This is a genomic window from Enterococcus sp. RTP21361st1_A6_RTP21361_211029 (assembly GCF_040910045.1).
GTDB classification, from domain to species: domain Bacteria; phylum Bacillota; class Bacilli; order Lactobacillales; family Enterococcaceae; genus Enterococcus_D; species Enterococcus_D gallinarum.
In genome coordinates this window covers 1-49,075 of sequence record NZ_JBDGBK010000015.1, presented here as the reverse complement: position 1 = coordinate 49,075, position 49,075 = coordinate 1, and the positions used below count along the sequence as shown (strand labels likewise).

55 protein-coding genes and 2 pseudogenes are annotated in these 49,075 nt (G+C 40.3%); 39 read left to right on the top strand and 18 right to left on the bottom strand.

Features of this window, described 5'->3' with window-relative positions:
- The first annotated feature begins 183 nt into the window (after positions 1–183).
- The 3 genes from AB5Z52_RS04550 to AB5Z52_RS04540 all read left to right on the top strand — a co-directional run bounded on the left by AB5Z52_RS04550 (position 184) and on the right by AB5Z52_RS04540 (position 4,455).
- A complete protein-coding gene (locus AB5Z52_RS04550) occupies positions 184–1,182 on the top strand; it encodes a LacI family DNA-binding transcriptional regulator (protein WP_137264329.1) in 999 nt (332 codons plus the stop codon).
- Positions 1,183–1,561: 379 nt separating this feature from the next.
- The gene (locus AB5Z52_RS04545) at positions 1,562–2,983 is read left to right on the top strand and encodes a PTS transporter subunit EIIC (RefSeq protein ID WP_002328679.1); all 1,422 of its coding nucleotides are present in this window, start codon (positions 1,562–1,564) and stop codon (positions 2,981–2,983) included.
- A gap of 29 nt (positions 2,984–3,012) precedes the next feature.
- Entirely contained in the window at positions 3,013–4,455 is a 1,443-nt protein-coding gene (locus AB5Z52_RS04540) for a sucrose-6-phosphate hydrolase (protein ID WP_003125880.1), read from the top strand.
- A 52-nt stretch (positions 4,456–4,507) separates the two neighbouring features.
- Here AB5Z52_RS04540 and AB5Z52_RS04535 read toward each other — a convergent pair whose 3' ends face one another.
- Positions 4,508–5,167 (bottom strand): cyclic nucleotide-binding domain-containing protein, encoded by a 660-nt coding sequence (locus AB5Z52_RS04535; RefSeq protein WP_029486541.1) that lies wholly within the window; start codon positions 5,165–5,167, stop codon positions 4,508–4,510.
- An 87-nt stretch (positions 5,168–5,254) separates the two neighbouring features.
- On the opposite strand from AB5Z52_RS04535, the gene AB5Z52_RS04530 reads away from it, so the two are divergent.
- Both AB5Z52_RS04530 and AB5Z52_RS04525 read left to right on the top strand, forming a co-directional pair.
- On the top strand, positions 5,255–5,917 hold the full coding sequence (locus AB5Z52_RS04530; RefSeq protein WP_029486542.1) for a YitT family protein: 663 nt from the start codon (positions 5,255–5,257) through the stop codon (positions 5,915–5,917).
- 220 nt (positions 5,918–6,137) lie between these two features.
- Entirely contained in the window at positions 6,138–6,752 is a 615-nt protein-coding gene (locus AB5Z52_RS04525; RefSeq protein WP_081131522.1) for a CPBP family intramembrane glutamic endopeptidase, read from the top strand.
- A 4-nt stretch (positions 6,753–6,756) separates the two neighbouring features.
- On the opposite strand, the gene AB5Z52_RS04520 is transcribed toward AB5Z52_RS04525, so the two are convergent.
- The 4 genes from AB5Z52_RS04520 to AB5Z52_RS04505 all read right to left on the bottom strand — a co-directional run bounded on the left by AB5Z52_RS04520 (position 6,757) and on the right by AB5Z52_RS04505 (position 9,718).
- Positions 6,757–7,296, bottom strand: coding sequence for a serine acetyltransferase (locus AB5Z52_RS04520; protein WP_368266836.1), 540 nt, complete (start codon positions 7,294–7,296; stop codon positions 6,757–6,759).
- Positions 7,297–7,396: 100 nt separating this feature from the next.
- Complete coding sequence (locus AB5Z52_RS04515; protein WP_003125889.1) at positions 7,397–7,762, bottom strand: arsenic metallochaperone ArsD family protein; 366 nt, start codon at positions 7,760–7,762, stop codon at positions 7,397–7,399.
- Positions 7,763–7,955: 193 nt separating this feature from the next.
- Complete coding sequence (locus tag AB5Z52_RS04510; RefSeq protein WP_086269064.1) at positions 7,956–8,933, bottom strand: ABC transporter substrate-binding protein; 978 nt, start codon at positions 8,931–8,933, stop codon at positions 7,956–7,958.
- A 41-nt stretch (positions 8,934–8,974) separates the two neighbouring features.
- On the bottom strand, positions 8,975–9,718 hold the full coding sequence (locus tag AB5Z52_RS04505) for a polysaccharide deacetylase family protein (protein ID WP_005470808.1): 744 nt from the start codon (positions 9,716–9,718) through the stop codon (positions 8,975–8,977).
- Positions 9,719–9,813: 95 nt separating this feature from the next.
- On the opposite strand from AB5Z52_RS04505, the gene AB5Z52_RS04500 reads away from it, so the two are divergent.
- The 10 genes and pseudogenes from AB5Z52_RS04500 to AB5Z52_RS04455 all read left to right on the top strand — a co-directional run bounded on the left by AB5Z52_RS04500 (position 9,814) and on the right by AB5Z52_RS04455 (position 20,331).
- A complete protein-coding gene (locus tag AB5Z52_RS04500) occupies positions 9,814–10,533 on the top strand; it encodes an ABC transporter ATP-binding protein (RefSeq protein ID WP_005470810.1) in 720 nt (239 codons plus the stop codon).
- Positions 10,530–11,258: an ABC transporter permease gene (locus AB5Z52_RS04495; RefSeq protein ID WP_003125894.1), complete on the top strand. Its 729-nt coding sequence runs from the start codon at positions 10,530–10,532 to the stop codon at positions 11,256–11,258. Before AB5Z52_RS04500 ends, AB5Z52_RS04495 begins: the two co-directional genes overlap by 4 nt.
- A 197-nt stretch (positions 11,259–11,455) precedes the next feature.
- Complete coding sequence (locus AB5Z52_RS04490; RefSeq protein WP_003125896.1) at positions 11,456–11,689, top strand: DUF1858 domain-containing protein; 234 nt, start codon at positions 11,456–11,458, stop codon at positions 11,687–11,689.
- Positions 11,686–12,996, top strand: a complete 1,311-nt coding sequence (locus AB5Z52_RS04485) for a DUF438 domain-containing protein (protein WP_368243240.1) — start codon at positions 11,686–11,688, stop codon at positions 12,994–12,996. Before AB5Z52_RS04490 ends, AB5Z52_RS04485 begins: the two co-directional genes overlap by 4 nt.
- Positions 12,997–13,198: 202 nt before the next feature.
- Positions 13,199–14,020 (top strand): PRD domain-containing protein, encoded by an 822-nt coding sequence (locus tag AB5Z52_RS04480; protein ID WP_368243242.1) that lies wholly within the window; start codon positions 13,199–13,201, stop codon positions 14,018–14,020.
- 99 nt (positions 14,021–14,119) lie between these two features.
- Complete coding sequence (locus AB5Z52_RS04475) at positions 14,120–16,015, top strand: beta-glucoside-specific PTS transporter subunit IIABC (RefSeq protein ID WP_181966776.1); 1,896 nt, start codon at positions 14,120–14,122, stop codon at positions 16,013–16,015.
- A 44-nt stretch (positions 16,016–16,059) separates the two neighbouring features.
- The gene (locus AB5Z52_RS04470; protein WP_029486546.1) at positions 16,060–17,532 is read left to right on the top strand and encodes a sulfatase-like hydrolase/transferase; all 1,473 of its coding nucleotides are present in this window, start codon (positions 16,060–16,062) and stop codon (positions 17,530–17,532) included.
- A gap of 46 nt (positions 17,533–17,578) precedes the next feature.
- Positions 17,579–18,688 carry an SPASM domain-containing protein gene (locus tag AB5Z52_RS04465; RefSeq protein WP_003125904.1) on the top strand — a complete coding sequence of 370 codons (1,110 nt, stop codon included), beginning with the start codon at positions 17,579–17,581 and terminating at the stop codon, positions 18,686–18,688.
- Positions 18,685–19,460: pseudogene (locus AB5Z52_RS04460) on the top strand (sulfite exporter TauE/SafE family protein). The gene AB5Z52_RS04465 and the pseudogene AB5Z52_RS04460 overlap by 4 nt, the downstream one beginning before the upstream one ends.
- Positions 19,461–19,476: 16 nt before the next feature.
- Positions 19,477–20,331, top strand: coding sequence for a formylglycine-generating enzyme family protein (locus tag AB5Z52_RS04455; RefSeq protein WP_368243244.1), 855 nt, complete (start codon positions 19,477–19,479; stop codon positions 20,329–20,331).
- Positions 20,332–20,496: 165 nt separating this feature from the next.
- Here the strand turns inward: AB5Z52_RS04455 and AB5Z52_RS04450 are convergent, their stop codons facing one another.
- From AB5Z52_RS04450 to AB5Z52_RS04435, 4 genes are all read right to left on the bottom strand, one after another.
- Positions 20,497–21,330, bottom strand: a complete 834-nt coding sequence (locus AB5Z52_RS04450; protein ID WP_005470822.1) for a hypothetical protein — start codon at positions 21,328–21,330, stop codon at positions 20,497–20,499.
- 213 nt (positions 21,331–21,543) lie between these two features.
- Positions 21,544–21,759 carry a DUF378 domain-containing protein gene (locus tag AB5Z52_RS04445; RefSeq protein WP_003125912.1) on the bottom strand — a complete coding sequence of 72 codons (216 nt, stop codon included), beginning with the start codon at positions 21,757–21,759 and terminating at the stop codon, positions 21,544–21,546.
- A gap of 90 nt (positions 21,760–21,849) precedes the next feature.
- Positions 21,850–22,185, bottom strand: a complete 336-nt coding sequence (locus AB5Z52_RS04440) for a YrhK family protein (protein ID WP_003125913.1) — start codon at positions 22,183–22,185, stop codon at positions 21,850–21,852.
- On the bottom strand, positions 22,163–23,344 hold the full coding sequence (locus AB5Z52_RS04435; protein ID WP_288551642.1) for an alcohol dehydrogenase catalytic domain-containing protein: 1,182 nt from the start codon (positions 23,342–23,344) through the stop codon (positions 22,163–22,165). Before AB5Z52_RS04435 ends, AB5Z52_RS04440 begins: the two co-directional genes overlap by 23 nt.
- A 315-nt stretch (positions 23,345–23,659) precedes the next feature.
- Between AB5Z52_RS04435 and AB5Z52_RS04430 the strand changes: the two genes are divergently transcribed.
- Entirely contained in the window at positions 23,660–23,932 is a 273-nt protein-coding gene (locus AB5Z52_RS04430; protein WP_005470826.1) for a hypothetical protein, read from the top strand.
- Positions 23,933–23,963: 31 nt separating this feature from the next.
- On the opposite strand, the gene AB5Z52_RS04425 is transcribed toward AB5Z52_RS04430, so the two are convergent.
- Positions 23,964–24,473: an isochorismatase family cysteine hydrolase gene (locus AB5Z52_RS04425; protein ID WP_005470828.1), complete on the bottom strand. Its 510-nt coding sequence runs from the start codon at positions 24,471–24,473 to the stop codon at positions 23,964–23,966.
- Positions 24,474–24,767: 294 nt separating this feature from the next.
- Here AB5Z52_RS04425 and AB5Z52_RS04420 point away from each other — a divergent pair, with 294 nt between their 5' ends.
- The 4 genes from AB5Z52_RS04420 (at position 24,768) to AB5Z52_RS04405 (ending at position 28,645) form a co-directional block, all read left to right on the top strand.
- Complete coding sequence (locus AB5Z52_RS04420; protein WP_060813992.1) at positions 24,768–26,093, top strand: ABC transporter substrate-binding protein; 1,326 nt, start codon at positions 24,768–24,770, stop codon at positions 26,091–26,093.
- 122 nt (positions 26,094–26,215) lie between these two features.
- Positions 26,216–27,127, top strand: coding sequence for a carbohydrate ABC transporter permease (locus AB5Z52_RS04415; RefSeq protein ID WP_003125918.1), 912 nt, complete (start codon positions 26,216–26,218; stop codon positions 27,125–27,127).
- A 40-nt stretch (positions 27,128–27,167) separates the two neighbouring features.
- Positions 27,168–28,025: a carbohydrate ABC transporter permease gene (locus tag AB5Z52_RS04410; RefSeq protein ID WP_021150133.1), complete on the top strand. Its 858-nt coding sequence runs from the start codon at positions 27,168–27,170 to the stop codon at positions 28,023–28,025.
- Positions 28,022–28,645: a DUF624 domain-containing protein gene (locus tag AB5Z52_RS04405; protein ID WP_005470839.1), complete on the top strand. Its 624-nt coding sequence runs from the start codon at positions 28,022–28,024 to the stop codon at positions 28,643–28,645. Before AB5Z52_RS04410 ends, AB5Z52_RS04405 begins: the two co-directional genes overlap by 4 nt.
- Before the next feature lie 104 nt (positions 28,646–28,749).
- Here AB5Z52_RS04405 and AB5Z52_RS04400 read toward each other — a convergent pair whose 3' ends face one another.
- On the bottom strand, positions 28,750–29,934 hold the full coding sequence (locus AB5Z52_RS04400; protein ID WP_137264332.1) for an amidohydrolase: 1,185 nt from the start codon (positions 29,932–29,934) through the stop codon (positions 28,750–28,752).
- A gap of 164 nt (positions 29,935–30,098) precedes the next feature.
- Here AB5Z52_RS04400 and AB5Z52_RS04395 point away from each other — a divergent pair, with 164 nt between their 5' ends.
- The 5 genes and pseudogenes from AB5Z52_RS04395 (at position 30,099) to AB5Z52_RS04375 (ending at position 37,395) form a co-directional block, all read left to right on the top strand.
- The gene (locus AB5Z52_RS04395; protein WP_103299445.1) at positions 30,099–31,136 is read left to right on the top strand and encodes a LacI family DNA-binding transcriptional regulator; all 1,038 of its coding nucleotides are present in this window, start codon (positions 30,099–30,101) and stop codon (positions 31,134–31,136) included.
- A 98-nt stretch (positions 31,137–31,234) separates the two neighbouring features.
- Positions 31,235–32,571 (top strand): annotated as a pseudogene (locus AB5Z52_RS04390) (PTS sugar transporter subunit IIC).
- Between the two features lie 51 nt (positions 32,572–32,622).
- Positions 32,623–33,105 (top strand): hypothetical protein, encoded by a 483-nt coding sequence (locus AB5Z52_RS04385; protein WP_137264333.1) that lies wholly within the window; start codon positions 32,623–32,625, stop codon positions 33,103–33,105.
- Positions 33,102–35,330 (top strand): alpha-galactosidase, encoded by a 2,229-nt coding sequence (locus tag AB5Z52_RS04380; RefSeq protein ID WP_288551641.1) that lies wholly within the window; start codon positions 33,102–33,104, stop codon positions 35,328–35,330. The genes AB5Z52_RS04385 and AB5Z52_RS04380 overlap by 4 nt, the downstream gene beginning before the upstream one ends.
- A gap of 4 nt (positions 35,331–35,334) precedes the next feature.
- Positions 35,335–37,395: a beta-galactosidase gene (locus AB5Z52_RS04375; RefSeq protein ID WP_368243245.1), complete on the top strand. Its 2,061-nt coding sequence runs from the start codon at positions 35,335–35,337 to the stop codon at positions 37,393–37,395.
- Positions 37,396–37,421: 26 nt separating this feature from the next.
- Here AB5Z52_RS04375 and AB5Z52_RS04370 read toward each other — a convergent pair whose 3' ends face one another.
- Complete coding sequence (locus AB5Z52_RS04370) at positions 37,422–38,249, bottom strand: NAD(P)H-hydrate dehydratase (protein ID WP_003125930.1); 828 nt, start codon at positions 38,247–38,249, stop codon at positions 37,422–37,424.
- 170 nt (positions 38,250–38,419) lie between these two features.
- Between AB5Z52_RS04370 and pepV the strand changes: the two genes are divergently transcribed.
- The gene (pepV, locus tag AB5Z52_RS04365; protein WP_137264335.1) at positions 38,420–39,844 is read left to right on the top strand and encodes a dipeptidase PepV; all 1,425 of its coding nucleotides are present in this window, start codon (positions 38,420–38,422) and stop codon (positions 39,842–39,844) included.
- Positions 39,845–40,007: 163 nt separating this feature from the next.
- Here pepV and AB5Z52_RS04360 read toward each other — a convergent pair whose 3' ends face one another.
- From AB5Z52_RS04360 to AB5Z52_RS04350, 3 genes are all read right to left on the bottom strand, one after another.
- On the bottom strand, positions 40,008–41,189 hold the full coding sequence (locus AB5Z52_RS04360; RefSeq protein ID WP_113850292.1) for a site-specific integrase: 1,182 nt from the start codon (positions 41,187–41,189) through the stop codon (positions 40,008–40,010).
- A 64-nt stretch (positions 41,190–41,253) separates the two neighbouring features.
- Entirely contained in the window at positions 41,254–41,682 is a 429-nt protein-coding gene (locus tag AB5Z52_RS04355) for an ImmA/IrrE family metallo-endopeptidase (protein ID WP_368243247.1), read from the bottom strand.
- 26 nt (positions 41,683–41,708) lie between these two features.
- Complete coding sequence (locus AB5Z52_RS04350) at positions 41,709–42,131, bottom strand: helix-turn-helix domain-containing protein (protein WP_368243249.1); 423 nt, start codon at positions 42,129–42,131, stop codon at positions 41,709–41,711.
- 259 nt (positions 42,132–42,390) lie between these two features.
- Between AB5Z52_RS04350 and AB5Z52_RS04345 the strand changes: the two genes are divergently transcribed.
- From AB5Z52_RS04345 to AB5Z52_RS04335, 3 genes are all read left to right on the top strand, one after another.
- A complete protein-coding gene (locus AB5Z52_RS04345) occupies positions 42,391–42,594 on the top strand; it encodes a multiprotein-bridging factor 1 family protein (RefSeq protein ID WP_368243250.1) in 204 nt (67 codons plus the stop codon).
- A complete protein-coding gene (locus AB5Z52_RS04340) occupies positions 42,575–42,853 on the top strand; it encodes a hypothetical protein (RefSeq protein WP_113849434.1) in 279 nt (92 codons plus the stop codon). The genes AB5Z52_RS04345 and AB5Z52_RS04340 overlap by 20 nt, the downstream gene beginning before the upstream one ends.
- A gap of 240 nt (positions 42,854–43,093) precedes the next feature.
- Entirely contained in the window at positions 43,094–43,228 is a 135-nt protein-coding gene (locus tag AB5Z52_RS04335) for a hypothetical protein (protein WP_260276050.1), read from the top strand.
- On the opposite strand, the gene AB5Z52_RS04330 is transcribed toward AB5Z52_RS04335, so the two are convergent.
- The 3 genes from AB5Z52_RS04330 to AB5Z52_RS04320 all read right to left on the bottom strand — a co-directional run bounded on the left by AB5Z52_RS04330 (position 43,222) and on the right by AB5Z52_RS04320 (position 44,233).
- A complete protein-coding gene (locus tag AB5Z52_RS04330) occupies positions 43,222–43,494 on the bottom strand; it encodes a hypothetical protein (protein WP_113849436.1) in 273 nt (90 codons plus the stop codon). The two genes, AB5Z52_RS04335 and AB5Z52_RS04330, sit on opposite strands and share 7 nt — an antisense overlap.
- Before the next feature lie 190 nt (positions 43,495–43,684).
- Positions 43,685–43,891, bottom strand: a complete 207-nt coding sequence (locus tag AB5Z52_RS04325) for a hypothetical protein (RefSeq protein ID WP_113849437.1) — start codon at positions 43,889–43,891, stop codon at positions 43,685–43,687.
- A gap of 66 nt (positions 43,892–43,957) precedes the next feature.
- A complete protein-coding gene (locus AB5Z52_RS04320; protein ID WP_113849438.1) occupies positions 43,958–44,233 on the bottom strand; it encodes a hypothetical protein in 276 nt (91 codons plus the stop codon).
- A gap of 77 nt (positions 44,234–44,310) precedes the next feature.
- Here AB5Z52_RS04320 and AB5Z52_RS04315 point away from each other — a divergent pair, with 77 nt between their 5' ends.
- The 10 genes from AB5Z52_RS04315 (at position 44,311) to AB5Z52_RS04270 (ending at position 48,984) form a co-directional block, all read left to right on the top strand.
- Positions 44,311–44,460: a hypothetical protein gene (locus AB5Z52_RS04315; protein ID WP_169793132.1), complete on the top strand. Its 150-nt coding sequence runs from the start codon at positions 44,311–44,313 to the stop codon at positions 44,458–44,460.
- Complete coding sequence (locus AB5Z52_RS04310; protein WP_113849439.1) at positions 44,457–44,720, top strand: hypothetical protein; 264 nt, start codon at positions 44,457–44,459, stop codon at positions 44,718–44,720. Before AB5Z52_RS04315 ends, AB5Z52_RS04310 begins: the two co-directional genes overlap by 4 nt.
- A 224-nt stretch (positions 44,721–44,944) precedes the next feature.
- On the top strand, positions 44,945–45,283 hold the full coding sequence (locus tag AB5Z52_RS04305; protein WP_113849441.1) for a hypothetical protein: 339 nt from the start codon (positions 44,945–44,947) through the stop codon (positions 45,281–45,283).
- A complete protein-coding gene (locus tag AB5Z52_RS04300; RefSeq protein ID WP_368257823.1) occupies positions 45,283–45,621 on the top strand; it encodes a hypothetical protein in 339 nt (112 codons plus the stop codon). Before AB5Z52_RS04305 ends, AB5Z52_RS04300 begins: the two co-directional genes overlap by 1 nt.
- Positions 45,611–46,504 carry a hypothetical protein gene (locus AB5Z52_RS04295; protein ID WP_225585853.1) on the top strand — a complete coding sequence of 298 codons (894 nt, stop codon included), beginning with the start codon at positions 45,611–45,613 and terminating at the stop codon, positions 46,502–46,504. The genes AB5Z52_RS04300 and AB5Z52_RS04295 overlap by 11 nt, the downstream gene beginning before the upstream one ends.
- A complete protein-coding gene (locus tag AB5Z52_RS04290) occupies positions 46,476–47,267 on the top strand; it encodes a PD-(D/E)XK nuclease-like domain-containing protein (RefSeq protein ID WP_368243251.1) in 792 nt (263 codons plus the stop codon). Before AB5Z52_RS04295 ends, AB5Z52_RS04290 begins: the two co-directional genes overlap by 29 nt.
- Before the next feature lie 13 nt (positions 47,268–47,280).
- Complete coding sequence (locus AB5Z52_RS04285) at positions 47,281–48,186, top strand: replication protein (protein WP_368243252.1); 906 nt, start codon at positions 47,281–47,283, stop codon at positions 48,184–48,186.
- The gene (locus AB5Z52_RS04280; RefSeq protein WP_225585851.1) at positions 48,176–48,469 is read left to right on the top strand and encodes a hypothetical protein; all 294 of its coding nucleotides are present in this window, start codon (positions 48,176–48,178) and stop codon (positions 48,467–48,469) included. Before AB5Z52_RS04285 ends, AB5Z52_RS04280 begins: the two co-directional genes overlap by 11 nt.
- Complete coding sequence (locus AB5Z52_RS04275) at positions 48,466–48,831, top strand: hypothetical protein (protein WP_123836338.1); 366 nt, start codon at positions 48,466–48,468, stop codon at positions 48,829–48,831. Before AB5Z52_RS04280 ends, AB5Z52_RS04275 begins: the two co-directional genes overlap by 4 nt.
- Entirely contained in the window at positions 48,832–48,984 is a 153-nt protein-coding gene (locus AB5Z52_RS04270; RefSeq protein WP_221180307.1) for a hypothetical protein, read from the top strand.
- Positions 48,985–49,075 lie beyond the last annotated feature (91 nt).

Below are 49,075 nucleotides of genomic sequence, written 5' to 3'. Positions count from 1 at the left end.
GTGGATCTTGAACGTTTGATCACGAGAAATAAACGGATGCTTGCTAGCTCTTTCATGAGTAGCAAGCATCTTTTTTTGTGGCTTCCTATCTTTTGATGAAGTGAATGGCATCCGAAAGAGAATCAGTGCTTATTTTTGTTTCAGTTCTTGGTATAATAAAAGAAAAAGCAAAGTAGGGTGACTATGGTAACGGTAACGATTAAAGATATCGCTGAAAAAGCAGGCGTTGCGAAAAGCACCGTTTCCCGCTATTTGAATAATGGCTATGTTAGCGAGCAAACACGTAAAAAAATTGATGCAATTATTGAAGAGACCGGCTATCGGCCCAATACGTTTGCCCGCAGTTTAAAAGCACAAGACACAAAACTGTTGGGAGTGATCATTCCTAGGCTGGATTCTCCTTCCACCAACAGTGTGTTAGAAGGGATCGATGAAACAGCTCGAAAGAATGGGTATCAATTGTTAATCACGAATTCTAATCAAAATGAAGAACGCGAATTAGAAAATATTGAGATGCTGGTCAAGCAAAAGGTTGCTGGTATCATTATGCTGGCTAGAGAGATCACGAGTGAGCTAGCACAAGTCTTGCAGCAATTGACCGTTCCTGTACTGATGTTGGGTCAACACTTACAAGGAGTCCATTCGATTGTCCATGATGATTATCGTGCGGGAGAGAAACTGGCAGAGTATGCAATTGAACTCGGCCATCGGTCTTTTTTGTTTATCGGAGTGACTGAAAAAGACGAAGCAGTAGGGATCTTGAGAAAAAAAGGCTTTACGGATGTGATCGCTCAAATGGAAGGGACCAAATTATCTTTCATCGAAACGTCTTTTTCCAGAAGTGAAACCTATCAAAAAGCTCGCTTATTTCTAAAAGAGAATCAAGCGACCTATTTAGCCTGTGCCACAGACAACATTGCTGTTGCCGTATTGAAAGCCGCGCATGAGTTAGGCTTGCGAGTGCCGGAGGATTTCTCCCTTAGCGGCTTCGGTGGATATGATTCGACGGATTATGTCTTTCCGACGATCACGACCACTCACTATCCTTACCACCAGTTAGGTGTCGATGCGGTGGAAACGATCCAGAAGTTGATCCAAAAAGTTCAAGTGCCAGAATTGATTAAGTTACCGAATCAACTGGTGATCAAACAATCAACGATTCCCATAGAACAAATACCATAATGATTCGTGAAAGGGACTGTGCCATAAGTCTCCGACAAGTAACACTATCCGAACCTTAACTATTATTGCTCCTGCGGTGCAGTGGCTCCTCGTCGCAAAAGTCCGAGGAATCTATCGCAATAGCATATGATTCGGTTTAACTTGTTGGATGATGACTTTGTCACAGTCTCTATTATTGCTCCTGCGGTGCAGTGGCTCCTCGTCGCAAAAGTCCGAGGAATCTATCGCAATAGCATATGATTTGGTTTAACTTGTTGGATGATGACTTTGTCACAGTCTTTTTTTGATAAAACGGGTTGATTTTGCAAACGGTTTCTGTTATCCTTCTTGTAGAACCGGTTCCACAAAATAAAGTGAGTTGAAATGGAGGAAAATTAAAATGAAAGATCAGAAAATCATTGATCAGTTGCTCCAAGCAGTGGGTGGTAAGGAAAACGTTAAAAATTATGAGCATTGTGCCACTCGACTACGCATTATTTTGAAAAATGATGCGTTGCTAGACAAAAAGAAGGCAGAAAACATTTCTGAAAGCAAAGGTTATTTCTTTAATACAGGACAGCATCAGTTTATTTTTGGGACTGGAAAAGTAAATGAAGTTTATGAGGCTTTTGCTCAAACAATGGGTAAAGATGGTGAGCAGCAGACAGCCTTTAAAGAAGATGTTTATTCCAATCTGACGCCTGTTCAGAAAGTTGTTCGTACTCTTTCTGATGTGTTGGTGCCATTGATTCCGGCATTAGTTACAACTGGACTTTTGATGGGGATCCGTGGTCTGCTAGTTGAATTAGGGGTTCCTTTTAGTGCGGACTGGTATGCGCTCTTTGAAATGCTGACAGATACAGCCTTTGCTTTCTTACCTGTATTGATTGCTTATAGTGCCACCAAAAAATTTGGCGGTAATCCGATCATCGGGATCGTTGTTGGTTTGATGATGGTAGCTCCTCAGTTACCCAATGCTTGGGCAGTTGCTAGTGGCGATGCACAGCCGCTTCATTTATTCGGTCTTTCTATTTCAGGGTATCAAGGTTCGATTTTCCCCGCAATTATTGTTGGTTGGCTTGTTTCCAAATTAGAAAAAGGATTTAGAAAATTTGTTCCACAAATGATGGATTTAGTCGTCACCCCATTTCTGACTATCGTAGTGACGCTGACATTAGTTTTATTTGCATTAGGTCCCATTTTGCAAGTTGCAGAAAAAGCAGTGATCAACGGCATTGTTTACCTCGTACAAGCGCCTTTTGGTATTGGCTATATCTTATATGCAGCGGTTCAGCAATTGATTGTTATCACCGGTTTGCATCATTCATTGAGCATCATCGAACTTGGTTTATTAAATACTTCAGGAGAGAATGTCTTGCAAGTTCTAGGAACAGCGAGTATGGCAGGACAATTTGGGGCAGCAATCGCAGCTGCTTTTCTTTACCGAAACAAAGTCAAACGCTCGAATGCCATTAGTGCAGCTGTACCAACCTTGTTTGGGATCACGGAACCATTATTGTTTGGGATCAATCTTCGGTCCTTGCGTATTTTTGCTTCTGGCATGGTTGGGGGGGCCATCGGCGGCTTGATGACGTATGTTTTTCAATTGGCAGCAACAGGAATGGGCATTACATTTATTCCTGGTTTGTTGTTGTATACAGGAGATTTCGGCGCCATGTTGAAATACATTGCAGTGATCCTCATTGCGTTTAGTGTGGGCTTTGCCTGCGTCCAACTGCAGCGGAGAAAGATTTCCGATGAATTGAATGAAGAAACAACGATTGAGGATGACCTTCAAACGTTAAGCGCAACCGAGAATTAATGGAAAAATTGTAGAGAAGAAAGTGGTGGATGGATTTGTGTGCAAAAGAAGCCTGGCAAGAGCTGGAACAACAATCGGAACTAAAAGCAAAGATCGCTCAGGATAACTGGCGACTGTACTTTCATTTAATGCCGGAAACTGGGTGGATGAATGATCCCAATGGGCTTTGTCAGTTTAATGGGGTTTATCATTTCTACCATCAATATGTTCCTCAAAATCCTGCAGGAAAAGAAGCACCCCATTGGGGACATAAAACGTCAACCAATTTGGTAGATTTCAAAGAAGAAGCAATTTTTCTTTCACCAGAACATTCGTATGATCGAAATGGTGTATTTTCTGGCAGTGCGATTGTAAAGGATGATCAGATCCATTTCTTTTATACAGGAAATGTGAAAAACGAAGGGGACCATGATTATACTTTTAGTGGCAGAGAACAAAATACGGTCCATGTGATTAGTGATGGATATTCGATTGAAAAACAAGAAGTAGTGATCCCGCATGAAGCATATCCTGCAGGGTTTACCGATCATATCCGTGATCCAAAAGTATTTGAAAAAGAGGGCCGTTACTATATGATCTTAGGGGCTCGAACTCGGGAAAGTGAAGGAAAGATTTTGATCTATCAGTCAGAGGATCTTTCACAATGGACCTATCAAGGGATATTTTTAGGGGATGATTATTCCCTTGGTTATATGTGGGAATGTCCCGATTTCTTTCAACTTGACGGACAAGATATTTTACTTTTTTCACCACAGGGAGTAGATCCGCAAGCTTATGCTTTCAATAATTTATACCAGTCTGGCTACTTATTAGGGGAAGTAGATTGGAAAAATTTGAAATTTAAGCCAACATCGGATTTCGTGGAATTGGATCGAGGGTTTGATTTTTATGCTCCGCAAACGTTCTTGGATCAAAAAGGGCGCAGATTGTTATGGGGCTGGATGGGACTAGGGGACACAAGTCCTGAATACTCGAATCCCACTGTTACTCGAGGATGGCAGCATGCGGCGACATTGCCGCGAGAACTGAGTTTCAATGGGCAACGATTGATCCAACAACCATTGCCAGAATATCAAAAATTACGTGGAAAGCCTTTCTTCTGGAATGTCGAGTTAAAGGATAGCTTTACTGCTCCAAAATTAGCTGGAGAGGTCTACGAACTGCAGGTAGAGCTAACCCAACAGACAAAAAAACTGCAGCTTCTCTTGCGCCAAGACACGATTCTCTCTTATGATGGCCATATTTTTACTCTTTCTCATGGGCCTTCCGGCTATGGACGCAAAAAAAGAAGCATTCAACTATCAGAATTACGACAGATCCAACTGTTTATGGACACTTCATCGATGGAAGTGTTCATAAACAATGGAGAGTATACCTTTACTTCCAGACTTTATCCGCAAAAAGAGCAAGACCAAATCGTCTTCTCAGGGACTGGCAGTTTGGCTATTCAACTGTGGCCATTCTCAAATTAGCAAATAGCATGCGCAATCAGCAAAGAAGCGTGATAGAAGGAAAAGAGCGTGTCTATTCGCTTTGCATCGATCGAATCAATTGCTTAAGGTTTGCTTCATTGATGCGATAACCCCTAGATTCACGATAGACACAATCGTTTTCTTTGAATGTTTTTAACGTGTAGGTCAAGTGCCGATAACTGACACCAAGGTATTCTGCTGTTTCTGTGAGTTTTTCTTGATAAATTCCCGCTACAGCTACTTCCAAGAGCAGCAGCGCCAAACGATAATTCAATTGGTAAGTCTGATTGATGGAGAAATGTTCCATCCGTCTAATTAATTTATCGCCAATATATTGACTGATCATTTTGACAAAATCAATGTCTTGCATCAATACTTGCTTGGCATGATCGATAGGAAGCGCCAAGCAAACAGTTGGACCGATCGCTAAAACTTCTTTGGTCGTTTTTTCAGCGGACACTAAGGTCAGATCTCCGATGAAATCACCGGAATGCAAAAATTGTAAAATCGATCGTTTGCCATTGGCTTGAGACTTGATAATCTTTGCTTTTCCTTCAAGGATCACGTACAAGTGAGTCAGTGTCCCGGCTTCTTCTTGTATGATCTCGTTGTGAGAAAACTCGTAAACAGAGGACTGTTCTAATGTTCCAGTGGAAAAAGGCAAGTCCAATTGATGAAACTTTTTGGCAACAGGATAAAGGGTTCGTTTCATTTTTTCTCTCTTTCTAGGAGAAATCTCCTAGTTGTTTTTCTTAGCATACCACATAATGGAGGAGGAGCAAATGAAAGGAGATCTCTTATGAAACGAACCCTCTTTTGGTCACTGTTTTTCTATGGTATCAGCGCATTAGGGATCAGCTTGACAATCAAAGCAGCTGTTGGTGTAAGCAGCTTTAATTCATTGAATGTCTCACTATCCACAATCACAGGTATCAAGGTCGGAACCATTACGACAGCCATCAATCTGCTCTTCTTAGTCACTTGTTGGTTTCTGGACCACAGTCAAAAAAGCTGTTATCGGAAATGGATCAACTATTTGATTATGATGGCAGCATTGCTTTTCTTTGGCAATTTAGTCAATGGTATTTTATATGGCTTACTGCCAAAACTGATAGTGCCAAACTATTTGGCACAAGTCACATGTTTTATCATTGGGACATTGATTTCAGGACTCGCTACGGGACAAGTGTTGCGACTCAATCACTTGAAATTTCCTATTGAAAATTTTTGTCAGCTGATGGCTGATAGAAGTCGCTTTTCCTTCAAACAATATCGGTATAGTGTTGATGTGCTGTGTGTCATAATCTCAATCGGCCTTTCTACAGCTTTTTCATTTCCTTTGGTTGTGAGGGAAGGAACGGCCATTAGCTTATTCTTGTTATCTGGTGCTATCTCTTGGTCGCGAGAACGGTCATTTCTGTTCTTCCTAAAAAACCAATCAGTCAATGACATTGTTCAGTAAAAAAATGTCTGATTAACATTCATTCTTTCGGATGAATGTTTTTTTGATTCCTTTTCATAGTGTATAATTGTAGTGTGAGTAAAAAAATGCTGAGAATGATCTAAAAACTACCCAAAGAGAATCATGAGAAAGAACGGAACGAGAAGAATCCTGATAGAGGTTAATTGTGAAGCGAAGCACCATGCAATTCTAGTGAAACTACTCAAAAAGGGGTGAAGACTTGAAGAAACTGCTTTTTCTTTTGGCTTTTGTTATCTGGAAAGGAATAGCCATACATGGAATTCCTTCTTCCTATGCGAAATTTTTAATGGGCTATCATGAGTTGGGCGCCAAGCTAGTGTTGCTTTGTTTCTTTGTTATCCTTTTTTATAGGGATTTGTTGGATCGTTTAAAAGAACTGAAGGTTCTCTCATTGATAAAAATAGGCTTGCTGACATTTGTAGCGATTCTTTTAACAACGGTTTTCTTCAACCAGATTATCTTTCCAGGTGAACAATCAATGACTTTTTATTATCCATCGTCTCAGAGAACCGTTCCTTTACTATTGGGGGCATTAGTAGTAGGCCCATTGTTCGAAGAAATGTTCTATCGCTATACGCTTATTTATACTGGTAGAAAAAGATGGCTGAGAATTGTTACGACATTGTGCAGTCTTTTGTTGTTTTCGTGGGCCCATATTGTTAATGCTAATGGTAATATTTTTTTGTTATACCCTTACTTTATTATTGGATTTTGGCTGACAATCGTCTATTTGCGCAACAAAAATCCATGGGAGTCTGTGTTTGCTCATATCGTTTATAATTCCTTGGTTGTCTTGCTAGCGATAATCGGATGATCTGCTAGCGTTGATTTTGCTGATTAAATGCGGCTACGCGTTCTGCGTTGATCCGCATGATCTCTTCTCCAGGGATATTTTGGTCATTGATGATAAGATCGAAGTCGGGATTTTTTGGTTTGTACTGATTGACGCCAAAGGCTACACTATTGGCAGGAATGTCTTTGGTAATAATGGCGCCTGCTCCAATCACAGACTTTTCACCGATGATGACTGGGCCAAGAATTTTGGCACCATCTGCAACGATTACATTTTCTGCTAAAATAGGTGTGCCCAGATTTTCCCAGGCATTCTTTTTCCGGTTAAACCGCTGATTTGAACCAATCGTTACATTCTGGAAAATCACAACATTGGCGCAAAGTTTCGCAGCAATGATCGTACAGCCGCGAGCATGGTGAGCAAAGCGGACACTTTTGTCCATCTCACCACAACGAATCTCGCAGCCATAACGATATTCTAATAATTCAGCTGCTTTCTTTCGTTCTTCTTTTTCTTCAGAAAAACAGTTGATTTGGATTAATTCTTCAAAAGTCATCGTTTCCATAATTTCACTCTCATTCATAGTTGTTTTTTATAGCTATAAAGACCGAATCTTTCATCAGGAGAAGGCTTACCAACGACAGTTTAGCAGATAGTTTTCCCCATCATATAAGATCATGATAGACCGCTGTTTTCGTGGCGCTCGGTGATTCATCTAATTCCTGAATCGAAATACCAACGTGTGTCAATTCTTCCCATTCGGTGAGCGTAGGAAGACGCCCCTTACAATAAAGGTTGTTTTCTGCAAAAACTAAAGGCAAGCACGCGAGATCTTCTTGCTCTAGAAGTTCCAATACAAGTGGGTGAGTAATGAAAGGCAGAATGCTTTCAGTCAAAACAGAAGAATGAATCACCAAGGATTCACCATGAAGTTGTTTATAGGCGCTGTGCCAAGACTCCGATTGAGGTAAATAGTCATAAAATTGTGTCTCTTCTGGCTTTTGCAGTAAATAAAGATCAATTTTGGGCATGGTATATTTTCTCCCTTTCTTATGTAGTGAAACGAACAGATAAAGTAGTTTTCATCGCTCACAACCCTTTAGTGAATGATACTCGGTGACCGAGCATCCGTCAAATAATGGCTGGATAAAAAACACTCGAATCTATCACAGCACTGGCTTTGATGGATTCGAGTATTGGTTTTGTGTAATAAGTGATCAGGAATTAGTTCGCTAAGAAACTAAAATCAGTCAATTCATCATAAGTGTAAGCTTGATCAATTTGTCCTTTGTCTTTAGTCCAAGCCACGATTTTGTCTAGTTGGTCCTGTGGGACTTTGGCAGCATAAGGATAGTCTTCTTTTTGGCTATCTAAGTAAGTACTCATGGCATCTGGGAACTGATAGTCGGCTAAGATATCAGCATATTCAGAAGCTTTGTGTCTGTTCATATAATCGATGGCTTGATCGTAAGCTTGATAAAATGCGGCAACATCTTGTGGTCGATCTTTTACCACATCAGTCATAAATTGCAAGGTACCACCTTTGATGCCAGCTTCTTTGGAACTGCCCAAAACAATTGCACCTTGAGCGGCTAACATACTCGCTTGCGGTTCTGTGTAGACAGCACCATCAACTTGATCGCTTAATAGTGCCTCAGAACGAGCCGCAAAAGAAGCAATGTCAACGATTTGATAAGTAAAATCATTTTCAGCAGCAAACTGGTCCATGATGTATTCTAAAATGAAGTTCGGTACAAGGGTAATTTTTTTATCAGCCAATCCTTTCATTTCAGAGATGCCTGAATTTGGCGAAGCTAAGACTTTAAAGTCTTCTAGAATGTCCGAAGTGATTGTCATGTCAATGCCATTTTGCTTAAACGTCGCTTCTGTCATCACATCACTGATAGTTGCGTCCAATTCTTTGGCTTGTACGGCAACATTGCGATCATTTGGAGAAGTAAAAGATTTGATTTCTACATTTAGACCTAAATCTTTAAAATAGCCTTCTTCTTTGGCCAGAATAATTGGAATCGCAGATTCTGCTGGTAAAATCCCCACATTCAACGTTTGATCGGTCACTTCAGCAGTTGTCGCAGAGGTGTCAGTTGTCTTAGTTTCTGAAGTGGAATCTGAATTGTTTCCGCAAGCAGCAACTCCTAAAGCCAATAATGATAAGCAAGTAAATAAAATCGTTTTTTTCATTTTTCGTTCCTCTTTCTTATTTATTCCTTGAAGGGATGTTCTTAATGGGTCTTTTTGAATAATTGTTCAAAAGATGTCTTATCCAATGAGAAGGGAATAATGTCTCTTCGTAGTTCCATGCGTGGGGTTTCTAGGGTGTTGAACCCTGGAATCGTCGTGAATGACAAGACAAAACCTTTCGCTTCTAGTGTTTTGATCGTCTGTTGATCATAGAAACCAAAGGGATAAGCAAAAACATCTTGTATCGCTACAGTTTGATTGCAGCAATCTAAATCAGCCGCAAATTTTTCAGCCGGTTCCCACATTGAGCGGCCCATCATTCCTTTTCGTTCATGGAAGTGAGTCGTATGATTGGCGTATTCAAAAACATCACTCATTTCGTTCAATTCCGAGCGACTGAGTGTTTTGGAAACAGCCGGCTTATAAGGGCTCGGTTCAGCAAACAACCAACCGCTGACAACAAAAGCGGTCGCTTTGAAGCCGGCCTCTTTCAATAACGGGTAGGCATATTCCCTCATGGATTGGTAGCAATCATCAAACGTCAACAAAACCGCTTTTTCTGGTAAAGCTTTCTTTTGAAGATAGTAGTCTTTGACTTCCTTCAAAGTAAGGGTATGATATTTTTCTGCTTTCAAAAAGTCGATTTGTTGTTTAAAATGAGAACAGCTATTGAATAACGGCAATGGAAGAGCATCTTGATAGCCATCGGCAACTTCGATTGGTCTTGGTTGCTCACTTAACTCATTGTCTGGTCGTATTTCATGAAACACAAGTGTGCGGAACATCAAATGCATCCCTTTCTATTTTTTTTCGCAACAATCAGTATAGCATAGAATGTGAAAGAGGGAACAACAATTTTTTAGAAAGAAGGAGCCAATTTATGGCGATTCATTTAGAATCAGTCGCATTTTCATTTCAAGATCGCTTAATCTTTAACAATCTAGATTTAACCTTAGATAAGGGCCATACATACGTCGTCTTGGGAAAATCAGGGGTTGGTAAAAGCACCCTGCTCTCATTGTTGAAAGGGTGGCAGCTGCCGCAATCAGGTCATATCGATTATGGCGATAGCCATCCTTCTGAGATCGAATTGGTTTTTCAAGACTTACGTCTGTTTCCGTGGCAGACAGTTTATCAAGCGGTAGAAATGCCTCTTCAAATCCAAAAAGTCCCCAAAAACCAAAGAGAAAAGTTAGTCGAAACGTGCTTACAAGCGTTAGAACTAGATTCTTTCAAAGCGCGTTTCCCTAGTCAACTGAGTGGCGGCCAAAAACAGCGAGTGGCAATGGCAAGAGGATTAGTGACCAGTCCAGCATTTTTACTGTTAGATGAGCCGACATCGTCTTTGGATCAGGAAACCAAAGAACGTACGCAAAATCTGATTTTATCTGAGCAACAACGACTTGCGAACGGTTTAGTCGTAGTGACCCATGATACAGAAGAAGCGGCTTACCTTGGCGAGACGATCCTATTGGTTCAAGAACATCAAATACATCAGATCAAAAACCCAGTTTTCCACCAAGCTAACCGCCGTGAGACGATGGACTTTTATGCTTTTTCATTGGCATTGAAAAAGAAGATGAGAGGAGAAGTCAGATGAAAGCCGGACGTTCTTTTTTGTGGGGGGCACTGTCGTTTTTATTGTTATGGTGGGGAATCAGCTTGTTAGCGGATAACCGTTCGCTGCCGGACCCTTATCAAACTTTCCAACGATTTTGGCAATTGCGTGCAGAATTAGGGTTACATGCAGGGGCCAGTGTGATTCGTGTCCTGATCTCACTATTTTTTGCGTTGCTGATCGGTATACCTTTAGGGATTTTTCTCGGAAGAACAAAAATAGCAGCAATCGTTGATCCTCTGCTCTATTTCTTATATCCGATTCCAAAGGTCGCTTTTCTACCAGTTTTCATGATTTTTTTTGGTTTAGGGAATGTTTCAAAGGTGATCCTGATTTTTTCGGTGATCGTGATTCAAGTTGTGGTTTCGATTCGAGATGGGGTAAAAGAAATCCCAGCAACTTACTTTCAAGTGATGCAAAATTACACGCAAAACCCGCTGCATCAGATCCGTTTCTTGATTTTGCCAGCAATCATGCCGGCATTGTTTGCCAGCATGCGGGTAAGTATTGGTATCTCGCTTGCCTCCTTGTTCTTTGCGGAAAACTATAATACGACTTATGGCGTCGGGTACTTGATTTTGAGTGCTTGGTCTAAAATGGATTATGAGCAAATGCTGTCAGGCATTGTTGTGATTGCATTGATGGGCTTTTTCTTCTTTGGTGTGGTGGATGGATTAGAGAATCGCGTGTGTCGCTATCGCAGCTGATTATTTTCTATCACTAAATCAAGAGTTTCATCTTGCTATTAAAGAATCATTCGCTCGCAGAGGTCGAGAAGTGGTTCTTTTCTTTTTGTGCCAAGTGAGGGGAGATAAATTTGGAAATGATCGTGTAATTGTGAGCAATTTCGTATATAATATATGCAGTTGATTGAGAATTATTCTCAGTAGAAGGAAGGATAAGAATGAAAGAAGCAGATTTCTCAAAAAATCTCTTTGATTTAGTATCGGAACATCCGGAAATCAAAGATATTATGAGCAAACTTGGCTTTACTGCCATCAATAAACCCGGCATGCTCCAAACTGCCGGTCGCTATATGACGATTCCGAAAGGCGCACAAATGAAAAAGATACCTTTGGAAAAAATCATTCAATCTTTTGAAAATCAAGGTTTTCTTGTGAAAGGAGTCGACAAATGAGAACGAAGGAACAACGGCAAGAACGAATCGTCGAAATTTTGAGCTTGCTTCATCAAGGCGGTTCTTTTGAAGAAGCCAAACGCTTATTCAATGAAGAATTTGACGGCGTAGATGTCACTGAGATCACCTCGGCAGAAAAAGCATTGATTCAAAGCGGTTTAGACCCTTCGGAGATCCAACGTCTATGCAATATTCATGCGGCTGTATTTAAGGGATCGATCAACGAGATCCATCATTCAAATGAAGAATATGGACAACCTGGTCATCCAGTCCATACCCTCAAGCTAGAAAACCAAGTCCTGCAATCGTTATTGACGGACGAAATCGATGGATTGCTCAAGAAAATCAAAAAAGGGGACTGGTCACAAAAAGGACGTCTGCAAGCAGCACTGCAGGATCTGTTACAGATCGACAAACATTATGCAAGAAAAGAAACGCTGATCTTTTCATATATGGAGAAGTATGGAATCTCTGCTCCGCCGAAAGTCATGTGGGGAGTCGACGATGATATTCGCGAGATGATCAAAGAGTTGAACCAGTATTTGGCAACTGACAAAGCAGCATATAATCCTCTTGCTGAAAAATGGCAGGCAGTAAAATCTGAAATTGAAGAAATGATTTTTAAAGAAGAAGAAATCATGGTTCCTATGACATTGGATGTCTTCAGTTTAGCGGATTGGCAACGGATCGCGGAAGATAGCTTTGACATTGGGTTTGCTTATATTCCTGAACCATTGCCTTGGAAACCAAGCCAAGAGTCACTGGAGAAAGAATTGGAACGGGAGCCAGCTCGTCAATTGGCCATCAAACAGGCCCAAGAAACCACAGCTGGTATTGCCGCGGGACTTGGGTTTGGAGAATTCGCTGAACCGCCAGTGACAACGACTGTTCCCACGAACCAAACCGTTCAATTTCCCACCGGTTCCTTGCAGCTGGAACAATTGATTGCTATGTTCCAAACATTGCCAGTCGATTTGACGTTTGTGGACAATGAAGATCGGGTACGTTTTTATTCTGAAGGGAAGAGTCGAGTCTTCCCCCGGACAAATTCAGTGATTGGTCGAGAAGTAGTGAATTGCCACCCACCTAAAAGTATGCACATCGTTCAAAAAATCTTAGACGATTTTCGGTCAGACAAAAGAGAAACAGCTGATTTCTGGATTGACATGCGGGGACGAAAAATCTATATTCGCTATTTTGCGTTGAAAAATCCAACGGGGAAATATCTAGGCTGTCTGGAAGTCACGCAAGACATCACAGAGATCCAAAAGATCGAAGGACAAAGTCGGTTACTGGATGAGGAGTAGGAATGGAGTATTTACTCAACAAAACACATGCAAGCAGAAAAAAATGATAAAAACGCTTGCACGAAAATCAAATAAATAGTATAGTATAAACAATCAAATGGGTAGTTACTGATAATGCAGGCTATACCTTCGTACGTGTGTATGGATCCTACACATGTATTGAGGTATAGCCTTTTTTCATTTTAAGGAGGTGAGAAACGTCTTGAAGATCAAAAAGATTCTAAATAATAATGCGGTTTTGGTCGGAAAAGATGGCAAAGATTTTATTTGGATCGGCACCGGGCTGGGCTTTAAAATGAAACCGGGACAAGCAGCAGACGAGACGAAAATAGAGAAAGTATTTGTATTGCATAAAAACAAAGCTTCTGAACGTTTTTTGACATTAATGGAATCAATCCCGGCAAAGTACGTTTCCTTAGCTGATGATATTATTCGATTAGCTAAAAATGATCTAGAGCATGAGTTAAGTGAAACATTATATGTATCCTTAACCGATCATTTATATCATTTGATTAAATTACACAAACAGGGAATGAGTATTTATAACCGCCTTTCATGGGAAATTAAGAAGTTTTATCCCAAAGAATTTGAGATAGGGAAAAAAGCACTATTTTTAATTAATGAAAAAACGGGTATCCAGTTCGAAGAAGAAGAAGGGAATATTGCAATGCATTTGATCAATGCTCAGCTGACAGATGAGATCGATCAACCTGAAGATGTCCAGCTAATTGCAAAGAAAATTAGAGATATTATTTCACTTATTCGTCTATCTAATAAAATTCAAATCAATGAAGATTCGCTTGCGTTTGATCGCTTTATCACTCATTTGCGCTTTTTCTTCCAACGATTGACTACCCGGACTAAGATGAATAAGCAAAATCCATTGCTGGAGCACATTCAGAGTCAATACCCAGCAGCTTACAAAACGATGATTTTGGTTGAGCAGTATCTGAAAGTCTCTCTAAGTGATGATGAAAAGTTATACTTATCGCTACACATTCAAAAATTAATAGAGAACGAATAGAGGTTGTTACTGGTAAAGCAGGCAAGACTGATAATTATTCCTTTGTTGGGAATAATTATTTGTCTTGCCTTTTTGATTATGAATAAGGGGATGAATAAAATGGCATACAAAGATTTAGTTGAGGAAATATTGAAAAATGTGGGTGGAAAAGAAAATATTGCCGGTCTCACTCACTGTATTACTCGTTTACGTTTCAATTTAAAAGATGAATCAATTGCAGATACTGGAGCATTGAAAAAAACGAAAGGTGTAGTTACAGTAGTACAAAGTGGTGGACAATATCAAGTAGTCATCGGAAACCACGTACCAGAAGTTTATCAAGAGTTTATTGACTATGCTGGGTTATCAAACGAAGCCTCGGAAGAAAAAAAGGAGAAGAAAGGACCTTTGGATGCTTTTATAGATATTATTTCTGGTATTTTCACACCTGTATTAGGGTTACTGGCAGCTACTGGAATGATCAAAGGATTAAACGTTCTCTTTGTTTCTCTTGGTTGGATTGAAAATACTTCTGGAACCTATGCCATCTTGCAAGCCGCTGGTGACTGCTTCTTCTATTTCTTTCCAATTTTTCTTGGTTATACCGCAGCAAAGAAATTTGGTCTGAAGCAATTTGTTGGTATGGCTATCGGTGCGGCAATGGTCTATCCGGCCTTGTCAGGGTTAACTGCTAATACAGAACCTCTTTATACCTTATTTAATGGTACGATTTTTGAGTCACCTGTTTATGTAACTTTTTTGGGTATGCCAGTTATTCTGATGAGTTATAGTTCTAGCGTTATCCCAATTGTGATTGCAACTTTCTTTGGAGCGAAATTGGAGAAAGTGATTACCAAATTAATTCCGAGCGTTTTACGTAGCTTTTTAGTGCCATTTCTAACAGTTTTATTGATGGTTCCTTTAACATTTATCGTGATTGGCCCAATAGCCACATGGATTGGAAATATTTTAGGGGCTGCTGTGTTAAGTATTTATCAGTTTAGCCCGATTGTTGCTGGTATAGCGGTGGGTGCAATCTGGCAAGTTCTTGTCATGTTTGGTCTTCACTGGGGGATTATCCCGATTGCTATCAACAATATTGGTGTATTAGGATACGATCCTGTAATGGTTTTAGGACAAGCAACTCCATTTGCTACTGCTGGAGCAGTATTAGCGGTTATCATTAAATCCAAAAATAATTCTGTTCGTGCGATCGGTATACCCGCTTTTATTTCTAGTCTTTTCGGTGTCTCTGAACCCTCCCTTTACGGGGTAACGTTACCCCGTAAGAAACCATTCATTGCAACTTTGATTTCTTCTTCCATAGGTGGTCTGATCATGGGGTTCTTTGGGACAAAATCATTTATCATGGGAGGAATGGGCGTTTTTAGTCTTCCAAATTATATTAGTCCTAGTGATGGAATTGGCAGTGGTTTTTATGGCTATGCACTTGCAATTAGTGTGGCATTTGCACTATCGTTTGTTTTAACTATTACATTCATGTATGATCCTACTGAAGATCGAGAAGAAGCTGAATCAGAGGAAGAGCAAGAGATAGCAATAGATAATTATTTAATGACGGAAACAAAGATTGAGATGCCTATCAAAGGAGATTTACTGACATTGGCTGATGTTGAAGATGAAGCTTTTTCTTCTGGGTTATTAGGAAAAGGTGTAGCGATTGTTCCAAGCAATGGAGAGATCTATGCGCCATTCGATGCTACTGTAGAAACATTGTTCCCAACGAATCATGCGATCGGTTTAAAATCTACGAATGGCATTGAATTGTTGATTCATGTCGGAATGGATACTGTTAACTTAAAAGGCGATTTCTTTACTTCCTACGTAAAACAAGGACAGCAAGTAAGGAAAGGCGAGCTGTTGATTCGATTTGATAAAGAAAAAATTCAATCCAAAGGCTACTCGATCATCACACCGGTTGTTGTAACAAATACTGATACTTATTTGGATGTTATCCCAGATATTGTTAATGAAGTCATTCAAGTGATTCATTAAGTTGTGTTCTATATGATACGATAGTAAAGAAGGGAAGGGAAAATATGCGCGCTATCATGCTAATGTTTGATACGTTGTCAAAAGATTTTCTGTCAAATTATGGAAATGATTGGATCCAAACACCAAATTTCGATCGCTTAAGGGAAAAAACGGTTACTTTCGATAATTTTTATGGGGGAAGTATGCCTTGTATGCCAGCACGTCGTGAACTTCATACAGGAAGATATAACTTTATGCATCGCATGTGGGGGCAATTGGAGCCTTTTGATCATTCCATTTTTGATGTGCTACAACAAAATGGCATCTACTGTCACCTAGTGACCGACCATTCTCACTATTTTGAGGATGGAGGGGCAACCTATCATAATCGCTATTCTACTTGGGAGGGGTTTCGCGGGCAGGAAGGTGATCGCTGGGTACCTAGGAAATTTGCTGAAGGCCATGCAGAAATAAATCCTTTGAATAAGCAAGGCATTTCAGTTGAACAGCATTTTGCGAACCGCACAAGACAAGTTGATGAAAATGAGATGTCGAGTGTTCAAACAATTCAAGCTGGACTTGATTTCTTGGAAGAATATAAAAAAGAAGATAATTGGTTTTTGCAAATAGAATGCTTTGACCCTCATGAACCCTTTTTTGTTCCAGAAAAATATCGTAAACTTTATGAGGACTGTCCAAATGAGTCACCTTATTTTTGGCCAAAGTATGGTCGGGTTACAGATGACATTTCTTCCGATGATTTAATTGAATTACAAAACGAATATGCTGCATTGATAGCAATGTGTGACCATCATCTCGGAAAAGTCATTGATTTTCTAGAGACGAATCAAATGTGGCAGGATACGTTGGTGATTATTAATACGGATCATGGTTTTCTTCTTGGTGAGCATGATTGGTTAGGAAAGAATGTTGCTCCTATGTATGAAGAAATTATCCATTTGCCATTTTTTATCAGTTACCCAAATGCTGAAGTGGATACCCATACTTCTGTTTTAAGCCAAACGATCGATATTCCTGCAACTTTATTAGATTATTTTGGTATTGCGAATGAATTGGATATGGATGGTAAATCATTATTGCCAGCTCTAAAGTCTAAGGAGACTGTTTTACATGATGAAATCATTTTTGGAACAAATGGCGGTCATGTCAATATTTATGATGGGAAGTACGTGTATATGCGTGCGTCTGTTGATCCTTCCAACGGCCCAATCACTATCCAAACATTGAATTACGCGATGTTAAGGGGGTTCATCAATAAGGAAGCATTAGATACCATGAAGCAAAGAAAGGGAAATCGCTTCACAAATCAGTATCCTTATACAGAAATTGAAGTCTCCACATACATTGATTCTTATTCAGTTGGCCATTTGCTATTTGACTTGGAGGAGGATCCGCAACAGTTGACTCCACTGGATAATCCTGACGTTGAAGAAAGGATGATCCAGAAATTAATAAAAATCATGGATCGAATTGAAGTGCCAGAAAGTGAATATATTCGTTTGGGATTAAGAAATTAAATAAATTAGCAACTTCAAAAAGTTATTTAGAATCGAGGCTTCTACCATGAAACATATTTCAGTATTGATCAAACCCGCATCTTCCCTTTGCAATCTTCGCTGCAGCTACTGCTTTTATGCCAATGTCAGTTCCTTGCGGGAAGTCCGCTCGTTTGGCAAAATGAAAGAAGAAGTAACAGATAAAATGATCGAAAATATTTATGCAGACTTAGAAGACGGTGATCAATTGACATTAGCGTTTCAAGGTGGAGAGCCAACGATGGCGGGCCTCAATTATTTTCGAAAAGTGACCCAACTAGTGGATCAACAGCAAAAGCAGGTACAGGTCCATTATGCGATTCAAACGAACGGGACCATGATCAATGAAAAATGGTGTGCTTTTTTGAAAGAACATGATTTTTTGGTCGGTCTCTCGATCGATGGCCATCCGCTCTACCATGATTTGCATCGGGTCGATCCGAAAGGAAGAGGAACTTTTCAGCGAGTGCTGCAAACAAAGCAGCTGTTTGACCACTTTGAGATTGGCTACAATGTGCTTTGTGTCCTGACCAATCCATTGGCTAAAGAGGCTAAGAAAGTCTTTCGCTTTCTAAAAGAACAAAAAATCGATTTTGTCCAGTTTATTCCTTGTTTAGATGATTTAGATGCGAAAGAAAGAAATAGCTATGCCCTCACACCAAAACGTTTTGCGGGATTTTACCACCAGCTTTTGCAGTTATGGCTGCAAGAATTAGCGGAGGGGCATTATGTGAGTATCAAGCTTTTTGATGATCTTTTGAATTTATTGGTCAAGCAACAATTCACCGCCTGCGGGATCTTAGGAAACTGTCAAGTGCAATATGTCATTGAAGCAGATGGCAGTGTTTATCCTTGTGATTTCTATGTGTTAGATGACTATCGAATGGGGTATATTCAAGAACAGACCTTGCGTCAGTTATTTGAACAGGACATTGCAAAAACGTTTGTGTGTCAACGGCCCGAAATGCCAAAGAAATGTCTGAGTTGCCCGTTTCAAAAAATGTGTCGTGGCGGCTGCAAACGAATGAAAGATGCCATCTATGTGGATGGGGACTATTGCGGTTATCAGCAACTCTTGCAGGAATTTGTGCCGCAGATCAATCGGATTTTAGGTTTGTTACAGGGGGTAAGTGTGTGATTGGGTTCATTTATTTTATAGTGATCGTGTTGGCGAATACGGTTGGTGCCGTTTCAGGCATGGGGGGGGCGTTCTGATCAAACCCATTTTTGATTTTATCGGCGCCCATTCTGTTGCGGCCATCTCGTTTTATTCTGCCGTAGCAGTCTTTACTATGTCGCTGGTTTCTACCGCAAGACAGTTGGCTAGCGGACATAAGATCAATTGGCAAATCGTCCTTTGGGTTTCAGGAGGCGCCATCTTAGGCGGTGTCTTGGGCAATGTCGCTTTTGATCAGCTGTTGCTGTTTTTCCAGAATGAAGACCATGTACAGATGGTGCAGATCTTTTTGACCGTCGTGACCTTGTTGTTTGCTTTCTTTTATACCAAATATGACTGGCCCGGATTCCAACTGAAAAATAACTTCTGGTATTGCTTCTGTGGTTTAGTCCTTGGTTTTCTAGCCAGTCTTCTAGGAATCGGCGGCGGACCGATCAATGTTTCTTTGCTGATGCTGATGTTTGCTTTGCCAATCAAAGAAGCGACAGTCTATTCGATTTGTACGATTTTTTTCTCTCAATTGGCGAAAATCGTGACGATTGCTGGGACCACTGGATTTGGCCTCTATGACTTAAAGATTTTGTGGTTTGTGATTCCAGCCGCGATTGTTGGCGGTTTGTTAGGGGCAAAAGTCAGCACTGTCCTCTCACCACAAAAAGTGACGCTGGTCTTCCAGACAGTCATCCTCTTGGTGCTAACCATCAATCTTTATAACGGCTATCAATTATTATAGAAAGAAGGCAGATGGGATGATCAAGATTCCTGCTGGAACGTATCGAATTGGCACGGATACAAAAGCTGGCTTTGAAGAGGACCAAGAAGGTCCCAAGATCCAAGTTGAGATGGCCTCTTTTGAAATCGATGAAACGACTGTTACCAATCAGATGTTTGAAGCATTTATTGCAGCAACAGGCTATGTGACGGAAGCAGAACAGTTTGGCTGGTCGTTTGCCTTTCATTATTTTCTTTCCGAAAAGACGAAACAGAGGAGCCAACTGATCCCCAATATGAGTTGGTGGTATGCGGTTGCGAGAGCAGACTGGCGACATCCTGAAGGTCCGGACTCATCGATTGAGCAACGGATGGATCATCCAGTCGTCCAAGTCTCGCGAAATGATGCGTTGGCATTTTGCCGCTGGGCAGATAAGCGGCTGCCAACAGAAGCTGAATGGGAGATTGCCGCGAAAGGTGGTACAGAGAATGACTTATATCCATGGGGGACAGATTTTTTAGCTGGAGAAGACTATCACTGCAACATCTGGCAAGGCGCGTTTCCCAAAGCAAATACGAAGGCAGACGGCTTTGCGAGTACTGCACCTGCTCGGTTTTATGAGCCGAATGGCTATGGACTTTATCAAGTCATTGGCAATGTGTGGGAATGGTGCAGCAATCCCGCAAGGATACCATTGGAACAATTTCGTTCATGGGACAGCCATTTTTTTGAGCAACGATTTCAGCAGGTGGATGATGCCATGTATGCGACACGGGGAGGGTCGTTCTTGTGTCATGAATCTTACTGCAAACGTTATCGGATCGCAGCCCGCAATGGAAACTCCGGGATGTCTGCGGCCAATAATTTAGGCTTTCGCTGTGCCAAAAGCTAGGCGTATCTGTGAATAATAATAAAAAAACTATCTAAAAAATCTTGATTGTCTCATTGCTTTTTTTAGCAAGTCGTCCTTTGATAGGAACAATCAGTGATCGCTTAGATAGTTTTTTGTTTAATTGCTGTCTTAATAAATGATGGAAGTAGGGCCTGTATTGACCGATTAATCCCATTGAGAAAGATAATTTCCTGAAAGATCATAAACCAGATTCAGTGCAGTATGTCCCCGAATATCATCGACACCGACCGTCCAAGTCCATTTGCCTTGAGAACCATTTAAGATCACGATACTAACTCCGGGATAATAATGGTCTAATTTCGCAACCCGTTTTTCCGTTTCTTTGATAACCTTGGGAATAACGCCCCAATCGATTTCATTATAAGCAATGGTCTCTTGAATAGGTAACTCGATCGTATCACTGTCTTTCTGCCATTTTTGTAAAAGATTTGTCGAATAATACCAGTATTCATCTTGTAGTTTAGTGGTAGGGTTGATGATTCGCGCGACTGCATAGACGCCGCTTTTCAAAGGAATGTTCCGAATGTGATAGCTATAACTGATGAGCTGAACCTCTTGATCTTTCAGCGCTTTTTTGTCGGTTAATTCAGCCATGATCGCGGAAGCAGAGGCTTCTTCTCTAAAAAAATTTCGGTCGAAGGGTAGCAAGGTTGTTAAAGCACCAAATGCTAACAAGATGCTAGGGAGAATGACCAATGTGCCGATCCAATAGAACAAAGCCCTTTTTCTTTTTCTGATACCAAAAAATAATGCCAAGACTATCATTAGTGCTATAACGAAGTACCAGAGTAGCGGAAGATAGCCGATCACTTGGTCGCGAGTTTCTACAACTGTGTACTCATCCAGTCCAAACCAGTTTTCGGCAATATTGATGTTCGTCAGTACAACGATCCCTAAGATTCCTGCAATGATGAGCAGGAGGATGAAATAAAAAAGCAGAGAAGGGAGAAGCTTGGAGTTACGTTTTTTATCAGTCATGGGTCACTTCCTTTGTCGGTTCATTGTGAATGAGCTGCTATTCCTAGTCCAGCCAAAATCTATTTATCTAAATTTTTTAATTCGCTGTTGACACTAATTATACAACAAATAAAAAAAGAGACAAAAGGCAATGCAAACAAAAAGATCTGATCCATAGAAAGTAGAGCAACTATGGATCAGATCATTCGTTTCTTGCTTTTTATTTATCAATGATTATCGGTTCACGTTGTCTTGACGAGCAATACCAACAAAGAACTTCAAGCAATAAATCGCGCAGATACCGACAATTACGTAAATGATTTTAGCGAATAATGTAGTTGATCCGCCCGCAATTGTTGCAACCAAGTCAAATTCAAATAATCCAACCAATAACCAGTTTAGGCCGCCAACGATAAGTAGCGCTAAAGCTATACTGTCTAATACTTTCATTTTAGAATTCTCCTTTCTTTGTGCATATTTATAGTATATAGCATGTGTTTTGTTTTGGGAAAAATACTGCTTGAAGAAAATCGTCACTGTTTATTCACCATCATCGGATACTTCGATATTCTTTTCTTTCTCTCCATTTTGTTTCCGTTCATTGTAAATAAATACATGACGGACGATCTTCAACAATGGTCGGATCGTTAAGAAGATTGCTCCTATCAGATAGGCGATAGTTCCATAGATCGCAGGCAGATCTGTCAAGGACACGATACTTCCGAAAATATAAAATAAACCAGTCAAAATATCATTCGTTAGGGAAATCAGCAGATACCGGTTTTTGAAATAGACATGAAAACGGCGTCCTTTAATAATGACGTCTTCGTCTTTACCAAGTTCGATCTGATGTTCATTTCGTTTGATTTTTGGCACTGAGGGCGATCATCCTTTCTTTGCGTTGATTTGGCTTTAATACCACTTTGATGTTGTTATCTTCTTTTTTGTCAAAAATGTCATAAGCCGCAGCGGCTTCTTCTAAAGGCATGGTATGAGTGATGATCGGTGTTGGGTCGATCTCCTCTTTTTGGATCATTTCATAAATTTTTGGCATTAAGTGGATAACGGGTGCTTGTCCATGTTTCACTGCCACATTGCGCATGAAAAACTCTTGTAAAGGGTAGGACGATGCTGGAGTCATATAGACACCAGTAATTTGCACGGTACCAAATTTTTTGACCGCTTTCGCCGCCATTTGGATCGGTGAAATCGTACCACTTTGCAAGCTGACCAAATTTTTGGCTTTTTCTTTGACGGGTTCTAAACCATCCATACCGACGCAATCGATGATGACATCGGCGCCGCCTTTTGTTAATTCATACAAATCATCAGCGCTTGTCGCAAGGTCATCCAATTGGAAGGTCTCTACCTGATTGTAGCTTTGCGCCTTTTCCAGTCGATGGGCAACTGGATCGACCGCAATCACTCGTTTCGCACCAGCCATAACGGCGAACTTTTGGGCAAAAAGTCCTACAGGTCCTGAGCCAAGAATAATGACGGTATCGCCTTGTTTGACACCCGCATTTTGGACACTCCAGTAGGCAGTTGGCAAAATGTCTGATAGAAAAAGCACTTTTTCATCCGGGATCGCGGTATCTGGAACGACAAACGAAGTGAAATCAGCAAAGGGAACCCGTAAGAATTCTGCTTGTCCACCCCAATGATTGCCATTCAGCTTACCAAAGCCAAAGAGGCCACCATAAAGTTGATCAGAAGAGTTATCACATTGGCTCTCCATCTCATTTTGACAAAAATGACAATGTCCACAGCCAATATTAAAAGGGATGACAACACGGTCCCCTTTCTTCAATTTTTGAACTTGACTGCCGACTTCTTCAACGATCCCCATTGGTTCATGACCAACAACGTACCCTTCTTCTAGTACTGCACCACCGTGATGATACAAATGAAGATCAGAGCCGCAGATCGCTGTTGCTGTAATTCGAATAATCGCATCTGTTGGTTCAATGATCGTCGGATCACTCACATTTCGAACTTCCATTTTTTCTTTTCCTTGCCATGTTACTGCACGCATACTTGTTCCTCCTTTTATGAGATGTGACGGGAAAGGTTCCTGGTCGTGTGATTGACTGCCATTTCTTCTTTTGGGATGACAAAAAATTCGTGTTCTTAATAATTGTGCCGGGAAAAAATGCTTTTGACAAAAGAAACGCTCAAGGTTTACCAGCCGAATTTTTTGCGATCGGCAAGACAGTTGAAAACAGAATAGTTGATTTAACTAAACAAGCGTGACACTATAAAGGTGGATCGAAAACAGGATCGATGGGCTCATCCATCGAAGCGTATCCCCAATGAGGACTCACATAAAAGTAGAAAAGAGGAGAAAAACATGGATATTACGATTCGTGGAAAAGCATCTTGTGTGAATTGCAAGGAAAATTATGATGGCAAATTGATTGTTCATCTGCAAGAAGATGTAGATGGGAAGCTGAAAACAGTTCCGCCTCTAGAAGAAAACGAGTTACACTCAGATGAAATCGCTATTCATTATGATTATGGTGAAGTAAAAGATGCGATCGAAGGCACCTTTGTCTGTCCTGCATGTCAGACAACAAATGATGTCCGCATCGAGATACCGCAAGAATTACTGCATAATAACTAAAAAAGAAACGCCTGTGGTTGGCGTTTCTTTTTTAGTTATCTGTCCGATCAACCACTTCGACATTGAAGTCTTGTAAGATTTTCAATCCAGAAGACTCATGGTTTCTACCTGAAACTAGCTGTTGATTAATGAGAAAATCGGCTTCTGGAAAAGCACTCTGAATCTCGATCGTATTAGACAACACGCAGATGTTGGTTTCTACTCCGGTCACTTCGATATGTTTTTGTTCATTTTTATCATTGAAAAGTTGCTCCTTGATTTCCAAGAGAACTTCAGGTGGGATACTAAAGTAATATTTTTTTATTACCTTTTCATTCGGCAACGGTTGCAGTTCAGGAACGATCTGTAACGCTTCTTGTTCTTCATCAGGAGTATCTTTACAATCAATCGGGATATCTCTTGTAAAAAGGATATATTCACCTTCTGCACGAGCTTGTTGAAGCCGTTTTGCGATTCGCGTGATCAAAGCAGGGCTGTCAGAAATAAATGATTGACTATTTTCATCACGAATCTGATTCTGCATATCAATAACAACTAACATTGACGATTCCTTCTTTCTTTTTTTCATAAAACGTAGTTTTATTTTCATTGTTCTTTCTTAAGTGATAAAAAAATGAAAAAAGAGAACAATAGCTTAAGAAAAATCCTCTAAAACTATCATGCCTGAAAATAAATAAGATTTCAAAGAAAACGCTACAAAAAATCTCCGGCTATGAAATTCGTTATTTTTTTTGATAAAAAAACAATGCTTATTGTTTGCTCATTACTAAGAGTCATGATATTTTAAAATTACAACATTATAAAATAATGATAAAAATGAAAGCAGGGATAAAAGATGAAAAAGGCACTATCAATAGGGCTGTTGCTGTTTTCGACCGCATTGGTGACAGCGGCTTGCGGCAGTAATTCGGAAGACAAAAATACTGACGCATCGGGAAAACAGACAAGTGATGGGAAAATAACATTAGATTTTTGGTCTTTTTGGGGATCGGGGGCTCGCCAAGAAGTCATCGAAGAGATCATTGACGATTTTAATCAGTCACAAGATGAAATCGAAGTGAAATATAGTTACCAGCCTTGGGGAGATATTTGGACGAAGTCTCTCTCGGCAATCACTGCAGGAAATCCACCGGATGTTATTGTTCAAGACATCAATTCAGTCGCGCAGCGTGCAGAAGCACAGCAAGCAACGAACTTGAGCGAGTACGTTAAAGATGGCATGTCTGATGAATTTTATCCTCAATTATGGGATACGGTAGAATATGAAGGAGACCCTTATGCAATTCCTTTCAATACCGATACCCAAGTGATTTTTTATAACAAACAAATTTTCAAAGAAGCAGGGATCAGTGAAGATCAGTTACCCCAAACATGGGACGAACTTGAAACTGTTGCACACAAATTAGATGTCAAAAAAGGCGATGATTTTGAGCGTATCGGATTCTATCCTTTGTGGAACCTTGGCGCGGATGTTTGGGCATTGAACGCTGATAACGGTGTTAGTTGGTTTGACAAAGATGAAAAGGTTTCGATTGACACAGAAAATAAAGTGGAGGCTCTGGATTGGATTCTTGATTGGCAAGATTATTATGGGCAAGATACGATCAATCGTTTAGAAGCTGAGTTTGGCTCCGGTGTAGCAGATCCATTTATTTCTGGTTTGGTGGCCATGCGGGCACAGAATATCAATTATTACTCTAGCTTGATGGAAAATGCGCCAGATGACTTTGATTTTGGCGTCATCCAGATTCCAGAAAAAGAAAAAGGTTCTGGTCACTGGTCATGGGGTGGCGGCTTTGTCTTAGAAGTTCCTCAAGGAGCCAAAAATCCCGAAGCGTCCTACAAGTTTATCGAGTATCTTTCAACCCCAGAAGTTCAAGAAAAATTTGGTGAAAAGAGCTTTGATATTATGGCTAACCGAACAGCAAATGAAAATCTTGTCAAAAATGATCATTTAGATGAAAAAGGTCAAATGATCTATCAAATGGCAGATGAGAATTTTGCTAATACAGTAATCACTCCGGTACCATTGGATGCACCAGATTTCAGCAGTTTAGTCAATGAACAAATTGATCAAATTCTGCTAGGGAATAAAAAACCAGCAGAAGGATTAGCAGATGCTCAAAAAGCAGTGGAAGATCTTGTAGAACAAAATAAATAATAGATTGAGATAGGGAGTTGTGGCTAGCCGCATTCCCTTTTCTATCGTTACTGTTCTCATTGCATCCTTGCTATTTTGCTGAAAAAAGATGGCAGAAAACACTTTACTAAAGGAGGGGAATTATGAAAAAGAAACGATCGAGAAGCAAAAGACAAGATGCCCTCTGGGGATATTTGTTTGTAGCGCCGTTTTTGATTGGTTTCATGGTGTTCATGCTGGGCCCTATGTTATTCTCGTTTATCGGCAGCTTTACGGATTACAATCTAACGTCAAAAATGAATTTTATTGGTTTTGGAAACTTCAAACGAATGTTTACGCAAGATGCACTTTTTTGGAAATCACTTTATAATACAATTTATTTTGTACTCTTTAATGTCCCACTGACGACCTTATTCAGTGTCTTTCTAGCTACATTATTGAATCAAAAGATTAGAGGAATCAGCTTTTTTCGGACGACTTTTTATTTGCCAGCGATTTTATCCGGTGTGGCAGTATATGTGTTATGGATGCAGCTGCTGTCGCCTTCCGCTGGTTTGATTAATACTTTTTTAAGCTGGTTCAACATCAAAGGTCCGGCCTGGCTGTTTGATCCTGAATGGACCAAACCGGCATTGATCCTAATGAAAATTTGGAGCTCTGGGGGGGCGATGCTGCTGTACTTGGCGACATTGCAGAACATCCCCGGAACGCTTTATGAATCAGCAGAGATCGATGGTGCTGGTATGTGGGCTAAGTTTAAACATATTACGATTCCATTGATTACACCAATTATTTTTTATGATGTCATTACGTCGACAATCGGTTCTTTCCAAATCTTCCAAGAAGCCTATGTTATGACGAAAAACGGCACTGGTGGACCTGCCAATTCGCTCTTGTTCTATAATCTCCATATGTGGAACAAAGCGTTTGTAGCTTTTGATATGGGGTATGCAATGGCGATGTCGATGATCCTTTTCTTAATCGTATTAGTTTTAACATTTATCAATCTGAAATTAGCTCCTCGTTGGGTCCACTATGCAGGAGGACAAAACTGATGGCTTCAACAAAGTACACTATCTCAGGAGGGCTGACTGTATGCAGATGTACAAAATAAAGAGCAATTCTCAACAGCAGCGGATCAAAAAGTTAACGAGTTATTTAGTGATGACTGTGATTGGCATCGTTCTGATCATTCCGTTGCTGTGGATGGTATTCACCTCATTAAAGCCAATGGAAGAGATCGTCCGTTATCCACCAACGTTTTTTCCAGAAGAAATCAATTTCTCAAATTATCTTGATACGATCAATGCGTTTCCTTTTTGGCAATATGCAAAGAACACCTTGTTTATCACGGTGTTAGTTGTGTTCGGCAACGTGCTTTCAAACTCATTTATCGCTTATGGATTTGCCAAGTTGGATTTTCCAGGGAAAAACCTGATTTTTTCTCTGGTCCTTTCAACAATGATGATTCCAGGATTTGTGACGATGATTCCACAATACGTGCTGTTTTCTAAAATCGGCTGGGTAGGGACGTATCTGCCGCTGATCATTCCCTCATTTTTTGGGAATGCCTTCAATATCTTTCTGATGCGGCAATTTTACTTATCGATCAATAATGAACTGATTGAAGCGGCAAAAATGGATGGCGCCAATCATCTATATATCTGGAGCCATCTGATGATTCCTTTAACCAAACCTGCACTGATCACGATTGCCATCAATTCATTCAATGGTGCTTGGAATGACTTCTTAGGACCATTGCTGTATATTCAAAATCAAGAAAAATATACACTCCAAATCGGTTTGCAAGTTTTCCAAAATCAATCAACGACACAGTGGAACTATTTGATGGCGGGTGCAACACTGGTCTTATTACCAACGATCCTATTATTCTTTTTTGCACAACGCTACTTTATTGAGGGAATGGATCTGACGGGAGGAACCAAAGGATGAGAAAGATAGATCCGCAGCGTTTATTCAATGGTCTGATCACTTGGATCAATTGGATGCCCAAATTGATTCTTCTACAATTTTTGTGGTTGGTTTGCTCATTGCCTTTTTTTACAGTGGCAACAGCGACAAGAAGTATGATTGCGGCGATTAAGCAGATCAAAGACACTCAAGAGAGGGCAGAACAAGAGAAAACGACGACGATTTTCTTTACGAAATTTTCTGAGCTGTGGCAACTGAATAAAAAGAAAGATATTGTATTCAGCTTTTATAGTCTTTTTCTTTTGATTGATCATTCCATTCTTAGTCGATTTCCACAACCGCTTTTTCAAGTCATGGCCACGATGCTGATCGTGATCTTCATGATCTGTAGCTTGATTTTTTTCTATCAGACGCTTTTAATGGGCGAAAAGAAGCAGCAAGTCAGCTTCTTTTATGCTTTTTATCAAGCCGGTCGCTCACCTAAACGAGTGTTGCTCCATCTTTTTTGGACGATTACGCTATTGTTGTTTTTTGGCTTCTTCGGTCCGGCGTACTTATTTTTGGTGGGAATGAGTGGTTGTTGTTTGATTCAGTTAATTATCTGTCCTGCTTCGATTACTTCAATCCAGATCTCTCATTAAAAAGAGTAGACATAAGTTGAGACAAAACGATACGATACCCTGCATGATGGGGACCGCCGTTTTGGGAACTTATGACTACTCTTTTTAACTGCATTGATTAGGAGCTAATCCATTAAATAAGCAATTGTAGCGGTACCGACCGCTTTGGCTGCAATCAAGAGACAGTCTTCATTCATCATGAAATCAGGACTGTGGTGAGGATGATTGAGATGATCTTCTGTCATACAACCGATATAAAAGAAAAGACTAGGTCGTTCTTGTGCATAGTAGGCGAAGTCTTCAGAGGGATCTTGAGGACCGCAATCAAAGATCTCCTTCACTTCAGGTAAGTGAGCTTCTTTGAGGGAATCAATCACTTGTATTGTAAAAGCTGGATCATTATAAAGAACCGGATAATTGTCATCATATTCAAGACTGGTTTCAACCGCAAAAGTTTGTGCTAGACCATCTGCCATTCGCTGGATCTGTTGGTGAATCGTTTGACGTGTGGTTTCTTTCATCACACGAACATCTCCCTTTAGGGTCACAGTCTCTTTGATTGCATTAAAGGAACCACTCCCGTCAAAAGAACCAATCGTTAGACTTGCTGTGTCAAAAGGATCGATCCGACGAGAAACGATCGTCTGTAGTTGAGTAACGAAATAACTGCCTGCTACGATGGCATCATTTGCTAGTTGCGGCATGGAAGCATGACCACCTTTGCCACGAATGGTCAAAGTGAAATTTGCCCGTCCAGTTTGGGTTTCGCCAGAGTGGTAGCCAATCTTGCCTGTTTCCATTGAAGACATCACATGGACGCCAAGTACATGATCAATATCTGTTAAACAACCGTCGGCAATCATGCCTTTGGCACCGCCAGGAGATACTTCTTCAGCTGGTTGGTGGATGATGCGGATGCTTCCTTTTAACTGGTCTTTTAAGGTAATCAAATTCTTAGCCAAAACCATTAAATAGGCCGTATGCCCATCATGACCACAAGCATGCATCACACCAGGAACCTGAGATCGAAAAGGCAGCTGATTGTCTTCTTCTACAGCCAGAGCATCAAAGTCGGCCCGTAAAGCCAGCTGTTTTCCACATTGCTCACCGATGATATCAACGATCAGGCCATAGCCGTCGCCACATTCTGTGATTTGGCAGTCTAGTTTTTCATAGTAGGCTTTGATATAAGCGGCGGTTACTTTTTCCTGAAATGAAAGCTCTGGGTGTTGATGCAAGTGCCGCCGAATCGCAATCATTTCCCCTTCGTCTTTTTCCAATTGCTGCATAAGTGTTGTTGTGATATTCATCTGAATCCCTCCTATTTCTACTTTTATCATACACGAAGCAACTATTTTTCTGCACGCGATAACCTAACCTGTTTTCTTGCGTAACAAGTAGGGATTGACAAAATCGCTGTTTCTCTCTATTCTTAAAAAGATATTTAGTAAACAGTAAACAACGGGGTGGCAGAATGGCAAGTATGAGGGATATTGCAAAATTGGCAGGGGTTTCCGTCGCAAGTGTGTCGCGAATCTTAAACAATGATGAAACATTTAGTATCAACGAAAATACCCGCAAACGGGTGATCGAGATCGCCAACCAGCTGAATTATTCAAAAGACAAGAGCTTGTCGAGTTCGCGAGAAGCTGGCGATAAAAATACGATAGCAATCATTACACGGCATAACAGTGAATCGGAGCGTAATGATCCTTATTTTATGATGATTCGTAATGGAATAGAGAAAGAGGCAGCCAAATGGCGTTTAAAAACGGTTCGTGTCTTCTCGATGCGAGACCAAGACAAAGATCTGACTCAACTGGCAAAGTATGGTGCTGTCATCATCATTGGGGAAATGACGCAAGAGGCATTGCAAGAAATCAGCCGGTACAATCAACATATTATTTTGGTAGATAATTATAGTGAAAACGACGCCTATGATTGCATACAAACTGATTTTGCTCGAAAGACCCATCAAATTTTGGATATCTTAAAAGCAAAAGGACATGAGAACATAGCATTTATTGGTGGTGTTTCCAGTCGGGTAACGATCACAGGAGAAGTCGTTTATGATGAACAAGAAATTCGTGCAGAGAATTACAAAAATTGGATGCTGATGAACAAGCTGGAAGAATACAGTCATGTTTTTCAAGGAAAATGGTCTCCAGAGACTGGATTAGCTTTTGGCAGAAAAATCGCCGAGATGACCCCACGGCCGACAGCCATCATCGTTGCTAGTGATCCCATGGCAGTGGGGGTCTATAAAGCATTAAATGAACACGGATTGAAGATCCCAGAAGATATATCAGTGGTTAGTTTTGATGATATTCAAATGGCCCAGTTTATGACACCAGCGCTTTCTTCAGTCAAAATGAAAGCGGAAGAAATGGGGCAAATGAGTGTAGAGCTGGCGAAAAACAAATTATTGGGCGTTCGAACAATGCCAGTCCGAGTGATTTGTAAAAGTGAATTGATATTAAGAGAATCGATTGCCGATAAAAAAAGATCATGAAAAATGATCTTTTTTTTATTTTAGAGTTGTGTAAACATTAACTAAACGATTATACTGATTGTAGTAAACGTTTACAGGCAAATTAAAGGAGATTAGTTATGAAATTTATTGATAAATTAGCAGAGAAGATGGTTCCTTTTGCCCAAATCATTGCCAATAATAAGTATTTATCGAGTCTGCGTGATGGATTTATGGTTGCTTTTCCCGCGACAATGTTTGCTTCAATCATGATCATTATTCAAAATTTACCCGCTACCTTTGGCTTATCTGAGAAACTGCCCGCAGGACTGATGACCTTTTTGAATGATTTCTTTGGTCCTATCGGGAACGCAACCATGAGTATCACAGCGATTTTTGTTGTTTTCGGGATCGGCTATCAATTGGCAGGAAAATATGGCCAGCCAAAACTTTTTGCCGGAGCAATCTCATTGTCCTCTTTCTTAATGCTTTTGCCCTACGGTTCTTCCGATGACCTGGGAACAGTGATTCCCCTTTCAAAATTAGGTGCGGAAGGGATGTTCGTTGGGATCATCACAGCGATTATCGCTACACAAATTTATTGCAAGATCAGTGCTTCTGGGTTAACGATCAAAATGCCTGAATCGGTTCCGCCGATGATCGCTGAGTCTTTCCTTGCTATCATTCCAGGTGCTGCGCCATTGTTTTTATTTAATTTGATCCGTTACTTGTTTACATTCACGTCATGGGGCAATGCGGTCGACTTTGTCTACGAAATCTTACAGAAACCATTAATGGGCTTGGGGGCACGTTGCCTGCAGTCTTGATTGCCGTTTTATTCACCCAATTCTTCTGGTGGTTTGGGATCCATGGCACACTGGTTGTTAACGCCGTGATTGATCCGATCATGAATGCATTGGCGATTGAAAACTACGAAGCCTATAAAGCAGGTGCAGAACAACTGCCTCATATCATCAATACAACCTTCATGGGCGTTTTTGTAAACCAAGGAATGCAATTAGGGATCTCGATTACGATGGCATTTTTTATTGCTCGTTCGATTCGGATGAAGAAGCTGATGAAGACAGTCATTGCACCATCTGTTTTCAATGTGTCAGAGCCAATGACATTTGGGTTGCCGATCGTATTGAACCCGATTGCTTTTGTTCCGTGGATTTTGGCCCCGCTTGCTAGTACGACGATTTCTTATTTTGCAATCGCTGCTGGTCTTGTGCCTCGCCCAATCGGAGCAACGGTAGTCTGGACGACACCGGTCTTCTTATCTGGCTGGCTGGGAACTGGCTCTGTAGCAGGTGCCATTCTACAATTGGTAACTGTTGCTGTGATGACATTGATTTGGGTGCCATTCCTAATCGTGATGGATCGTGGCTATTTGAAAGAAGAAAAAGAAGAGCTAGCCAAAGAAGCGCTCGCACAAACTGGCCCTGCCATCGACGAAAGAATCAAAGAAAGCTAAGCTTAGTATTCCGTTCTGTCAGCATAGCAACTGAAAAATGGAGGATCGAAGATACGAACAGATACATTGACCTATACTTATCAGATGCGTACAACGCCGGAACGATTCTATCAAGTGATGATCGCGCAACAAGCGGCATTCTTTCGCTCAAAAGGAGCAGAAGAACCTTTCGGCGAGAACAGTCAAATTGATTTGATGATTCGCACAAAATCAGCGGCCACGCTGGTGCCAGCGGTGATGAAAGTCAAAAAAATCGCGCAAGATGAGATTGCTTTGATAACAGCCTATGAACAAGGAAAAATCTGTCAAAGGTATCGCTTTGTTCCTAGTGGAGCAGAAAAGATTGAGGTTACGTATTCGGAACAGAATTCTTTTGATCGTTCCCGCAATACGTATAGTTTCATGCTGGCAGCATTATTCTATAAGTTCTTTTTTAACAAAGGGGTCAAAAAACGCATGCAGTATTTGGAAACTGCATGCCAGAAATATAATGAAATAGACGAGAATAAAGTTGAAATTAGAGGAAAAAAATGATTGAGATAATAACCGATACGCTTTTTCATTTATACAATGAAAAGATTAGTTATGTGATGCATGTTTTACCAAATCGACAATTAGGTCATCTTTACTTTGGTCCATCTTTGGGGCATTTGAGTGCCAATGACATGGACTATTTAACCAAAAAAGAAAATAAATCTGCCGGCACAGTCAAATTTTTTGAAAATGATGGCCTGTTTACGTTAGCAGATCGCTTTCAAGAGTTGCCAACCTATGGTTCTTCTGACTTTCGAGAAGGAGCCGTTACTATTTTTGCAGAAGACGTTCCTTTGTATGTGGATTTTAAAGTCGCAGAAGTCGAAACTTTCGCAGGAAAGGAACGAGAGCTGGCCAAACCGGCGAGTTTTGCCGAAAAAACAGAAAGCCAAAGCCTGCGAATAATGTTGATCGATGAGCAGCGGCAATTGAAAATGGAAATCACCTACACTATTTTTGCTGGTTTAGGCACGATTGCGCGCAATCAGCGGATCACCAATCTTGGCGCTGAGAAAAAACAACTTTCTTCGTTGATGAGCGGGGTACTGGAATTAAGAAATCAGCAATTTGAATTTGTTCACCTTTCTGGTGCTTGGCTAAAGGAACGCCAAATCAAAGCCACACCATTGACGCAAGGAACCATTCGAGTGGGGTCTTTAAAAGGGGCCTCTGGGCATCAGCACAATCCCTTCGTGGCACTGAAGGCTGCCAATGCCACCAATGATCAGGGACGTGTCTATGGAGCAAATCTGATTTATTCAGGGAATTTTCTCGCTCAAGTCGAGATGGATGAGTGGGACAATGTCCGCTTGATGCTGGGGATTCATCCCGAACAGTTTTCTTGGACATTGCAGCAAGATGCAGTCTTTGAAGCCCCAGAATGTATTTTGACATTTACCGATGAAGGGTTGAATGGGTTAGGGCAAGAGTCTGCTGCGTTTATTGAAAAGCACGTGATTGCCCCTTATTGGCAAAAACGGCCGCGGCCGATTGTCTTCAATAATTGGGAAGCAACTTATTTTGATTTTGACCAAGAGAAATTAGTAGCATTAGCAGCAGAAAGTCAGGCATTAGGAATGGAATGCTTCGTCTTAGATGATGGCTGGTTTGGTAAAAGAGACAACGATCGCAGTTCTTTAGGGGATTGGGTGCCAGATCCAGCGAAATTTCCTAATGGCATCGGTCATTTTGCAAAACAAATCCACGATCTAGGGTTGCAGTTAGGCGTTTGGTTTGAACCGGAAATGGTCTCTCCTGACAGCCAGCTTTATCAAAAACATCTCGATTGGGTGGTCCGGCATCCTTATGAACGCATCTCTGTGGGACGCGGCCAGTATGTCTTAGATTTTGCCAATCCGGCAGTCGTGGAGGCGATCTTTGCTGCGATCAAAAAAGTCATCGTCGAAACGGATCTTGATTATATCAAGTGGGACATGAATCGGAATATCACAGAAGCTTATTCACCTTATTTAGCAGATGAAGGGATTCCCCAAACAGAATTCTTTCATCGCTATATTTTAGGGGTCTATGCCCTTTATCAGAAAATATTAACAGAATTTCCGGAGATTTTGATCGAAGGCTGTGCTGGCGGCGGCGGTCGTTATGATTTAGGGATCTTGTTTTACAGTCCTCAGATTTGGCCGAGTGACGACAGCGATGCCGTGGAACGACTACAAATTCAAACCGGCACATTACTTGGCTATCCGATGTCTTCATTCAGCAATCATGTCTCCGCTTGTCCCAATCATCAAGTGGGGCGCAATACGTCACTGGCATTTCGACAATCGGTGGCTATGTTTGGCCCATTAGGCTACGAGTTGGATCTTTTCAGTTTATCAGCAGCTGAAAAACAAGCAATCAAAGAACAAATCATTTTCTATAAAGCTCATCGACAACTTCTGACTTATGGCGCCTTCTATCGGATGACCGATTTGAGCCAAAAAAATGAAGTTGTATGGGGAGTCTCTCATCAAGAGGAAGCACTGATTGCCTATTTTCGGATTCTTGCTGAAGCAAATCCTGCAGCGGAAGCTTTTATACCGGTACCGTTCATTGATCTGGATCGAAGCTATCTGCTGGAGAATGAGCAGTTGTCTGGCAAGGTTCTGAAGCAAATTGGACTGCGCAAACCGTACTTATTCAATGCTGTCAATCACCAAACGGCGCAAGTAACAGGAGATTTCCAGTCATTTGTTTATCAAATCAAAGCAATCAAAAAGGAGTAAAAAGATGACGAATTATTTCTTTGATCAGCGGTTCCTGCATGGTGGGGACTATAATCCCGATCAGTGGCTTGATTATCCGGAAATCCTAAAGAAGGATTTGGCGTATATGCAAAAAGCCCACGTCAATACGGTCACACTTGGGGTGTTTGCTTGGAGCGCTTTGGAGCCAACAGAAGGGGTCTATCAGTTTGACTGGCTTGATGAACAGTTTGATGCGATCCATGCTATGGGGGGCAATGTCATTTTGGCTACCCCCAGCGGTGGTCGTCCCCAGTGGTTGAGTCAGAAATATCCGGAAGTCAATCGCACCAATGCGTATGGACAAAAACATACCCATGGCTTTCGCCATAATCATTGCTATTCTTCACCAATTTATCGCGAAAAAGTGCGGCAGATCAACACAAAATTAGCTGAACGCTATGGCGACCATCCGGCACTAGCCATGTGGCACATGTCCAATGAGTATTCGGGTGAATGTTTTTGCGAATACTGCCAAGAAAATTGGCGTGACTGGTTAAAGAAAAAGTACAAAAACCTAGAAGCATTGAATCATGCGGGGTGGATGAGTTTCTGGGGCAATCGCTATTCCGATTGGGAACAAGTCTTGCCACCATCACCTTTAGGAGAACATAAAGTTCATGGGATGGATCTGGATTGGAAACGATTCGTCACTGATCAGACCATTGATTTTTATTTGAATGAGATTGTCCCTATTCGGGAACGAACCCCTGATATCCCAGTAACGACGAATTTTATGGCGGAAGGTCATGCCACACAGGATTTCATTCCTCTGGAAGGAATCGACTATGGCAAGTTTTCTCAGTATGTGGATGTGGTTAGTTGGGATAGTTATCCCGATTGGAACAATCGCTTTGAAGCAATCGCTACAACCGCTATGAAGTCTGCCTATGTCCATGATCAGTATTGGTCTTTGAAGAAACAACCCTTTTTAGTTATGGAATGTACCCCAAGTTATGTCAATTGGCACCAATACAACAAATCGAAGCGCCCCGGGGTCCATATTTTAAGTAGTATGCAGCAGTTAGCTCATGGGTCAGATAGTACCTTGTATTTCCAGTGGCGCCAATCTCGTGGCAATTCGGAGAAATTTCATGGCGCCGTTGTCAGTCATGATGATTCCACAAACAATCGAGTGTTTAAAGAAGTTGCTGAATATGGCGCTCGTCTCGAAAAAATCAGTGAAATCAAAGGAACCACTCGCAAGAAAGAAGTGGCGATTCTCTTTGACTGGGAAAGCAATTGGGCGTTGAAGCGCGGGGGAGGATTCGGCCATCCTACGAGACGTTATCCCCAAACGTTGCAAGAGCATTATCAGGTTTTCTGGGAACAAGACATTCCGGTTGATATTCTGACTCCTGAGCAGGATTTTTCTGATTATCAATTAGTCATTGCGCCAATGCTATATATGATGACAGAAAAAACGATGCTAAAATTAACGAGCTATGTTGAAAAGGGTGGAATACTAGTATCCAGCTATTTCACAGGAATGGTCAATGAAACAGATTTGCTTTATATTGGCGGATTGCCTCAACCATTAAAGGCGCTCTTTGGCATTGAGGTATTAGAGCTTGAAACACTTTTAGAAGACGAACACAATCAGATTGATTTTCAAGATCAGCGATTTGTCACCAAAGACTATTCAGCAATCATTGACGTGTTGAATGCAGAAGTTTTAAGCCATTATCAGACAGATTTCTATCAAGGCACGCCTGCGGTTACGAAGAAGCCATTCGGTGCAGGGGCTTCGTATTATTTGGCTGCCCGAACGAACAGTGATTTCTTAGCTGCTTTTTATCAAAAGTTGATTGAAAAGTTGGGATTGAGAAGAACAGCGATTGCTGAAGCACTTCCTGAGGTGTCGATTCAAACGCGAGTTGGGACGCAACGAGACTATTCATTTATTATGAATTTTTCAGAGGAAGAACAGCAACTAGTATTGAAGCAGCCAGTAACCGATCTGGAAACCAATGAACATCTAGTAGGAGCAATCACGTTGGCACCCTATGAAGTCAGGATCGTATATCACCCCTCTGAAGTACACTAAGAAAAAAGGACCATTCGTTACGCCAATCAGCCCAACGAATGGTCCTTCATAAATTTAGGCAATGCTTCACTGATCTGTGTCGGCAAGACAACATAGTTCTCGGTAGCTAAATGTTCGCCAATCAAACTGTGGAGATAAACCGCTGCGTGGACCGTTTCTTCGGTTCGATCAAATTGTGCCAAAAAACTGGTAATGATCCCGGCTAAGGTATCCCCGGTGCCGCCAGTGGCCATAGCTGGCGTTCCTAATGGGTTTTCGACGATTTCTGTGCCATAAATCTGGGTGCGATGGCTTTTTAAGACCACGATACTGGCTAATTTTTTTTGGAAGGCTGTGTTTTTCTCCGGTGTTTGCTCACTGATCTCAATGCCGCTTAATCGTTGCCACTCCATTTGATGAGGGGTAAATACGACGTGACTGGGGTAAGGAAAAGTCAATGGGTATTTCGCAGCTAAATTGATCGCTGACCCATCAACAACTAGCCATTGATGGCTTTTTTGTGCAGCGACGACTGTTTGCAACAGATTGAAACAGGTTTTGCCTTCCCCCATGCCTGGGCCAATCAATAGGACATCCGCAGATTCAGTGACCGTGCTGATAAGCTCAGTCTGGTCCCAAGAGACGAACATCGCTTCTGGCAGTCGCGCATGTAGCGCCGTACGATTGACAGGATCGGAGATCACCGTGGTTAGTCCAGTTCCGCCATAAACACTGGCTTGTGCCGCCATCAAGATTGCGCCTCCGTACTGCTGGTTACCGCCAATCACTACGGCACGGCCAAAGGTCCCTTTGTGACTTTCGACGGGGCGTTTGCGAATCACTGCTGCTAAAATAGTTTGCTCCAGTTGCTTCATACAATGACTCCTTTTCTGCTTCTTTCACTGAGCTCATTTTCTAGAATAAACCTATTGCTTTTATTATACTCGTTTTATGAAAGATATCGTCTGAAAATACACAATTTTTTTTCCTTTTTTCAGCTAAGAGTGTTATCATAAAAGGCGAGAAAAGAATTGGAGGGAATCGTATGACAATCGATTGGAAAAAAGAAGTCGAAGCGCGTAAAGACGATTTGCTAAATGACTTGATTGATCTTTTGAAAGTAAAAAGTGAACGAGAAGATGACAAGGTAACGGCAGATGCTCCGTTTGGACCTGGACCTCGTGATGCTTTGCTGCACATGTTGGCTTATGGGGAACGTGATGGTTTCGCTGTGAAAAATGTCGATAACTATGCTGGACATATCGAATTTGGTGAAGGAGACGAAACATTAGGGATCTTCGGCCACATGGATGTTGTCCCTGCTGGTGACGGTTGGGCGACAGATCCCTACGATCCTGTGATCAAAGACAATAAAATTTATGCTCGCGGATCTTCCGATGATAAAGGTCCTTCAATGGCTGCTTATTACGGAATGAAGATCATTAAAGAGTTAGGCTTGCCATTATCTAAAAAAATCCGCTTTGTCGTAGGATCTGATGAAGAAAGCGGCTGGGGTGATATGGATTACTATTTCGAGCATGAAGAAAAACCTGATTTTGGTTTCTCTCCCGATGCGGAATTCCCAATCATCAATGGCGAAAAAGGGAATGTAACATTAGGGCTTCATTTCCAAGGAAATAACGAAGGTGCTTATCAACTGCAACAATTCACTGCTGGTTTGCGGGAAAACATGGTACCAGGAACTGCGGTTGCAAAATTGACTGCCCCATCTACAGAAGCTGCATTAGAAATGGAAAAAGCTTTTTTTGATTATGTCGAAGGTCAACCAGTGACTGGCACCATCGAAACAGAAAATGAAGAAATTACCATTGAACTAGTCGGTAAAGGCGCCCATGGTGCAAGTCCTCAGTCTGGGATCAATGCGGGAACTTTCTTGGCAGTCTTTTTAGACAACTTTGCCTTTGGCGGCGGCGCAAGACAATTTATCCATACGGCGGCAGCTTATGTCCATGAAGATTTTTATGGTGAAAAATTAGGCGTGGCGCATGAAGATGAAAAAATGGGTAAACTAACCATGAATGCTGGTTTGTTTGCTTTTAAAGCTAATCAATCAGGTGTTCAAGCAGACAACTTTATTGCCTTGAATTTCCGCTACCCTCAAGGGGTAACTGCAGAAGGTCTGGAAATCGGCATTGAAAAAACCGTTGGCATGGAAGGCGCAACAGTGACTCGGAACGAGCGCAACATGGAGCCTCACTATGTGCCGATTGATGATCCATTGGTGAAAACATTGCTTGAAGTTTATGAAGAACATACTGGTCAAAAAGGCTATGAACAAATCATTGGCGGTGGCACTTATGGCCGTTTATTAAAACGTGGTGTCGCATATGGGGCGATGTTCCCAGGCTACACAGATACGATGCACCAAGCAAACGAATTTATGAGCTTGGATGATCTATTCAACGCGGCAGTGATTTATGCAGATGCCATCTACCGTTTGGCACGTTAGATCAATAATTTAATCGTTTTTCCTCTTTTTCATTCATCGATAAAAGTTGATAATTCAATAAAGTTGATTTTGAAAAGATGATTGAAAAAGTTGAATATAGAAATAGCGGTGTGATTTTGGTGTGATATTTTTCGAAATATCACCAAAAATCACACCGCTATTTTTAGTATCCATAATTACTACTATTCAGCTGTTTTGATACTATATTGATAACTTCGGTAGCAGTCTCATTTTGAATATGTGTATAGTACTCGGTCATAGTTTTATTTTTATGACCTAAATAAGCTGCAGCGTGTTCTTTAGGAACACCAGCTATTGCGGCTTGAGTTGCGAAAAAGTGTCTCAACATGTGCGGAGAAATTTTTATATTACAGCTTTTTGAAACTTTATCAAATAATCGGTTTAATTGACTAGGAACAAATGGATTGCAAGTTGTAGGATTGAGCAAGAGAAAATCATCTTGGTGTAAAATTTGTCCGTAATCTTTTTTTATTTCTTTCGCTTCATGAATGATACATTCAACTGCTTCTGTACCTTTTTTGTCTAAAACAATGTATCTGTGGCTACTTGATGTTTTAAGCCCACCTTTACCGTATTTTTGCGTTCGCTGTGTGCGACTATCCGCAATGTGTAGCGTTGCTAATTCTGGATGGTCACTGTATCGGATCGAAGATAATCGAAGACCACACACTTCACCTCGACGTAGGCCAAACACACAAAGATAAACCATGGAAAACTCGTATTTTGTCAATATTTTCTCTGCCATTTCCATCCATTGTTGATACTCTTGGAGAGATATACGTTTATTTTTCTCAGGAAGAGTGCCACTACCAATAATTACACGTTGTAATCTATTACGTTCGAGAACACCATTGTAAACTGCATCATTCAGTAAGGCCATGAACATAACATGGATTGATTGAACAGATCGTCGTCTCAATTTTTCAAGTTTTTGATTGATAAAAATTTCGTAACTATCTCGTTTTATTTTGTTTAATGGCATATTACCGAATGTAGGTTCAATATGATTTTTAAAAAGGGAATCGTTACTGTATCTTGATTCAACGGACCAGACATGAGTTCTAGTTTTGCGATTTGCATATTCTTTATAGTATTCTGTAACAGTTAATTTTTGAGACCGAATATAATCTATTTCTGATTTATCAATACTCTCTTCAATTTCTCTTAATCTGGCTTTAGCATGTGCAACAGTTTTAAAGCCAGATTCATCAATAATATCTTCTTTACCAGCTATACGTATTTTTTTTCGTATACGGTAACGAGTGCCAGCTTTTATCTCATAAATAAGAATGTTTGGGTATTTTGTTTTTTTATATTTAGCCATTTTATTCTCCTTTTGCTCCCGGACAGAATGCTCTAGAGAATTTTCGATCATCACCTCCTTTAAATTATAAATATCTTTCCATTTCAAGTGGAAGACCATAGTAATTAAGGATATCTCGTTTTGTTGGTTCATAGAGTTCGGTTAGATGTAAACCATTAATCAATAAATGAGTTGCACCACAATTAGCTTGTGCTTCTATTTTTGAAGTGGATGAGAAGCTATCCGCAGACATATGTGCAGTATTCTCATTTTGATGAAAAATAGCATGGAACAATTCGTGAGCACAGACAAAAAGAGATTTAGAATAAGATAGTTCGGCATTCAAATGTATGAACTTACTGCGATGATTTTTGGTATAAAATCCATATACTTCCTCACCAAAATAGCCATAGAGAATAAAAATCCCTCTTTTTTTTGCTATTTTAAAAGGATCGTTTGTCCCATGCTGTAGTTTTAATTTATTGATTGCAGCAGGCACATCGGATAAAAGCATACGAAAATCCTCCCCTAATTGTTACTTTACTTATCACGATATTTTTTAGGAGTATACTTTTTCTTCGCGAGTGCCTTCCCGATTCGCAAAGATTCTTCAATGGAAGAAAGAATTGCAGCTCGAGCTTCGGGAGAGAGTTCTTCAGTATCTTTTGAGAAAGCAATTGCATCGGAATTTTTCATATCTTCGATAATCAGTTCTAATTCTTTTTGGATATCTCTTTTATCTTTTTCAGTGAGATCGTAGTAACGGCGCTTCTCAGTTCTTCCCAATAAGTAATCAGTACTAACGTCAAAAAAATCTGCAACTTTTTGAATTTTGTCAGCACCAGGTGTTCGTTCGCCCCATCGTCTAATAGAACTATTGGCAAAATTCAATTTTCTTTCTAGCTCTGCTAAAGTTATTTGCTTTTCAGCTGCTAAAACTTTGACTCTATCAACGATACTCATAAAATTTCTCCTTTTTTGCTCGAAAAAGAGTCTAAAAGCTATTGACAAAGAGTCAATAGACCTTTATACTGTGTTTTGTAAGCAAGATATTTACGACACACAAAATCTGTAAGCAATGACTAAATAGTCTCCCCAGACATCAGTAAAGCTCGTTTTTTTGCGTGCTGTATTTTGTATGCTTACATAATAGCATATTGCCTCTTTTTGTCAATAGGAAAAGAAAATAAAAAGAGTCAATTTTCGAATGGAGGTGATAGAAATGACATTAAAACAGGAAGTAAAAATTGCGCTTATTCAGAAGAAATGGAGCCAACGAGAATTGGCTCATCAAATGGGTATCTCAATGGCTTATCTGCAAGACATCTTGGCAGAAAACCGAACACCTACTAAACGATTAAAACAAATCGAAGAATTACTAGATATTGATTTAGGAGTGGTTGACCATGAACCTGTTTGCAACTGACTTCGTTAATTCATTCAAAGAAATGTTGAAGTCTGTACTGACGAAAGCTATTCATGAAATTTTAGATGAAATTAACGACGAAGAAAAATTTCTTCTAAATAGAAAAGAGATTTCAGCTGCTATCGGTTGCGACCCAGATACTTTTGACAAATCGTTTCGTTACCTTGATGGATTTCCTTATCACATAAAGGGAAACACTGAATGTTGGAACAAAAAAGAAGTATTTGAATATTTACACAAGCATAAATTAATTAGATGAGACTCCCGGACAGAGTGTTATCGATAAAGAAGTATTGAAGAGTGATATTCATTTTGAATCATGATCTTTTAATCATTAAGTTAATCGAGGAGAAGGTAAATGAGTTGCATTCTTTATTACATGATAAGAAAAGCGTATTAAGTGATAGACAGATTGAAATTGCTAAAAGAGAACTCAGGCAATTTCAAGTGTTACTGTATCAAAACAGGCTTAATCTTCAATTGGAAGTGAGGTGAGAGGATGAATAAGAGTAAAAAAGAATTAAAAGAGACTAGAAGCATATTTGAAGGGCTTAGTTTCAAATATCCGCCAGTCTCAAAGGAAGATTATATGAAAGCTTATAAAGAATATGTCAAGCGTTGTTCTACTCAATAATCGTATTCTTTTAACAGCTCATTACTCACTTGAGTGTTAGTTAAGATGTTATTGAAATTAACAATGATTACTTTAGTTTTATCGGCTTCTGGTAAAAGTTTTGAATAAAGCTCGTCAATTGTTAGTTCGGATTGAATGACTATTAAGTTCGGGAAAATATGAACCCATTTGTCCGGTGATAATTTTTCCAGTTTTGCTCTTAGAGAAACTGCTAATGAGCTATTTGTGTCAGTTTCCCAATAAAAAGATATTAAGTATTTTTTCAAAATATTTCACCTCGCTTTAAAAATTATTTTATCAACAGGTGAATTTTAAAACAACCAGAATAGGAGGTGAGAGGATGAAAATTACAATCGAAGCAACGCCGGAGGAAGTAAAAGAATTGCTCCAAGCTATTGGGAGTAGCGAGGAGCAACTAAAATTTATTGGTGGTTTGACAATTGCTGGCAAACCTGTCTAAAAGTCTTTGTTGATTTCGTTAAGTACCAAATTGTACAACTTCTGGTACTCGGTGTATGGATCGAAATTGATATCTACAGTAATATCATTTCCGCGTTTTGATTCGTTTTTGGCAATACTTAGCAATTTAGTTTTTTCTTGATCGTACATTATTTCTAACGACGCGATTGCTAAATCATGCGCACGTTGTTCATTTGTTAACAATAGATTTACCCTCCTTATCGGTATTTCAGTCTGTCACCCTGATAAGGAAATTATACGACAAAATAGCTATGAATTTTGGAAATAGTTATTTTCTAAAACCTCATATCCATCGGGCAAAACACTTATGAAGAGACAATAAAATCTACCATTCGGCAAATAACCAACTTCACTATCAATAAGTTTTTTTGCAGTTAAGAACAATAAAGCGTTCTCAATTTCTTCGCGAGAATAGGAAAATAAATATGGATGCTGGAAGAAAGTGTCAGCTTTTGGATGATCTCTAGGAGCAAAAGATTCAGCAACCGCAAGAACATCATAAGCAATTACAGGAATTTGTTTCATAGAATCACCTCCCCATTAATTATAATAAGTTAATTTTGGGACGTAAATATTAAAAACTAATAGATGGAGGAGAGTAAATGTCAAAAGAAAAACTAGATTTTATCACAACGGTATTTCCACATGCTGAAAAGATAATTCAGTATGCGACAGAAGATAACTTAGAAAAGTTATTTGAACAAGCGCAACAAAAAGTAAACTACGAGTTGACGGAGGCGCAGTTTGAATGAAAAAAATCTACTGGGTACGGCGGACCGCATTTATCTTAACGATTTTTGCGTTAGGCGCACTAATCACAGGACAAGTACCAATGTGGGTTAGAATCGGCTATCCAACAGCTGCCATGTGGTTGATGATGATTTATGATGAGGCATTATTTGAACTGAGAGAACAAAAAGAGCCTACACCGTTTTCCGCCAGTGTAAGCTCAAAAAATGAAAAAGGTGAAAAAATTATAGCACAGCTAGGAGGAAAAAATCAAAATGGCTAAAAATATTAATGTTCCTTTGAGCGGGATCAGCGATGGAGAATATTCACGAATTTTTGAATAGTGAGTTAGATGAATTGCTTAAAGAAGAGGTAGTAACCATTATTGCATAAGAACTATTAAGGAAAACAAAAAAGTGCTCACACCAGTTTCCGCTAGTGTGAGCCAAACAAAACTACAACAAAAAATCTATACAAAAAATCTATTCTTAAGGAGAGTATAACAAAATGAACGAAAAAATTCAAAGATTAATTGAGGAACTAGCAGAAGAATGTCGCAAAGAAAAAGTTGGATTGTCCTTAGCCGTGCTTGATGCTGAAGGAGAAATGGCATTAGCGCAAGCAGGTCCAGAATCACTTGTGTCAATCGCTACTCTTGAACAATATAACCATGTAAAAGAAGAATTAACCGAATTGGATTGCGACTGTCCGAAACACCGCATGTTGAAAGAATTATACGGCATCGAAACGGAAAATACTCCGAAACAAACGCATACATTCGTGACAGACAACCCAAACGATGTGCTTGATATTATTTCACGTGCTTTGCGAGGTGAATTTAAATGATGGATTACATCGCAACGAATTACGACACCTTAATGCAAGACGAAACCAGTCACGTGTTCCCGAACATCTTATCTGATGATATTCAAGAGGTGGAAGACCCATCTGCACACTGGAATGAAGACGATAATGGTACAACAGTTTACGAATCGGATTGGCTGTTTATCGGCTATCGAATGAATAAATGTGGCACACGCAATAAATTCGTCTTACACCATGAGAATTTCTTGGATATGATCGATGATTTCGGTGCAGATTCTATCATAATGCCAGAGCTACGGATTGTTAGCGGAAAAGACTGGCTCAAGCAAAGACAGGAGGAACTTTTTAATGAGTTATGATTTAGAAACGAGTTTTCAACAACAATCAGTTACAAACCAACAAGGACAAAGCGGATTAATGACTACTGCAATTAGCCGAGAAGTGGAAGAGGTAAAAGGTCAGATTTTCATGGCAAAGCAATTTCCAAGAAATCCATTTGATGCAGAACGGCGAATTTTAGATGCATGCAAACGACAGTCTTTAGCCAAAACAGCAGTTTATAACTATCCGCGAGGTGGTCAAATGGTCAGTGGTCCATCGATTCGATTGGCAGAAGTAATCGCTCAAAATTGGGGAAATTTATCCTTTGGTATTAAAGAACTACAACAATTGCCCGGGGAATCAATTGCTATGGCTTATGCATGGGACCTTGAAACGAATACACGGCAAGAGAAAGTATTCACAGTAAAACATGAACGCCACACCAAAAAAGGAGTTACTTTCTTAAAGGATCCAAGAGATATTTATGAGTTAGTGGCTAACAATGGTGCACGGCGTGTGCGGGCGTGTATTTTGGGGGTTATTCCGGGAGATATTATTGAATCCGCAGTTGAAGAATGCAACAAAACGATGGCTGGGGCGAATGACAAACCGTTAAAAGAGCGACTGGATCAAATGTTCAAATTGTTTAAAGAAAAACTTGACGTTACTCAAGAAATGATTGAAGCCAGATTTGGTTATAAAGCAACTGCTTTTACCGAAAAAAATGGTGTGGATTTAGCAAATATCTATAACTCAATCAAAGATGGTATGAGTAAAGTAGAGGATTGGTTTGAGATTCCGACCGCTGAAAAGAAAGAATCATCGAAATTAGAGCAAGAATTTTCTAAAACAAAGAAAGACCCGTTGAAAGAAGCAAAGGCGGTAGATACCGATGGACCTAAACAAGAAGAACTATTATAGCAACGAAGCTGACTGGCAATATATGTCAGTCAGCCAGTTTAAATCATTTCAAGAATGTGAAGCGGCTACTTTGGCTAATTTAAAAGAAGAGTGGTCACCAGAGAGCGATCCTACGGCTTTGTTAGTTGGAAACTATGTCCATTCTTATTTTGAATCTTCTGAGGCACACCAAGAATTTTTAAAGGATAATGCAAGTGCAATCTACAAAAAGAATGGTTCTGAACGTGCAGAATTTGTTCAAGCAATCAATATGATTGAAGCGTTAGAATATGATGATTTTTTCCGCTTTGTTTATCAAGGGGAGAAGGAATTGATTTTAACCGGTACACTATTTAATACGCAATGGAAAGCCAGAATTGATTGTTTCAATCTAGAGAAAGGCTATCTTGTTGATTTAAAAACGACTCGAAGTCTTGATCAAAGATACTGGTCAAAGAAATATGGTGGATATGTTTCATTTGTTGAACAGTACGGCTATATTTTACAAATGGCTGTTTATAAACACTTACTCGAACAAACTTATAACAGGGAAATCACACCCTATATCTTTGCAGTAACGAAAGAATCCCCTCCTGATATTGCGGGTATCAGCATCTACCCAGGACGGTTTGATTTTGAACTTCGATTATTGGAACAGGAACTTCCCCATATCTTACGAGTAAAAAACGGAGAAGAAGCACCAAAAATGTGTGGGAAATGTGAATACTGTCGTCAACATAAGGCATTAACAGGTTTTGTAGAAGTCAGCGATTTATTGGGATAAGGTGGTGATTTAAATGACCGGCGGATGGATAAAGATTTACCGCCAATTACTTGAAAAGCCAATATGGCAAGAATCTACACCAGAACAAAAAGTCATATTGATTACACTTCTTTCTATGGCGAATCATGAGAAAAAAGAATGGGAATGGCAAGGTAAACCTTACAAGGCTATTCCTGGTCAATTTATTACGTCACTAGAAAAGATTAAAAGCAAATGTGGTAAAGGAATCTCTGTACAGAATGTAAGAACTGCTCTAAAACGATTTGAAAAATATGAATTTCTAACAAGCGAATCAACAAACAAAAATCGGCTTATAACCATTATCAATTGGGAGATTTATCAATCTAGGGAATCCGACTCAACAAAGAAATTAACAAGCAATCAACAAGCAACTAACAAGCAGCTAACAACTAACAAGAATGATAAAGAAATAAAGAATGATAAGAATATAAAGAATAAAACATTATCGTCGCAAACACGCAAAGCGCGCGTTTACGACCATGCCTCGAATTATTATCAACTCGCAGAACGGCTATTCAAACAGATTTGTCAGAATCAGGAAATCAAGGAACCGAACCTCCAACGTTGGGCGGATGACATTCGGAAAATGATCGAGATCGATAAGCGGACCGAAGACCAAGTAAGCCGGATGATTGATTGGAGTCAGAAAAATAATTTTTGGTCAGCAAATATCTTATCTGCCCGCAAGTTACGTGAAAAATACGACACCATGGCGGTACAAGCCAACAGGGAGTACAAACAAGCGGGAACAAGTTATAGCGCCTTATCCTACAAGCCAGTGCGCACAGAGCCTATCCCAGAATGGCTAGATGATCCAGAAGGATACAACGCCCGGAAAGAAGCGGAAATCATGGAACGATTACGAAAAGAAGCGGGGGACGATCCATTTGGAAATTGATCAATTAAACCGAATCACTGTAATTAAGCAAATCTACACTGCATTAGACCCTAGTCACAAGAACTTGATGGAAAATGTTAAGCGAATCCTTGATAGTGATCAGCCAGAAGAGGTCCGCTTTCGAATCTTCATGGTGATGTATCGCCATACTCGAATTAGCTTGGGCAAAGTATCAAAGATGCACTATGGCGAATTTCTCACTGCCGGAACTACTGAATCCATGTGGCAAGAAGCCAAGTTGCTATATCGAGGACTGATGGCAAGAAAGGAGAAGACCGGATGAAGCAAGCAAAGAAAACTCAATCGTCTCGATCCACCTATCAAAAACGGTTTTTACGTCAAAAAATCAGTGAATTGACCTACTTAGAAGGTTGGGACAATGATCCAGAGATTGTGGAGAAAGTCCAACGGCTGAGCAAAGCACTAGAACGAGTGGGAACGCAAGAAAAACAGTTGTCTAGTGATCGAGCGATCTGCACGATGGAGGAACTGAGTGTAAATAGTTATATACAGCTAAAAAAACAGGGCTATCTAGACCGTGAGATCAAGTATATTTTCAATATCACCGCATATGCTTTAGCTCGATGGAAGAAATCGCTCGGATTAACGAAAGGCGTCGTTCGTGATTTGTTAGAGGTGATGTAGATGGGCCTGAGACAATACAGAGTCGATTATGTGAATTGGAAAGGTCGCCATGCGGTGATGTATCTGCACGGCTACAGCTACTCAGAAATTGAACAACAAGCAATGGTTGCACAGGGTGTGTTCAAAATAATGAAGATTACTGTGAGTCAGTAATTGACAGAGATTAGCAACTAGGAGGAGAAGAAAATGAGTAAAGAAATGCACGAAAAATGGATGTGTTCTGTGGATGAAGAGCGTTGGCAAG

Coding starts and splice junctions, on each gene's coding strand:
- AB5Z52_RS04490 (WP_003125896.1), top strand. CDS start 11,456: ATGAAAGAAGCAGATTTCTCAAAAAATCTCTTTGATTTAGTATCGGAA.
- AB5Z52_RS04430 (WP_005470826.1), top strand. CDS start 23,660: ATGGATATTACGATTCGTGGAAAAGCATCTTGTGTGAATTGCAAGGAA.
- AB5Z52_RS04535 (WP_029486541.1), bottom strand. CDS start 5,167: ATGAAACGAACCCTTTATCCTGTTGCCAAAAAGTTTCATCAATTGGAC.
- AB5Z52_RS04295 (WP_225585853.1), top strand. CDS start 45,611: ATGAGTTATGATTTAGAAACGAGTTTTCAACAACAATCAGTTACAAAC.
- AB5Z52_RS04290 (WP_368243251.1), top strand. CDS start 46,476: ATGGACCTAAACAAGAAGAACTATTATAGCAACGAAGCTGACTGGCAA.
- AB5Z52_RS04425 (WP_005470828.1), bottom strand. CDS start 24,473: ATGTTAGTTGTTATTGATATGCAGAATCAGATTCGTGATGAAAATAGT.
- AB5Z52_RS04350 (WP_368243249.1), bottom strand. CDS start 42,131: ATGAGTATCGTTGATAGAGTCAAAGTTTTAGCAGCTGAAAAGCAAATA.
- AB5Z52_RS04485 (WP_368243240.1), top strand. CDS start 11,686: ATGAGAACGAAGGAACAACGGCAAGAACGAATCGTCGAAATTTTGAGC.
- AB5Z52_RS04445 (WP_003125912.1), bottom strand. CDS start 21,759: ATGAAAGTATTAGACAGTATAGCTTTAGCGCTACTTATCGTTGGCGGC.
- AB5Z52_RS04310 (WP_113849439.1), top strand. CDS start 44,457: ATGAAAAAAATCTACTGGGTACGGCGGACCGCATTTATCTTAACGATT.
- AB5Z52_RS04545 (WP_002328679.1), top strand. CDS start 1,562: ATGAAAGATCAGAAAATCATTGATCAGTTGCTCCAAGCAGTGGGTGGT.
- AB5Z52_RS04285 (WP_368243252.1), top strand. CDS start 47,281: ATGACCGGCGGATGGATAAAGATTTACCGCCAATTACTTGAAAAGCCA.
- AB5Z52_RS04375 (WP_368243245.1), top strand. CDS start 35,335: ATGACGAATTATTTCTTTGATCAGCGGTTCCTGCATGGTGGGGACTAT.
- AB5Z52_RS04470 (WP_029486546.1), top strand. CDS start 16,060: ATGCGCGCTATCATGCTAATGTTTGATACGTTGTCAAAAGATTTTCTG.
- AB5Z52_RS04530 (WP_029486542.1), top strand. CDS start 5,255: ATGAAACGAACCCTCTTTTGGTCACTGTTTTTCTATGGTATCAGCGCA.
- AB5Z52_RS04475 (WP_181966776.1), top strand. CDS start 14,120: ATGGCATACAAAGATTTAGTTGAGGAAATATTGAAAAATGTGGGTGGA.
- AB5Z52_RS04335 (WP_260276050.1), top strand. CDS start 43,094: ATGAATAAGAGTAAAAAAGAATTAAAAGAGACTAGAAGCATATTTGAA.
- AB5Z52_RS04495 (WP_003125894.1), top strand. CDS start 10,530: ATGAAAGCCGGACGTTCTTTTTTGTGGGGGGCACTGTCGTTTTTATTG.
- AB5Z52_RS04405 (WP_005470839.1), top strand. CDS start 28,022: ATGAGAAAGATAGATCCGCAGCGTTTATTCAATGGTCTGATCACTTGG.
- AB5Z52_RS04355 (WP_368243247.1), bottom strand. CDS start 41,682: ATGCTTTTATCCGATGTGCCTGCTGCAATCAATAAATTAAAACTACAG.
- AB5Z52_RS04515 (WP_003125889.1), bottom strand. CDS start 7,762: ATGCCCAAAATTGATCTTTATTTACTGCAAAAGCCAGAAGAGACACAA.
- AB5Z52_RS04450 (WP_005470822.1), bottom strand. CDS start 21,330: ATGACTGATAAAAAACGTAACTCCAAGCTTCTCCCTTCTCTGCTTTTT.
- AB5Z52_RS04345 (WP_368243250.1), top strand. CDS start 42,391: ATGACATTAAAACAGGAAGTAAAAATTGCGCTTATTCAGAAGAAATGG.
- AB5Z52_RS04360 (WP_113850292.1), bottom strand. CDS start 41,189: ATGGCTAAATATAAAAAAACAAAATACCCAAACATTCTTATTTATGAG.
- AB5Z52_RS04380 (WP_288551641.1), top strand. CDS start 33,102: ATGATTGAGATAATAACCGATACGCTTTTTCATTTATACAATGAAAAG.
- AB5Z52_RS04465 (WP_003125904.1), top strand. CDS start 17,579: ATGAAACATATTTCAGTATTGATCAAACCCGCATCTTCCCTTTGCAAT.
- AB5Z52_RS04320 (WP_113849438.1), bottom strand. CDS start 44,233: ATGAAACAAATTCCTGTAATTGCTTATGATGTTCTTGCGGTTGCTGAA.
- AB5Z52_RS04395 (WP_103299445.1), top strand. CDS start 30,099: ATGGCAAGTATGAGGGATATTGCAAAATTGGCAGGGGTTTCCGTCGCA.
- AB5Z52_RS04540 (WP_003125880.1), top strand. CDS start 3,013: ATGGATTTGTGTGCAAAAGAAGCCTGGCAAGAGCTGGAACAACAATCG.
- AB5Z52_RS04400 (WP_137264332.1), bottom strand. CDS start 29,934: ATGAATATCACAACAACACTTATGCAGCAATTGGAAAAAGACGAAGGG.
- AB5Z52_RS04505 (WP_005470808.1), bottom strand. CDS start 9,718: ATGTTCCGCACACTTGTGTTTCATGAAATACGACCAGACAATGAGTTA.
- AB5Z52_RS04305 (WP_113849441.1), top strand. CDS start 44,945: ATGAACGAAAAAATTCAAAGATTAATTGAGGAACTAGCAGAAGAATGT.
- AB5Z52_RS04340 (WP_113849434.1), top strand. CDS start 42,575: ATGAACCTGTTTGCAACTGACTTCGTTAATTCATTCAAAGAAATGTTG.
- AB5Z52_RS04410 (WP_021150133.1), top strand. CDS start 27,168: ATGCAGATGTACAAAATAAAGAGCAATTCTCAACAGCAGCGGATCAAA.
- AB5Z52_RS04270 (WP_221180307.1), top strand. CDS start 48,832: ATGGGCCTGAGACAATACAGAGTCGATTATGTGAATTGGAAAGGTCGC.
- AB5Z52_RS04455 (WP_368243244.1), top strand. CDS start 19,477: ATGATCAAGATTCCTGCTGGAACGTATCGAATTGGCACGGATACAAAA.
- AB5Z52_RS04550 (WP_137264329.1), top strand. CDS start 184: ATGGTAACGGTAACGATTAAAGATATCGCTGAAAAAGCAGGCGTTGCG.
- AB5Z52_RS04415 (WP_003125918.1), top strand. CDS start 26,216: ATGAAAAAGAAACGATCGAGAAGCAAAAGACAAGATGCCCTCTGGGGA.
- AB5Z52_RS04500 (WP_005470810.1), top strand. CDS start 9,814: ATGGCGATTCATTTAGAATCAGTCGCATTTTCATTTCAAGATCGCTTA.
- AB5Z52_RS04300 (WP_368257823.1), top strand. CDS start 45,283: ATGGATTACATCGCAACGAATTACGACACCTTAATGCAAGACGAAACC.
- AB5Z52_RS04420 (WP_060813992.1), top strand. CDS start 24,768: ATGAAAAAGGCACTATCAATAGGGCTGTTGCTGTTTTCGACCGCATTG.
- AB5Z52_RS04275 (WP_123836338.1), top strand. CDS start 48,466: ATGAAGCAAGCAAAGAAAACTCAATCGTCTCGATCCACCTATCAAAAA.
- AB5Z52_RS04370 (WP_003125930.1), bottom strand. CDS start 38,249: ATGAAGCAACTGGAGCAAACTATTTTAGCAGCAGTGATTCGCAAACGC.
- AB5Z52_RS04520 (WP_368266836.1), bottom strand. CDS start 7,296: ATGGAAACGATGACTTTTGAAGAATTAATCCAAATCAACTGTTTTTCT.
- AB5Z52_RS04435 (WP_288551642.1), bottom strand. CDS start 23,344: ATGCGTGCAGTAACATGGCAAGGAAAAGAAAAAATGGAAGTTCGAAAT.
- AB5Z52_RS04315 (WP_169793132.1), top strand. CDS start 44,311: ATGTCAAAAGAAAAACTAGATTTTATCACAACGGTATTTCCACATGCT.
- AB5Z52_RS04510 (WP_086269064.1), bottom strand. CDS start 8,933: ATGAAAAAAACGATTTTATTTACTTGCTTATCATTATTGGCTTTAGGA.
- pepV (WP_137264335.1), top strand. CDS start 38,420: ATGACAATCGATTGGAAAAAAGAAGTCGAAGCGCGTAAAGACGATTTG.